General features: G+C 48.4%; 57 protein-coding genes (2 of these 57 only partly in view). All 57 read left to right on the top strand.

All coding sequences use genetic code 11. The annotated features are described in order from the left end of the window. A protein-coding gene (locus tag ACFORK_RS06110) for a MarR family winged helix-turn-helix transcriptional regulator (RefSeq protein ID WP_379196686.1) crosses the window boundary here: on the top strand, positions 1-361 show its 3' portion. The gene continues 107 nt to the left of window position 1, outside the view; only the last 361 of its 468 coding nucleotides appear in the window; its start codon lies off the left edge, out of view; its stop codon occupies positions 359-361. Positions 362-708: 347 nt separating this feature from the next. Continuing rightward, entirely contained in the window at positions 709-1,866 is a 1,158-nt protein-coding gene (gene sucC, locus ACFORK_RS06115) for an ADP-forming succinate--CoA ligase subunit beta (RefSeq protein ID WP_175371955.1), read from the top strand. A 70-nt stretch (positions 1,867-1,936) separates the two neighbouring features. Continuing rightward, entirely contained in the window at positions 1,937-2,866 is a 930-nt protein-coding gene (gene sucD / locus ACFORK_RS06120; RefSeq protein WP_379196688.1) for a succinate--CoA ligase subunit alpha, read from the top strand. 225 nt (positions 2,867-3,091) lie between these two features. Beyond that, complete coding sequence (dprA, locus tag ACFORK_RS06125; RefSeq protein WP_379196690.1) at positions 3,092-4,210, top strand: DNA-processing protein DprA; 1,119 nt, start codon at positions 3,092-3,094, stop codon at positions 4,208-4,210. 163 nt (positions 4,211-4,373) lie between these two features. Next, entirely contained in the window at positions 4,374-6,482 is a 2,109-nt protein-coding gene (gene topA, locus ACFORK_RS06130; protein WP_379196692.1) for a type I DNA topoisomerase, read from the top strand. A 15-nt stretch (positions 6,483-6,497) separates the two neighbouring features. Beyond that, entirely contained in the window at positions 6,498-7,877 is a 1,380-nt protein-coding gene (gene trmFO / locus ACFORK_RS06135) for an FADH(2)-oxidizing methylenetetrahydrofolate--tRNA-(uracil(54)-C(5))-methyltransferase TrmFO (RefSeq protein WP_379196694.1), read from the top strand. Positions 7,878-7,893: 16 nt separating this feature from the next. Beyond that, the gene (hslV, locus tag ACFORK_RS06140) at positions 7,894-8,436 is read left to right on the top strand and encodes an ATP-dependent protease subunit HslV (protein WP_379196696.1); all 543 of its coding nucleotides are present in this window, start codon (positions 7,894-7,896) and stop codon (positions 8,434-8,436) included. 35 nt (positions 8,437-8,471) lie between these two features. Next, entirely contained in the window at positions 8,472-9,872 is a 1,401-nt protein-coding gene (gene hslU / locus ACFORK_RS06145) for an ATP-dependent protease ATPase subunit HslU (RefSeq protein WP_379196698.1), read from the top strand. Positions 9,873-10,240: 368 nt separating this feature from the next. Continuing rightward, positions 10,241-10,648, top strand: coding sequence for a flagellar basal body rod protein FlgB (gene flgB / locus ACFORK_RS06150; protein WP_379196700.1), 408 nt, complete (start codon positions 10,241-10,243; stop codon positions 10,646-10,648). Between the two features lie 6 nt (positions 10,649-10,654). Then, complete coding sequence (flgC, locus tag ACFORK_RS06155) at positions 10,655-11,101, top strand: flagellar basal body rod protein FlgC (protein WP_379196702.1); 447 nt, start codon at positions 10,655-10,657, stop codon at positions 11,099-11,101. Positions 11,102-11,129: 28 nt separating this feature from the next. After that, positions 11,130-11,447 (top strand): flagellar hook-basal body complex protein FliE, encoded by a 318-nt coding sequence (gene fliE / locus ACFORK_RS06160; RefSeq protein WP_483874837.1) that lies wholly within the window; start codon positions 11,130-11,132, stop codon positions 11,445-11,447. A gap of 34 nt (positions 11,448-11,481) precedes the next feature. Continuing rightward, the gene (fliF, locus tag ACFORK_RS06165; RefSeq protein ID WP_379196704.1) at positions 11,482-13,080 is read left to right on the top strand and encodes a flagellar basal-body MS-ring/collar protein FliF; all 1,599 of its coding nucleotides are present in this window, start codon (positions 11,482-11,484) and stop codon (positions 13,078-13,080) included. Between the two features lie 8 nt (positions 13,081-13,088). Beyond that, positions 13,089-14,105: a flagellar motor switch protein FliG gene (gene fliG / locus ACFORK_RS06170; RefSeq protein ID WP_379196706.1), complete on the top strand. Its 1,017-nt coding sequence runs from the start codon at positions 13,089-13,091 to the stop codon at positions 14,103-14,105. Further along, the gene (locus ACFORK_RS06175) at positions 14,098-14,946 is read left to right on the top strand and encodes a FliH/SctL family protein (RefSeq protein WP_379196708.1); all 849 of its coding nucleotides are present in this window, start codon (positions 14,098-14,100) and stop codon (positions 14,944-14,946) included. The genes fliG and ACFORK_RS06175 overlap by 8 nt, the downstream gene beginning before the upstream one ends. After that, on the top strand, positions 14,939-16,252 hold the full coding sequence (gene fliI / locus ACFORK_RS06180) for a flagellar protein export ATPase FliI (RefSeq protein WP_379197144.1): 1,314 nt from the start codon (positions 14,939-14,941) through the stop codon (positions 16,250-16,252). Before ACFORK_RS06175 ends, fliI begins: the two co-directional genes overlap by 8 nt. 9 nt (positions 16,253-16,261) lie before the next feature. Continuing rightward, positions 16,262-16,705 carry a flagellar export protein FliJ gene (gene fliJ / locus ACFORK_RS06185; RefSeq protein ID WP_379196710.1) on the top strand — a complete coding sequence of 148 codons (444 nt, stop codon included), beginning with the start codon at positions 16,262-16,264 and terminating at the stop codon, positions 16,703-16,705. 18 nt (positions 16,706-16,723) lie between these two features. After that, positions 16,724-17,674 (top strand): MotE family protein, encoded by a 951-nt coding sequence (locus tag ACFORK_RS06190; protein WP_379196712.1) that lies wholly within the window; start codon positions 16,724-16,726, stop codon positions 17,672-17,674. A 25-nt stretch (positions 17,675-17,699) separates the two neighbouring features. Beyond that, positions 17,700-19,178 (top strand): flagellar hook-length control protein FliK, encoded by a 1,479-nt coding sequence (locus tag ACFORK_RS06195; RefSeq protein ID WP_379196714.1) that lies wholly within the window; start codon positions 17,700-17,702, stop codon positions 19,176-19,178. 25 nt (positions 19,179-19,203) lie between these two features. Further along, on the top strand, positions 19,204-19,755 hold the full coding sequence (locus ACFORK_RS06200; RefSeq protein WP_379196716.1) for a flagellar hook capping FlgD N-terminal domain-containing protein: 552 nt from the start codon (positions 19,204-19,206) through the stop codon (positions 19,753-19,755). Next, entirely contained in the window at positions 19,752-20,135 is a 384-nt protein-coding gene (locus ACFORK_RS06205) for a TIGR02530 family flagellar biosynthesis protein (RefSeq protein ID WP_379196718.1), read from the top strand. The genes ACFORK_RS06200 and ACFORK_RS06205 overlap by 4 nt, the downstream gene beginning before the upstream one ends. A 121-nt stretch (positions 20,136-20,256) precedes the next feature. Next, positions 20,257-21,075 carry a flagellar basal body rod protein FlgG gene (gene flgG, locus ACFORK_RS06210; protein WP_379196720.1) on the top strand — a complete coding sequence of 273 codons (819 nt, stop codon included), beginning with the start codon at positions 20,257-20,259 and terminating at the stop codon, positions 21,073-21,075. A gap of 236 nt (positions 21,076-21,311) precedes the next feature. Beyond that, a complete protein-coding gene (locus ACFORK_RS06215; RefSeq protein ID WP_379196722.1) occupies positions 21,312-21,536 on the top strand; it encodes a flagellar FlbD family protein in 225 nt (74 codons plus the stop codon). Further along, a complete protein-coding gene (locus ACFORK_RS06220; protein ID WP_379196724.1) occupies positions 21,533-22,000 on the top strand; it encodes a flagellar basal body-associated FliL family protein in 468 nt (155 codons plus the stop codon). Before ACFORK_RS06215 ends, ACFORK_RS06220 begins: the two co-directional genes overlap by 4 nt. A gap of 38 nt (positions 22,001-22,038) precedes the next feature. Next, on the top strand, positions 22,039-23,037 hold the full coding sequence (fliM, locus tag ACFORK_RS06225; RefSeq protein ID WP_379196727.1) for a flagellar motor switch protein FliM: 999 nt from the start codon (positions 22,039-22,041) through the stop codon (positions 23,035-23,037). Next, entirely contained in the window at positions 23,027-24,325 is a 1,299-nt protein-coding gene (gene fliY, locus ACFORK_RS06230; protein WP_379196729.1) for a flagellar motor switch phosphatase FliY, read from the top strand. Before fliM ends, fliY begins: the two co-directional genes overlap by 11 nt. A 25-nt stretch (positions 24,326-24,350) precedes the next feature. Further along, a complete protein-coding gene (locus ACFORK_RS06235; protein WP_066362129.1) occupies positions 24,351-24,716 on the top strand; it encodes a response regulator in 366 nt (121 codons plus the stop codon). Positions 24,717-24,725: 9 nt separating this feature from the next. Then, positions 24,726-25,253, top strand: coding sequence for a flagellar biosynthetic protein FliO (locus tag ACFORK_RS06240; protein ID WP_379196732.1), 528 nt, complete (start codon positions 24,726-24,728; stop codon positions 25,251-25,253). After that, on the top strand, positions 25,250-26,014 hold the full coding sequence (gene fliP, locus ACFORK_RS06245) for a flagellar type III secretion system pore protein FliP (RefSeq protein ID WP_379196734.1): 765 nt from the start codon (positions 25,250-25,252) through the stop codon (positions 26,012-26,014). The genes ACFORK_RS06240 and fliP overlap by 4 nt, the downstream gene beginning before the upstream one ends. A gap of 22 nt (positions 26,015-26,036) precedes the next feature. Then, positions 26,037-26,309 carry a flagellar biosynthesis protein FliQ gene (gene fliQ, locus ACFORK_RS06250; protein WP_379196736.1) on the top strand — a complete coding sequence of 91 codons (273 nt, stop codon included), beginning with the start codon at positions 26,037-26,039 and terminating at the stop codon, positions 26,307-26,309. A gap of 5 nt (positions 26,310-26,314) precedes the next feature. Continuing rightward, a complete protein-coding gene (gene fliR, locus ACFORK_RS06255; protein ID WP_379196738.1) occupies positions 26,315-27,100 on the top strand; it encodes a flagellar biosynthetic protein FliR in 786 nt (261 codons plus the stop codon). 22 nt (positions 27,101-27,122) lie between these two features. Beyond that, a complete protein-coding gene (gene flhB / locus ACFORK_RS06260) occupies positions 27,123-28,217 on the top strand; it encodes a flagellar biosynthesis protein FlhB (protein WP_379196740.1) in 1,095 nt (364 codons plus the stop codon). A gap of 20 nt (positions 28,218-28,237) precedes the next feature. After that, entirely contained in the window at positions 28,238-30,271 is a 2,034-nt protein-coding gene (flhA, locus tag ACFORK_RS06265; protein WP_379196742.1) for a flagellar biosynthesis protein FlhA, read from the top strand. Then, positions 30,268-31,659, top strand: coding sequence for a flagellar biosynthesis GTPase FlhF (gene flhF, locus ACFORK_RS06270; RefSeq protein WP_379196744.1), 1,392 nt, complete (start codon positions 30,268-30,270; stop codon positions 31,657-31,659). Before flhA ends, flhF begins: the two co-directional genes overlap by 4 nt. Then, positions 31,659-32,537: a MinD/ParA family protein gene (locus ACFORK_RS06275; protein WP_379196746.1), complete on the top strand. Its 879-nt coding sequence runs from the start codon at positions 31,659-31,661 to the stop codon at positions 32,535-32,537. The genes flhF and ACFORK_RS06275 overlap by 1 nt, the downstream gene beginning before the upstream one ends. A gap of 37 nt (positions 32,538-32,574) precedes the next feature. Beyond that, positions 32,575-33,975 (top strand): protein-glutamate methylesterase/protein-glutamine glutaminase, encoded by a 1,401-nt coding sequence (locus ACFORK_RS06280; protein ID WP_379196748.1) that lies wholly within the window; start codon positions 32,575-32,577, stop codon positions 33,973-33,975. A gap of 34 nt (positions 33,976-34,009) precedes the next feature. Beyond that, the gene (locus ACFORK_RS06285; protein ID WP_379196750.1) at positions 34,010-36,106 is read left to right on the top strand and encodes a chemotaxis protein CheW; all 2,097 of its coding nucleotides are present in this window, start codon (positions 34,010-34,012) and stop codon (positions 36,104-36,106) included. 27 nt (positions 36,107-36,133) lie between these two features. Then, the gene (locus tag ACFORK_RS06290) at positions 36,134-36,595 is read left to right on the top strand and encodes a chemotaxis protein CheW (RefSeq protein ID WP_379196752.1); all 462 of its coding nucleotides are present in this window, start codon (positions 36,134-36,136) and stop codon (positions 36,593-36,595) included. A gap of 36 nt (positions 36,596-36,631) precedes the next feature. Next, entirely contained in the window at positions 36,632-37,225 is a 594-nt protein-coding gene (locus ACFORK_RS06295; RefSeq protein ID WP_379197146.1) for a chemotaxis protein CheC, read from the top strand. Next, a complete protein-coding gene (locus tag ACFORK_RS06300; protein ID WP_379196754.1) occupies positions 37,218-37,712 on the top strand; it encodes a chemotaxis protein CheD in 495 nt (164 codons plus the stop codon). The genes ACFORK_RS06295 and ACFORK_RS06300 overlap by 8 nt, the downstream gene beginning before the upstream one ends. A gap of 2 nt (positions 37,713-37,714) precedes the next feature. Next, a complete protein-coding gene (locus tag ACFORK_RS06305) occupies positions 37,715-38,131 on the top strand; it encodes a hypothetical protein (RefSeq protein ID WP_379196756.1) in 417 nt (138 codons plus the stop codon). Positions 38,132-38,219: 88 nt separating this feature from the next. Further along, the gene (locus tag ACFORK_RS06310; RefSeq protein ID WP_379196758.1) at positions 38,220-39,008 is read left to right on the top strand and encodes a FliA/WhiG family RNA polymerase sigma factor; all 789 of its coding nucleotides are present in this window, start codon (positions 38,220-38,222) and stop codon (positions 39,006-39,008) included. 30 nt (positions 39,009-39,038) lie between these two features. Further along, complete coding sequence (locus tag ACFORK_RS06315) at positions 39,039-40,442, top strand: flagellar assembly protein A (protein WP_379196760.1); 1,404 nt, start codon at positions 39,039-39,041, stop codon at positions 40,440-40,442. A 64-nt stretch (positions 40,443-40,506) separates the two neighbouring features. Continuing rightward, entirely contained in the window at positions 40,507-40,818 is a 312-nt protein-coding gene (locus tag ACFORK_RS06320) for a hypothetical protein (RefSeq protein ID WP_379196762.1), read from the top strand. Positions 40,819-41,005: 187 nt separating this feature from the next. Beyond that, positions 41,006-41,581: a hypothetical protein gene (locus ACFORK_RS06325; protein WP_379196764.1), complete on the top strand. Its 576-nt coding sequence runs from the start codon at positions 41,006-41,008 to the stop codon at positions 41,579-41,581. Next, entirely contained in the window at positions 41,578-42,255 is a 678-nt protein-coding gene (locus ACFORK_RS06330; protein ID WP_379196766.1) for a hypothetical protein, read from the top strand. The genes ACFORK_RS06325 and ACFORK_RS06330 overlap by 4 nt, the downstream gene beginning before the upstream one ends. A gap of 286 nt (positions 42,256-42,541) precedes the next feature. Then, positions 42,542-43,243, top strand: a complete 702-nt coding sequence (gene rpsB / locus ACFORK_RS06335) for a 30S ribosomal protein S2 (protein ID WP_066362087.1) — start codon at positions 42,542-42,544, stop codon at positions 43,241-43,243. 123 nt (positions 43,244-43,366) lie between these two features. After that, positions 43,367-44,017, top strand: coding sequence for a translation elongation factor Ts (gene tsf, locus ACFORK_RS06340; protein ID WP_379196769.1), 651 nt, complete (start codon positions 43,367-43,369; stop codon positions 44,015-44,017). Between the two features lie 106 nt (positions 44,018-44,123). Beyond that, on the top strand, positions 44,124-44,852 hold the full coding sequence (pyrH, locus tag ACFORK_RS06345) for a UMP kinase (protein ID WP_379196771.1): 729 nt from the start codon (positions 44,124-44,126) through the stop codon (positions 44,850-44,852). Then, positions 44,852-45,406 carry a ribosome recycling factor gene (frr, locus tag ACFORK_RS06350; RefSeq protein ID WP_379196773.1) on the top strand — a complete coding sequence of 185 codons (555 nt, stop codon included), beginning with the start codon at positions 44,852-44,854 and terminating at the stop codon, positions 45,404-45,406. Before pyrH ends, frr begins: the two co-directional genes overlap by 1 nt. A gap of 77 nt (positions 45,407-45,483) precedes the next feature. After that, a complete protein-coding gene (locus tag ACFORK_RS06355; protein WP_379196775.1) occupies positions 45,484-46,251 on the top strand; it encodes an undecaprenyl pyrophosphate synthase in 768 nt (255 codons plus the stop codon). A gap of 21 nt (positions 46,252-46,272) precedes the next feature. Further along, a complete protein-coding gene (locus ACFORK_RS06360; protein WP_379196777.1) occupies positions 46,273-47,076 on the top strand; it encodes a phosphatidate cytidylyltransferase in 804 nt (267 codons plus the stop codon). A 21-nt stretch (positions 47,077-47,097) separates the two neighbouring features. Continuing rightward, entirely contained in the window at positions 47,098-48,237 is a 1,140-nt protein-coding gene (locus ACFORK_RS06365) for a 1-deoxy-D-xylulose-5-phosphate reductoisomerase (RefSeq protein WP_379196779.1), read from the top strand. 141 nt (positions 48,238-48,378) lie between these two features. Continuing rightward, on the top strand, positions 48,379-49,653 hold the full coding sequence (gene rseP, locus ACFORK_RS06370) for an RIP metalloprotease RseP (RefSeq protein WP_379196781.1): 1,275 nt from the start codon (positions 48,379-48,381) through the stop codon (positions 49,651-49,653). Between the two features lie 33 nt (positions 49,654-49,686). Continuing rightward, positions 49,687-51,135, top strand: coding sequence for a proline--tRNA ligase (gene proS, locus ACFORK_RS06375; protein ID WP_379196783.1), 1,449 nt, complete (start codon positions 49,687-49,689; stop codon positions 51,133-51,135). Between the two features lie 395 nt (positions 51,136-51,530). Next, on the top strand, positions 51,531-55,856 hold the full coding sequence (locus ACFORK_RS06380; RefSeq protein ID WP_379196785.1) for a PolC-type DNA polymerase III: 4,326 nt from the start codon (positions 51,531-51,533) through the stop codon (positions 55,854-55,856). A gap of 230 nt (positions 55,857-56,086) precedes the next feature. After that, on the top strand, positions 56,087-56,554 hold the full coding sequence (gene rimP / locus ACFORK_RS06385; protein ID WP_379196787.1) for a ribosome maturation factor RimP: 468 nt from the start codon (positions 56,087-56,089) through the stop codon (positions 56,552-56,554). A 26-nt stretch (positions 56,555-56,580) separates the two neighbouring features. Then, positions 56,581-57,671, top strand: the 5' portion of a protein-coding gene (gene nusA, locus ACFORK_RS06390) for a transcription termination factor NusA (RefSeq protein ID WP_379196789.1). 7 nt of this gene lie beyond the right edge of the window; the window shows 1,091 of its 1,098 coding nt (coding positions 1-1,091); it begins with the start codon at positions 56,581-56,583; its stop codon lies beyond the right edge, outside the window.

Genomic DNA, 57,671 nt, shown 5'->3' on the forward strand with positions numbered 1-57,671 from the left:
CAAAATAGGCGTGACGTATTCGCAATACCTCGTGATGATCGTGTTATGGGAACGCGAACAATGTACAGTGAAGGAACTGGGTGAAGCCCTGTTTCTGGACTCCGGTACATTGACGCCACTATTGAAGCGATTGCAGGCGGCAGGACTTATTTTGCGTGAACGTTCGCTTCAGGATGAGCGCAAAGTACTCATTTCCCTGACACCGCTCGGCTGGGATTTGCAGAAGGAAGCGGCTTGTATTCCAAGCAAGATGATGGAAGGTACGGACATGTCGGAGAAAGAACTGGGAGACCTTCTAGTTCAGTTCAAAGATCTGCTAGGGCGTGTTCATAGTGCGAATACGAGTGCATCCAAGAAATAACACCGGAATGTAGTCAAGATAATTGTTCGCATTCCGGCATGAAACCAAGCGAAAATGTGTGTATAAATTATGAATTATTTTAAGGAAAGCGTTTCAAATACGTGTTACAATATTCTGGGTTTCCTTTTTGGGCATATAGGTTATATGTAAGCTCTGTCTTAGATGAGACCTTATGTTTCCCGCAGAAACGCGAGCCGTCCATATGGGCGGTTGATCCGTTTCTACCTGCTCCGGGCAAGTGAACTGTTGTACCGGCCCGAACCCGGGCATCGCGGCAATCAAAACGGAAAGCGGAATGACTGCAGGCTGCCTGCTAGGTCACCGCAACACTTTAGGAGGCTTCCGGAATGAATATCCACGAGTATCAGGGAAAAGAAGTGCTTAAGAAGTACGGCGTAGCCGTACCGAACGGAAAAGTAGCTTATACGGTGGAAGAAGCGGTCGCAGCCGCAGAATCGCTGAGCACCCCGGTGGTAGTTGTGAAAGCTCAGATTCATGCAGGTGGACGCGGCAAAGCTGGTGGCGTGAAGGTGGCCAAGAATTTGGATGAGGTTCGCAGCTACGCTGCTGAGATTCTCGGCAAGACACTTGTCACTCATCAGACCGGCCCGGAAGGTAAAGTGGTGAAACGGCTTCTCATTGAAGAGGGCTGCCAAATTGTGAAGGAATATTATATCGGACTTGTTGTAGATCGCGGGACTGGCCGCGTCGTAATGATGGCTTCCGAGGAGGGCGGAACGGAGATTGAAGAAGTTGCCGCTACACATCCCGAGAAGATTTTCAAAGAAATTATTGATCCGGCAGTAGGGCTGCAGACCTTCCAAGCCCGCAAACTTGCATACAGCATTGCCATTCCGAGCGAATTGGTGAACAAAGCGGTTAAGTTCATGCAAGCGCTATATTTGGCTTTTGTGGATAAGGATTGCTCTATCGCAGAGATTAACCCGCTGGTCGTTACTGGTGACGGTAATGTGATGGCACTGGATGCCAAATTGAATTTTGATTCCAACGCTTTGTTCCGCCACAAGGACATTCTGGAGCTTCGCGATCTTGAGGAAGAAGATGAGAAAGAGATCGAAGCCTCCAAATACGACCTTAGCTACATTGCCTTGGATGGCAATATTGGCTGTATGGTTAATGGTGCGGGCTTGGCCATGGCTACTATGGATATTATTAAATATTATGGTGGAGAACCCGCTAACTTCCTCGATGTAGGGGGCGGTGCTACTACTGAGAAGGTTACTGAAGCGTTCAAGATTATTTTGTCCGATGCCAAGGTTAATGGAATATTCGTCAACATCTTCGGCGGCATCATGCGCTGTGATGTCATTGCCAACGGTGTGGTGGAAGCTGCCAAGCAGTTAGGGTTGACCAAACCGCTGGTGGTTCGTCTTGAAGGCACCAATGTGGCACTTGGTAAAGAAATTTTGGCCGGATCGGGACTGAATATCGTGCCTGCCGACTCGATGGCGGATGGGGCCCGTAAGATTGTTTCTCTCGTATAATAATAGCCCTGCGAAGTGGTTTCGCAGTGGTGGATCGTATTTGACAAAATGATTAGGGATGTGACGAAGAATGAGCATTCTTGTAGATAAAAATACGAAAGTGATCACGCAGGGAATTACGGGTTCAACCGGATTGTTTCATACTAAGGGCGCGCTGGACTACGGAACCCAGATGGTTGGCGGTGTAACGCCAGGTAAAGGCGGAACAACAGTCAACATCACGCTGGAAAATGGGGAAGAGGTCAGCCTGCCGGTATTTGACACTGTTGTGGCAGCCAAAGCGGCAACCGGTGCAACTGCCAGTGTAATTTATGTACCGCCAGCATTCGCTGCAGACTCTATCATGGAGGCCGTAGATGCGGAACTGGATCTCGTGATCTGTATTACAGAGGGTATTCCGGTGCTTGATATGGTAAAGGTATCACGTTATATGGAAGGCCGTTCCACTGTTCTGATCGGACCTAACTGTCCGGGCGTCATTACCCCGGGAGAATGCAAAATCGGTATTATGCCGGGTTATATCCACTTGCCGGGCTATGTCGGCGTAGTCTCACGTAGTGGAACATTGACCTATGAAGCGGTTCATCAGCTGACTACGCGGGGAATTGGACAATCCTCTGCCGTTGGTATCGGTGGTGATCCTGTTAAAGGCTCGGAGTTTATTGATATTTTGAAGCTCTTTAATGAAGATCCGGGTACTAAAGCGGTTATCATGATCGGTGAAATCGGCGGTACAGCGGAGGAAGAAGCGGCGGTTTGGATACGCGATAATATGACTAAGCCGGTGGTCGGCTTTATTGGCGGGGCTACTGCACCTCCAGGGAAGCGGATGGGTCATGCCGGTGCCATTATTTCAGGCGGAAAAGGGACTGCCAGTGAGAAGATCGCCGTTCTGGAGTCTTGTGGAATTAAAGTGGCTCCGACTCCGGCAGAGATGGGCTCTACTTTGGTAAGTGTGCTTGAAGAACGCGGTATTTTAAGTACATTCACCACTCACTAGCATTCATCTTATCGTTAATAATATCTACATGAAAGGCTCTGCGCTGCAGGGCTCTTTCGTGTATAATGTGATCAGAGGTAAGCAACCTTTTGTTCCTGCGGGAATGGAAGGTTGCTTTTTTGCGTATTTGCGCAAATTCGGGATTTCAGAGAGGACTTGCAATTATAAGCTGTGTGTCACAAAATAGGGAGGTCAGTCCTTCCATTAAAAGGGAGAGAGTGCAAAATGAAGGAACGTGATTTATTATTTGGTCTGAATGAGGTTCAGGGGATTGGCTGGAAAAGCATCGATAAGATTCGTGCTGCCGGGTTATTGACGGAAAAAGCATTTTCTTGTATTCCTGAGGATTGGGAGCGTATCGGATTAAACGGGAAAGTGGCGGCTACCCTTGCCTCTATCTACACACCCGAATGGATCGCCGAGAGACACTCTTTAATAGAAGAAAGAGGAATTGGTCTGCTCACTATTTTGGATGAAGACTACCCCGCAATGTTAAAAGAAACGGTAGAGCCCCCATGGGTACTGTACTACCGCGGACGACTGGAACTGTTGTCCTGCCCCGGAATTGCCATGGTGGGTACCCGTGTGCCTACTGCCTATGGTATCAAGGTTGGTGAAATGCTGGCAGGTGAATTAAGCCAATCCGGACTGACTGTCGTTAGTGGACTTGCCAGAGGGATTGACAGCGTCTGCCATAAAGCTGCCCTCAAGGGTCGCGGAAGTACGATTGCTGTGACCGCAACCGGCATGGACAAGGTTTACCCTCCCGAGAACCGGGAGCTACTGCGGGCTGTAGCCCAAGATGGGCTGGTGCTGACCGAGTACCCTTTGGGGACACCGAGTCACCCTGGTCTTTTCCCGCGGCGTAACCGGATTATTGCGGGACTGTCACTTGGAACCGTAGTTGTTGAGGCTGACAGCCGCAGCGGTTCGCTTATTACAGCTGATGCAGCTCTGGAGGCAGGTCGTGATGTGTTTGCCGTTCCAGGACCGCTGACATCTCCCAAAAGCAGAGGGGCGCTTGACCTAATTAAACAGGGCGCGAAGCTTGTCACCAGCAGTGCAGATATTGTTGAAGAATATCAGTTTTCTCTGCCTGAGCTTCCAGTAATGACAAGTGATAACGGGGATGTCGAACCGCTCGGCAAAGAGGGCTCTGGTGAAAAGAAATTGACAAGAGAGGAGTCCCAACTATACCATATACTGCATCAGGGGCCCTTTACCTTGGATGAGCTTCTAGTAAGAAGCCAGTGGGATTTTGGACATTTGCATTCAGTTCTGTTATCTTTAATCATAAAAAAAGCGGTAACACAATTACCGGGAGCCATTTATAAGATTATTTAAAAATATAAGCGGACATCACAATGGTGTATCCTCCTTGTATTTTCTAAGGAACTTATTAATTTTCGAAGGTCCCCGCCAATTTTTAAGAAGACCGCAGTATAAAGGTTAGGGCCCAGGGGCTATCTTGTATAGAAGGTTGTAGTGTCAATGAGGAGGACGTATTATGGCGGATACATTGGTCATTGTCGAGTCGCCCGCGAAGGCAAAGACGATCGGCAAATATTTGGGCAGTAAATATATTGTGAAAGCATCCATGGGGCATGTTCGTGACTTACCCAAAAGTCAGATCGGCGTAGAGGTTGAGAATGACTTCAACCCGAAGTACATTACCATTCGTGGTAAAGGCTCCGTGCTGAAGGAATTGAAGGATGCCCGTAAAAAAGTGAAAAAAGTATATCTGGCGGCTGACCCGGACCGCGAAGGAGAGGCCATTGCCTGGCATTTGGCTCATGCGCTGGATCTGGACAATACCGAAGAATGTCGGGTGGTTTTTAACGAAATCACTAAGCAGGCCGTCAAGGATGCCTTCAAGACCCCACGAAAAATCAACATGGATCTGGTGAATGCACAGCAGGCTCGCCGGATTCTGGATCGTCTTGTGGGCTACAAGATTAGTCCATTATTATGGAAGAAAGTTAAAAAAGGATTGTCTGCCGGACGAGTTCAATCGGTTGCTGTCAAAATTATTATGGACCGTGAGAACGAGATCGCCGAATTTGTCCCTACAGAATATTGGAGCATTACCGCGAGGCTCGGCATCCGCGATACAAACTTTGAGGCCAAGTTCTATAAGCTGAACGGTGAGAAGAAAGAACTGAACCAAGAGAGTGATGTTCAAGAGGTTCTTCAGGCGATCGAGGGAGCCGATTTTACGGTTAGCCAGGTAAAGGAAAAGGAACGGCAACGTCATCCATCGGCACCGTTTACCACCAGTTCATTGCAGCAGGAAGCGGCGCGTAAGCTCGGGTTCCGGGCAGCCAAAACGATGTCGGTAGCTCAGCAGCTGTATGAAGGTGTGGAATTGGGCAAAGAAGGCACGGTCGGTCTTATAACCTATATGCGTACCGACTCCACGCGGATTTCGGCGACGGCGCAGGAAGAGGCAAAAGAACTGATTCTCTCCAAGTACGGTGAGAAATTTGTCCCAGAATCCCCGCGTCAATATTCCAAAAAGGCTGCCGGAGCTCAGGATGCGCACGAAGCAATTCGTCCGACATCTGCTCTTCGCGAACCTGAAACGGTCAAAGAGTTCATGAGTCGAGATCAATTCCGTCTCTATAAACTCGTCTGGGAGCGGTTTGTTTCCAGCCAGATGTCTTCTGCCCTGCTGGATACGCTTTCGGTTGATATTGGCGCAGGACCGGCCATTTTCCGTGCTGTGGGCTCCAAAGTTTCTTTCCCAGGCTTCATGAAAGTGTATGTGGAGGGGAATGATGACGGCACGACGGATGAGGAGAAGTTCCTTCCGCCGCTACAGTCAGGCGATCACCTGAACACGCAAGAAGTTGATCCGAAGCAGCACTTTACACAGCCACCACCACGTTATACGGAGGCAAGGCTCGTTAAGACGCTGGAGGAACTAGGTATAGGGCGTCCAAGTACGTATGCCCCGACGCTGGAGACGATCCAGAAGCGAGGTTATGTGGCCATTGAAGAGAAGAAGTTCATGCCAACAGAGCTGGGTGAATTGGTCATCGAGCAAATGGAAGAATTCTTCCCGGAGATTCTGAACGTTGAATTCACAGCCAACATGGAAGGCGATCTTGACCATGTGGAGGAAGGATCAGAGGACTGGGTGAAGGTACTGGCTGAGTTCTATGAATCCTTCGAGAAGCGGTTGGAGTTCGCCGAAGAGGAAATGAAAGAGATTGAGATCGAAGATGAAGTCTCCGACGAGCTCTGTGAAAAATGTGGTAAGCCAATGGTGTATAAGCTTGGCCGCTTCGGGAAGTTTCTTGCTTGTTCGGGATTCCCAGATTGCCGAAACACAAAGCCAATCGTCAAAGATATCGGTGTTACCTGTCCGAAATGCCACGAGGGCAAAGTAGTAGAACGTCGTAGCAAGAAGGGGCGCGTCTTCTACGGCTGCGATCAGTACCCGGGTTGTGATTTTGTCTCCTGGGATCGTCCGTCTTTGAAGCCTTGTCCTGCTTGCGGCTCCTGGATGGTAGAGAAGCGCAATAAACAAGGGGTCAAGCTGCAATGCACCTCATGCGATCATACAGAAGCAGTTCTGGACAATGATAGCGACAACGAAGAATTAGCAGAATAATAGGTTCAGGAGGAAATGAAGTTGACAGATATTTCGAAAGTTACAGTAATTGGTGCCGGCTTGGCCGGTAGTGAAGCAGCCTGGCAAATTGCCTCGCAAGGGGTGCCGGTTAGGTTGTATGAGATGAGACCGGTTGTGAAGACTCCGGCCCATCATACAGACAAATTTGCTGAACTGGTGTGCAGTAACTCGCTGCGCGCCAATGGCCTAGGCAATGCAGTTGGCGTGTTGAAGGAAGAAATGCGCCGCTTGAATTCGCTTGTTCTGGGAGCGGCGGACCGGAATGCGGTCCCGGCTGGTGGTGCGCTTGCAGTGGATCGTGACGGCTTCTCCGGCGAGATTACATCCACCCTGCATAACCATCCTCTCATTGAGGTTATAAATGAAGAACTTACGCATATACCGGAGGAAGGGATTGTTGTTATTGCGACCGGTCCACTGACCTCCCCTGCGTTGTCCTCCGAGATCAAGGCCCTGCTGGGAGAAGAATATTTCTACTTCTACGATGCGGCTGCGCCAATCGTCGAGAAAGATTCTATCGACATGGATAAAGTCTATCTCGCTTCCCGCTATGACAAAGGCGAGGCGGCATATTTGAACTGCCCGATGACAGAAGAGGAATTTGATATCTTCTATGATGCGCTGATCACGGCAGAGACAGCAGCACTCAAAGAATTTGAGAAAGAGATTTATTTTGAAGGCTGCATGCCGATCGAGATTATGATGAAACGGGGCAAGCAGACCGCACTGTTCGGGCCGATGAAGCCAGTAGGCTTGGTCAACCCGCATACAGGCAAACTGCCTTATGCCGTTGTACAGCTGCGTCAGGATAATGCGGCTGGAACGCTGTATAACCTTGTAGGGTTCCAAACTCATCTCAAATGGGGCGAGCAAAAGCGCGTGTTCTCTCTGATTCCAGGACTTGAGAATGCGGAGTATGTTCGTTATGGTGTTATGCACCGCAACACTTTCATCAACTCGCCTAAGCTTTTGCACCCTACTTATCAGATGAAGGGGCATGAGCGTCTGTATTTTGCCGGTCAAATGACAGGTGTAGAAGGTTATGTAGAATCGGCAGCTTCCGGCCTAATCGCTGGTATTAACGCCGCCAGAGCCGCCAAGGGACAGGAAGGTCTTATTTTCCCTGGAGATAGCGTGCTTGGCAGTATGCCTGCTTATATTACTTCAGCCGATCCGAAGCACTTCCAGCCGATGAATGCTAACTTTGGATTGTTGCCGAAGCCTGAAAAGAAGATTCGCAACAAGAAGGAAAAGAATGAGCTGCTGGCCCACCGTGCGCTGGACAGTCTGGCTGAATACGCAATTCGTGAACAATTAAATTATATCGAACCTGAGATTAGCGAAGTCCAAGAAGAGGAAGAGAGCTTATCTTGATAAGGAGGCAGCAATCATGATTCCCAGCTTTCATGCAACTACAATTTGTGCAGTAAGACATAACGGTCAGGCGGCGATAGCCGGCGACGGGCAGGTTACATTCGGAGAAAGTGTCATCATGAAGACGACAGCCAGAAAAGTACGGCGCCTCTATCGTGGGCAAGTCATTGCTGGCTTCGCAGGTTCTGTCTCTGACGCTATTACGTTGTTCGAGAAGTTTGAGGGTAAGCTGGAGGAGCATCACGGCAACTTGCAGCGTGCAGCGGTAGAACTGGCCAAGGACTGGCGTCAGGACCGTGTCCTGCGCAAGCTGGAGGCACTGATGATTGTGATGAACAAGGACGGTATGCTGCTGATTTCCGGTAACGGAGAGATCATTGAGCCAGATGATGATGTACTGGCTATTGGTTCGGGCGGCAACTTTGCCCTGGCTTCCGGTCGTGCTCTTAAACGCCACGCGTCCAATCTGACTGCGGCAGAAATTGCGAAGGAAGCTTTGCAAATTGCATCCGAGATCTGTGTATATACGAATTCCAATATTATTGTTGAACAATTATAGGCATAACAGCCATAGAAGAGATGGAGGAAGTCACGATGGTTAATCAATCGCTAACCCCGCGCCAAATCGTAGCCGAATTGGATAAATATATCGTTGGTCAGAAGCAGGCCAAGAAATCCGTGGCCGTTGCACTCCGCAATCGGTATCGGCGCAGTTTGCTTGCCGAAGAACTGCGTGATGAGGTCGTTCCGAAGAATATTCTGATGATCGGACCTACCGGTGTAGGTAAAACCGAGATCGCCCGGCGTCTAGCCAAGCTGGTCAATGCGCCTTTCATCAAGGTCGAAGCTACGAAGTTCACTGAGGTCGGCTACGTCGGTCGCGATGTAGAATCCATGGTTCGGGATCTTGTGGAGACCGCCATCCGGATGGTGAAGCTGGAGCGGACCGAGAAGGTTCAGGATCGGGCAGAGGAACTGGCTAACGAGCGGATCGTTTCGATTCTGGTGCCCTCCGCCTCCAAGAATAAATCCCAGCGCAACCCCTTTGAGATGATCTTTGGGGGGAATGGGGGTCAGGATGATTCCAAGGAGGAGTCCGAGCAGGATAGCAGCCTCAGCGAACGCCGTAGAGGGGTCAGATTCAAGCTTCTGGCCGGACAACTGGAAGAGGACATCATCGAAGTGGATGTAGAGGACGCGTCCCCTAATATGCTGGATATGTTTGCCGGACAGGGCAATGAGCAGATGGGGATGAATATGCAAGAAATGTTCGGAAGCTTTCTGCCTAAACGCACCAAAAAGCGTAAGCTGCCGATTAAGGAAGCTCGCAAGGTGTTGATTCAGGACGAAGCTTCCAAGTTGATTGACATGGATGATGTGATTCAGGAATCTGTGGCGCGAGCTGAGCAGTCCGGCATTATTTTTATCGACGAGATCGATAAGGTAGCCAGCCAAGGCAAGGGCTCAGGTCCGGATGTCTCCCGTGAAGGCGTACAGCGTGATATTTTACCGATCGTCGAGGGCTCTACAGTGATGACCAAATACGGCCCTGTGAAGACGGATTACGTGCTCTTCATCGCCGCAGGCGCTTTTCACATTGCCAAGCCGTCGGATCTTATTCCTGAGCTTCAGGGACGTTTTCCAATTCGGGTCGAGCTCAACAGCCTGACACTGGAGGACTTTGTATCCATTTTGACAGAGCCGGAGAACGCATTGACCAAACAGTATGTTCACTTACTCCAGACAGAGAATCTCGAAGTTCAGTTCCAGAAGGAAGCCATTGAGGAAATCGCCAAGATTGCAGCGTCTGTTAATCAGAACATGGAGAATATCGGTGCCCGTCGTCTGCATACCATTTTGGAGAAGCTGCTGGAGGATCTTTCCTTTGAAGCGCCTGAGCTGACACTGGATACAATGGTCATCACACCGGAATATGTTCGTGAGAAATTATCGGGTATTGCCCAGGATCGTGATTTGAGCCAATACATTCTTTAAATTGACAGCATTCGAGATAGTTCGAATTTGGGTAGTTGGAATTAGAAATACATAATATCCCCTCGAAATGAAGGAATATTATGTAATAATATGCAAAATATTAGTTTTAATATAAGGAGTAATGTAATAAAATAGCATTATTGTGCTTTAAGCCCTCTCTTTTCTGAAAAGATAGGGCTTATTTCTTATTGTAATAATATACAAATTCTAAGAAAATCAAAGTATGTGAGATTGCTAGTGGAATAAACCACTGACAACATTCGACCTATATCTAGCTGTTCGGCACTATTTTTGTCGAATAAAGAAGGGATTCGCATAGTTGTTGTGGAATTCTTTTTATTACGAAAGCTTTTGGAAGGAGGATTTCCGTGGGATTGCTGAATAGTGTCAGTTTTCAACGATTACAGGGAGGCATTGAAGCTGCTAATCAACGACAATCTGTGCTGGCTAATAATGTGGCCAATGTCGATACGCCAAATTTCAAACGCTCCAATGTTTCATTCGAGAGTATTCTTAAGCAGCAAGAGCTTGGGCTTCATTCGGACTTGAACGCTAGAGTGACAGATCGCCGGCACATTCAATTCGGTTCGAACAAGACCGTACCGGCTGCCGCCTTTAGCACAGATCTAACCACCTCAATGAACAATAACAAGAATAACGTAGATATTGACAGAGAGATGGCTCTAAGCGCTGAAAATCAGCTCAGATACAGTTCATATGTCGGGCTGTTGAATAGCCAAATTACGATGATGCGCTCAGTTGTTGAAGGGAGATAATGCTCAATGAACTTTGGTAGCAGTTTTGGGATAAGCGCCTCTGCATTAACCGTTCAGCGGCTGCGGATGGACGTAATCAGTTCGAATATTGCCAACGCAGAAACGACAAGAGCTTCGGTAGTGGATGGCAAGGCTGTTCCTTATCGGCGCAAGATGGTCGTTCTGGAGACAGCAGAAGGCAACAAATTCTCGGACATCCTTCACAACAAGATGAATGGTGACGTCAAGGGTGTAACCGTCCAGGCCATTACGGAGGATTCTTCTCCGCTCAAGCCGGTATTCAATCCAAGTCATCCCGATGCGGATGAGAATGGATATGTGTATATGCCGAATGTGGACATCACCAAGGAAATGGTGGACATGCTGTCTGCATCCCGTTCCTACGAAGCGAATGTAACGATGTTGAATGCATCGAAGGCCATGGTAAGCAAGGCGCTCGAAATCGGACGCTAACCGTAAAATTGACCAAGGAGGAACATAGTTGATACCGAATAATCTCGCTATAGGCTCACAGGGAGTTCAGCAGCTTGCACTTAAACCGGCAGCATCGCAATCATCATTTGGTCCGGCAGTGAATAACACACAAAGCTTTGGCTCTTACCTGGAAAATGCATTGAATCAAGTGGCTGCCCAAGAGCAGCAAGCGAAAGTTATGAGTAACAAGTTTATTCTCGGAGAAGTGAACGTGGACGAAGCAATGATTTCTTCGCAACAAGCGTTGCTTAGTTTGCAGCTTACGACACAAGTCCGGAACAAGGTGATAGAGGCCTATCAGGAAATTATGAGAACTCAAATCTAAATAATCCTAGCTTAGTTTCGGATGGGGTGACACTGTGAATGAAAGATTTGCCCAGTACCGGGAAAAAGCAGCCCAGTATTGGAACAGATTCAGCAACCAACAGAAGATATTATTTTTTGCCACACTTGGCATTATTATTGTAATTATTGTGGTTCTTACGATGCAGTTGTCCAAGACGGAATATGAAGTCGCATTCAGGGATCTGGACAGTACGGATTCCGCGGCAGTCATGACCTATCTGGACTCCAAAGGAACACCTTACCGGTTGAGTCCTGACGGAAAGAGCATATCTGTACCGAGTACAGAAGCAGCACGGATCAAGGTGGACATCGGTTCGCAGGGAATCGTGCAAGGCGGCTCTATCGGGTACAAAATCTTTGACGAGAACTCGTCCATGATTGGTACAACAGATAATGAGTTTAATGTGAAATATAACAACGCTCTGAATGGTGAAGTGGAGCAGTTGATGAAACGGATGCAGGGCATTCAGGATGCCAAGGTATTGGTCAATCTGCCAAAAGAGACTGTATTTGCCTCTCAGGCTAACCAAGAGAAGGCTTCCGCTTCCGTTGTACTTACGTTTAAGCCTGGATTCAGACCAAGCCAGGATAATATTGACGGTTACTTCAATCTCGTGAAGACTGCTGTGCCAAATCTACCGGTTGAGAATATTACGATCGCCAACAATGAGGTTGAGCTGATACCAACGGCCAAAGGCGGCCAAGGTGGCGGAGTCTCCAATCAGGTGGAAGAGAATTTTGCGCTGCAGAAGAAATTCGAAGAAGATGTCAAAAAGGATGTTAAACAATTTCTTAGCAGACTGATGGGACCTGAAAAAGTTGATGTGCTCGTCATGTCTAAGCTGAACTTCGACAAGGAGAACCGTAAGGAAGATCTTGTCGCACCGGTTGATACAGAGAATATGAAGGGGATCGAGATCAGTTCCCAGATCATTAGTAACTCGTATTCCGGTCAAGATAATCCTAACAATGCTGGAGGTCTGGCTGGTACAGGTACCCAGGATGTTGCCGGATTCCCATCCGCAACGGGTTCGGGGCAGTCGACTTCGGATGAATCTTCGGAGACTAGAAACTATGAAGTGAATCGAATCACTAAAGATATCATTGCGAGTCCGTACTCTGTAAAAGATTTAACCATTAATGTGGCAGTTGAACCACCTGATGGACAAAATTCTTTGGATCAGCCAACAACAGCTGCTATCCAGAACATTTTGGTCAATATTGTAAGAGCATCGCTGGCTGGTTCTGATGTTACTTATACAGACGCAGAGTTGGCCAAAAAAGTTTCGGTATTTTCGCAACCATTTGGTTCCAGTACTACGGCGACCACTTCTACCGGACTTGCTAACTGGATGATTTGGGCCATTGGCGCAGCTGCACTACTAGTAGGTGCCGGGGTGGGATACTTCATCTATCGGAGACGTAATAGAGCCGAGGAAGAAGAAGAGGAAGAAGACATTCCTCTGCAAGTTCCGACTGAGTTTCCTTCCATTAATTTGGAGAGCGTGACGAATGAAAGCCAGGTTCGCAAGCAGCTTGAGAGTCTGGCGAAGAAGAAACCGGACGAATTCGTAAATCTGCTGCGTACATGGCTTGCAGACGAACAGAGGTGAACTGATTAATGGCTAAAGCTACACAGCAGAGTCTTAGCGGTCGTCAAAAGGCTGCAATTCTGCTAATCACACTTGGGCCGGAAGTGTCGGCGCAAATATTCAAACATCTAAGGGACGATGAAATCGAACAACTTACGTTGGAGATTGCCAATGTGCGTAAGGTTGATAGCGGTGAAAAAGAGTCGATTATGGCGGAGTTTCACCAGATTTGCCTCGCCCAGGAATATATTTCACAAGGCGGTATCAATTACGCGAAGGAAATTCTGGAGAAAGCACTGGGTTCGCAGAAAGCACTGGAGGTTATCAACCGCCTGACAGCTACGCTGCAGGTGCGGCCATTCGATTTTGCTCGAAAGGCAGATCCGAACCAGATCCTCAACTTTATTCAGAACGAGAATGTACAGACCATTGCACTTGTCTTGTCCTATCTGCAATTTGAACAAGCCGCAGCGATCCTGTCTTCACTGCCGCAGGAGAAGCAAGCGGAGGTTGCGCGGCGAATTGCCGTCATGGACAGCACTTCGCCAGAAGTTATTACCCAGATTGAACGGGTGCTCGAGCAAAAGCTGTCAGCGACGGTTACTCAGGATTACACCAACGCTGGCGGCATAGAGTCCATCGTTCAAATTCTGAATGGCGTAGACCGCGGTACAGAACGTACGATTCTGGATTCCTTGGAAATTCAAGATCCGGAGCTTGCTGAGGAAATCAAGAAGCGGATGTTCGTATTCGAGGACATTGTCAACGTGGACAACCGTTCGATTCAACGTATTATCCGCGATATCGAGAATGCGGATTTGCAGCTCGCTCTCAAAGTGGCCAGCGAGGAAGTTCGGGATGTTATTTTCCGCAACATGTCCAAGCGTATGGCAGAGACATTCCGCGAGGAAATGGAGTACATGGGTCCGGTGCGGCTGCGTGATGTGGAGGAAGCTCAGACGCGTATTGTCGGTACGATCCGCAGACTGGAAGAATCCGGTGAGATTATTATTGCCCGCGGTGGAGGAGATGACATAATTGTCTAAGCTGATCAAACACTCCCAATATGTTCCGGTAGATGTACTCAAGAGATTGGAGCAGGCCCGGCAATATGCCGGGCTCACCGAAGAACCCGATCCGGAGGAATCTACTGGAGAAATCCACCATCAAGATCCCGCGCAAGAAGAGGCGGAGCAGGCCCGCAAGCAAATGCTGAAGGATGCGAAGGAGTTTGCTGAAGGACAGGTGCGTGATGCCTCCCTTGAGGCTGAATCCATCGTGGAGGCGGCGCAGGCGGAAGCCGAAGAGTGGTGGCGGCAACGTCGGGAGCAGGATGAGCACCTTGTAGAGGCAGTTAAATCCGAGGCATTTCAGCAAGGGTATCAGGAAGGCGTCCAGCGGGCAGAGGAAGAGATGCAGCGGAAGCTAGCCGAGATGATGGAAGAAGCCAGGGCAGTATTACAAGAAGCCTATAAGGCGAGAGATGTTATTATTCAGGAGGCTGAGCCTTTCCTCGTAGAGCTGAGTTGTGACATCGCCGAGAAGATCGTGGACAAGCAGTTGACCTTGGAGCCACAGTTCGCGATGGAACTGATTCGCAAGAATCTGGCGCGCAAGCGCGAGCAAGGATTGATCTCGCTCTGTGTGTCACCTGCACAGTTCGCATTTGTGAATGCGGCCAGAGAGGAATTGGCGCTCGCGGTAGATTCGCAAGCAGAGCTGCAGATTTTGCCTGATTCAACGGTGAAAGATCAGGGCTGTGTGATCCGGTCTTCCTTTGGCAGCATAGACGCCCGTATTGATACTCAACTTTCGGAGATTAAGAAAGAGCTGGTACGAATCGCGCTGGATTCCGAGGAGCATGGAAGTGGTGAAGAGCATGCTTGACAGTAGACGCTACAAAGAGCAACTTCGTAATCTCGATCCAGTTAGAATCAACGGCAAGGTTACGCAAGTTATTGGTCTTATGGTGGAATCGGAAGGACCAGACGCAAGCATTGGAGATGTATGTTATATCTACCCGACTAAGGGTAGCAAGCCATTGCAGGCTGAGGTCGTCGGTTTCCGTGATAATAAAGTGCTGCTGATGCCTTTGGGCGAGCTTCAGGCCATCGGTCCAGGTTGTGACGTGGTCGGAACAGGAAAACCACTTAGTGTTCAAGTTGGTTCCGAACTGCTCGGCAAGGTGCTTGACGGTCTTGGTCAGCCACTTGACGGCTCGCTAATCCCAGCCCGCATGCCCCATAGCTCGACTTTTAATATTCCTTCCAATCCGCTGACCCGGCCACGTGTGCATGAACCGATCAGCATTGGAGTGCGCGCCATTGATGGGCTATTGACCATAGGTAAAGGACAGCGGGTTGGGATTTTTGCGGGTTCAGGCGTCGGTAAAAGTACACTGATGGGCATGATCGCCCGCAATACCTCGGCAGATGTGAATGTCATTGCGCTTATTGGAGAGCGGGGCAGGGAAGTGCTTGATTTTATTGAACGTGATCTAGGTCCGGAAGGATTGCAGCGTTCAGTAGTTATAGTAGCTACCTCAGATCAGCCGGCTCTGATCCGTATCAAGGGGGCATTGATCGCTACCACAATCGCCGAATATTTCCGCGATCGCGGACTGAATGTCATGCTGATGATGGATTCTGTTACCCGCTATGCGATGGCTCAGCGTGAGGTAGGACTTGCTGTTGGCGAGCCGCCAGCGATGAGAGGTTACACTCCTTCTGTGTTTGCCAGTCTGCCGAAGCTTCTGGAACGTGCAGGAACAGGTCCAACTGGATCAATAACAGCGTTCTACACGGTGCTGGTGGACGGGGATGACATGAATGAGCCGATCGCCGATGCGGTTCGGGGGATTCTGGATGGACATATCGTGCTTAACCGTAGCATCGCGAATAAAGGACATTTTCCAGCCATTGACGTGCTGGCCAGCATTAGCCGTGTTATGAAGGATATCGCTCCCGAAGATCAGATAGCGGCTGCTGAGAATGTGAAGCGACTCATGGCTGTGTACAAGGATTCAGAGGATTTGATCAATATCGGTGCCTATCAACGAGGCTCTAATGCCCAGATCGATGAGTCGATCCATTATATCGACAGCATTTGGGAGTTCACGAGACAGAAGGTTAATGAAAAAGTGACGCTTACTGAAGTTCAGGAATCTTTAATTTCCCAGTTCTCAAGGAGTTGATTCAGTATTATGAAATTTCATTATACGTTTCAAAAGGTCGTAGACTTGAAGGCTAACGAAAAGACACAGGCAGAGTGGATGCTCTCAAGCGCGCTCGGAGAACTGCAGGCACAGGAGAAGAGCCTCGAGGAATTGACTGCCCAGCGCAGTGATTTAATGATGGCTCTGCAAAACGCAGCGGAACACAGAACGCCGATGGCGAAGATACGGGAGATGCAGGATTACGTTGATTATCTGGACCAATGCATTATTCGCAAGCATGCGGATATTGGCCGTGCACATCAGGAAGTTCAGAGAAAGCAGGATCAGCTGAGCAATAAAATGTTGGATGAAAAAGTATGGCTGAAGGCAAAGGATAAAGCCCAGATGCTATTTCAGCAAAATATGATTTTACGGGAACAAAACGAACTGGATGAGATGGCTACCGTCCGCTTCGCGATGAAATCCCTCTAACCCGGGAGGTTTCCCCTAGTGGCAAATAATGATATTGAACTGGAAAACGAAGGGTCAGCAGGAAAGTTTGAGCGTTTCTTGTTCTTGATGATACCGATTATATTTACGCTCGTACTACTTGGCGTACTGTTGACACTTTTTAATATGGATATCCGCAATAATGTGTTTGCGATTGCGAATAAGATTCCTATTTTGGAAAAATGGGTTCCTGATCCGCCAGCGGATCCTTCCAAACCCGCAGATCCGAAGAAGCAGGCCCAGAAGCAAGCTGAAAGCTCAAATTCTACAATCAAAGAATTGAAGTCACAGCTTTCCAAGCAAGAGGAGAACTTGAAGAAGATAACTGAAGAGAAAACAGCTCAGGATAGCAAGGTGCAGGCGCTTGAGTCTCAGGTAAATACGATGACAGAAGAAGCAAAGGCTGCGGAAGAAGCCAAAGCGGCTACTACTGAAGATGATTATCTGAAGCAGGTCAAGGATTTGGCCAAACTCTACGCCGGAATGAAACCGTCCAAGGCAGCACCCATCATGGAGAATTTGACACAAGAAGAAATGGTGCAGATTTTCAGTGTGATGAATAATGCAAGCAAAACTGCAATCCTTGAGAAAATGGACCCGAAAAAAGCAGCAGATGTTTCTATCAAGCTGAAGGAAGAGACGACTTCCTCGGATCTCGCTATTGCTGCACTTCAGTCTCGACTGAAACAAGATTCGAACGCAGCAGCGACAACGCCTGCTAACGGAACTAAGAATCTGGACAAGGAAAAGCTGAACCAGACATTTTCCAGCATGACACCTGCAAACGCAGCTTCACTGCTTGGAGAAATGTACAAGATCAGTCCAGATAAAGTAATTACGATCATGAATACGGTCAGCGATTCCGTGAGATCGTCCATACTGGGCGAAATGACGAAGAATGACAGCGTTCAGGCTGCCAAAATTGTCAACCGGCTAATGGGAGGCAAGTAGACCTGAGAGGAGGTGAACAATAACAATGAGCTTGATTATTCAATCCCTTATGGGCAGCAATGCGCTGACAGGGAGTTCCCAGTCAGGGGCTTCAGCAGGTTCTACTACAACACAGCCGTTCGCCCAGACACTTGTTCAGACGATGGGTGCAAAAGATGCGTCAGCTACCCCACAGTCTTTGGGAAGCTTAACTTCTTTGCTAATGGGACTACTTGGTGCTACGCAGCAAACAGTAAGTGAATCTGGCGATCAACAAGGTCAACAGACGCCAGAAGATTTGTTAAATGCAGTGACAGAGGAATTGGAGAAGCAGGATGACAAGATTAGCAGTGATCCTGTGCTGCAAGCGGCATTGCAAGGATGGTTGATTTTGGTATCGGCGGCAGGAAACTCGTTCCAGGAGTTAACGGAGGATGGACATCTTAAAGGCGGAGGCCTTGAGGGAAGTTTACCGCCACTGGCTCAGCACTCAGCCACTTTGCGCTTCGCCCTTCAGGATGAGCTTCATAATCTGGTCAACGTGATTCAACAATCAGCGGATAAAGGCGACGAAGTTGCAGTAGCCAAAGGTGTTGAACTGGTAAAACAGCTGTCAGCAATGCTAGAACTAGTAGCGCCATCTGTTGATCAAACGAAAACTGCAAATGGTCCTCTCGTTGATACATCCACGGCAGCAGTTGAACAGCTCCTAGGTGTAGAAAGTAAGACTAAGTCTCAAGATAAAGCAGTGCCTGTGCTTCGTTATAGTCCAGTGGACGCGACGGCAGCTAAAGGTGCGACGTCATCTTCTCAAACTGCGATACAGCAGGGAACGACCGAAGAACAGCCTGACACCCCAACTGTTTCAGGAGCTAAAGCAGTAACAGCTGTTGCTGCTAAAGGTGTTGCTAAAGAAGAAGAGTCTGCACAAGTAAAACCAACAGAAGCTGGCGAGCATGAAATCGTTACGGCGGGTCAGTTGTCACTTCGCAATGGGATCACTGCTATGCATAAAGCGGAAGCTCCTTCACCACAGGTTCCTGTACATCAGTTTGCCGAGGAAATGACAGGCTTTATTACAGGAAAGCTGGAGATTGTGAGAAAGGGCAGTGCTGCTGAAGCTACGATTTCATTGTTTCCGGAACATCTTGGACAGGTTGATGTCAAAATTACAATGCAAAACGGTCACCTGGTCGCACAGTTCATGACTGAGCATGCTGCCACCAAAGATATGCTGGAGCAGCAAATGACTCAGCTACGTGCTGCGTTGCAGTCCCAGGGCCTACAGGTGGAGAAACTGGAAGTAACTCAGAACAATGCACCGCTGCATTCCCAATTCGGCCAGGAAGGCCGTCAGCCCGGTTCAGGTGGGCAACAGTCCGGCAACAACCGTTCGAAGCAGCGCAGTGAAGATACCGGAGATGCCGTTCTTGCAGCGGAGCTTACTGGTGATTGGAGAGACTGGGTAGCGGGCGAAGGAAGCGGAGAACGTAATCACGGAGGTTCCTTCTCAGCTAAAATCTAAACATGAGGAAGAGAGGTGAACGGCGATGACTACAACACCACCACCGGTATCGAACAGAGACCAGTGGAATTACAATCCTGAGAACAACAATAAGAAGACTACCGGTGATTCCAAGTTAGGAAAAGATCAGTTTCTGAAAATTCTGATTACCCAGTTGCAGAATCAAAATCCGCTGCAACCGATGGAGGATAAAGAATTTATTGCTCAGATGGCACAGTTTACCTCGGTTGAGCAGTTGACGAATATCTCGAAGCAGCTAACGGAAATGAACCAGTCACTTGGCTCTGTTTCTGGATTGATCGGCAAGGAAATAACTTGGATGGATAGTAAGAGCTTGGAGAAATCCGGCAAAGTGGATTCCATTCTGGTGAGTAACGGCCTTCAGTATGCGGTGGTCGGCAATGACAAAATTGCGTTGAGTGACATTACCAAAATTCAGAATGAAGTGCCAAAAGCTGAGGATACACCAGACAATGGAACTGGTGATAATGAAGCAACTCCAGTCGATACCAAGGCGAAAGCCAATGATGCTAATGACACCTCGGTCAATGACAAGGAGAGCGGGGCGGAGCAATGAGTGACCGGATGACCATAGGTCAGATGTATCCGGCAGCCGTCCATCCTTCAATCCTGCAGCGACCGTCTGTTGCCAAAGATGCAGCATCCCCGGAATCATCTTTTGAGAGCATGCTGCAGCGGAATATGCTGAAATTCAGCAACCATGCCGCTAAGAGATTGGAACAAAGAGGGATTGAACTTGGAAGTCGTCAGTTGGATGAAATTTCATCCGCAGTAGACAAAGCTGCTGCCAAGGGAAGCAAAGAGTCATTGATATTAATGAAGGATATGGCGCTGATCGTCAGCGTACCTAACCGCACAGTGGTTACAGCTATGGATGGCAACTCGATGAAAGACAACGTGTTTACGCAAATTGATAGTGCAGTGATTATATCTTAAACCGGCCGGTCCTAACGGAGAGCCGGAGTGACCGCCGACCGACTGAAGCGGTCCTAAGCTCTGATTAAGCTTTACATTCCACGGGTCGTATAGACTCTATAATCTGGGAGGACGACATTAAATGTTAAGATCAATGTATTCTGGGGTTTCAGGAATGCGCGGTTTCCAAACCAAGCTTGATGTCATCGGTAACAACATTGCAAATGTCAACACTGTAGGTTTCAAATCCGGTCGTGTGATGTTTAAGGATATCATGAGTCAAACGGTATCCGGTGTTACGGCTCCAACCGATGGCGGACAAGGCGGGGTGAATGCGAAGCAGGTAGGTCTTGGTGTAAGCATTGGTTCTATTGATACGATGCATCTTCAGGGCAGTGCGATGACCACGAACAATCCAACTGACCTGCGGATTGATGGGGATGGATTTTTCCTCGTAAAACTGTCAGGAGATCAGGAAACTCCTTTTCTGACCCGTGCAGGAGATTTTCGTCCAGATGCGGCCGGTAATCTCTTGACTGCTGACGGTCTGCATGTTGTGGATTCCAACGGAGACCCCATTCAGTTCGGTGACGACGTAACGGCATTTTCCATCTCCAGTGACGGCACAATTATCTTATCTAGAGCAGACGGCACAACCGAGCCAGGACCTCAACTCGGAATCGGTAAAGTTGCCAATCCGCAAGGTCTGGAGAAAATCGGGGGGAATCTGTACCGGATGACCCTGAATGCTAACCCGGATGGCGCACTTGAGCCTACCACTGCGAACAATGCTGAAGCCGGAACTGGCTCCATTGTTGCAGGTCAGCTGGAGATGTCCAATGTGGATCTCACTGGTGAGTTTACGGAAATGATCGTGACACAGCGCGGTTTCCAGGCCAACTCACGGATTATCACGACTTCTGACGAAATTCTGCAGGAAGTTGTGAATCTGAAGCGTTAATTTTAAATAACGTTATTAATGAATCAATTTCATAATGCGGATTTCAATCCGAATAGGTGCAATATCTAGTTATACCAAAACCATGTGCAACTAGATATCGATGATTAGACGCTCACTTATGGATTTATGAAAATGATTCAATAGCTTGCTATTATAAATTATAACGTTCGCCAATGGCGAGGATGCACAATCGGGGGAGAGGTTCTCCTCTCCCTATTTTTGTTAGGAGGCCTGTCATGATTTCCGTAACAAGATTAAATGGTACACCCATGTGGCTGAATGCCCTGCTGGTGGAGATGGTTGAGGAAGGCCCGGACACGTATGTTACGCTGGTAACGGGAAAGAGACTGATCGTGCTTGAAAAAGCCGATGAGGTTATTGCAAAAATCCGTGATTACAACAAGGACATCGGCACGAATGCTGCCACCATTAAATTCCAAAGTATGGAGGAGCTTTCATGAAAAAGATGCTGCCTTGGCTCATTACAATTCTACTCGCAATCACTTTGATCGTAGTGGCTGCGTTTCTGTTATGGGACAAGCTATTCCCAAGCAATCCCAATGATGTGAATCAAGCCGTGCAAAATGTGCAGACGAAGCATTTAAATGCGGATGAGATTGTCGCACTAACGGCTGAAATCAAGGACATCAAAACTAATTCAGCTGACCCCGATTATATCGTTTTAATAAATTTGGCTTTTCAACTGGATTCTGTGAAATCCAAAGAAGCTTTTGAGAAGATCCAAGAGATTAAGATCAAACCTATTATTATCAAGACACTTGCGGACTCAAAACCAGAAGAGTTGAATGGTGCAAGCGGGAAAGATCAGCTTGCCAGCAAGCTAGTCAATCTGATTAACAAAGCATTGACTGAAGGTAAGCTGACCCAGATTGAAGTTACCAATTTCGTACTTGCAAGACAGTAGTAACCGGGGGATAAATCCTTGATGGGGGGGTGATTGAATTGGTTGATGTACTTTCACAAAACGAAATTGATGCTCTGCTTGCTGCATTGTCATCCGGTGAAATGGATGCCGATGAGCTTAAGAAAGAAGAAACACAGAAAAAGATTCGCTCCTATGACTTCAAACGGGCCGTACGTTTTTCGAAAGATCATATCCGTAGCCTTACGCGGATTCATGAGAATTTTGCCCGCTATCTAACAACGTACTTTTCAGCCCAATTGCGCACGTTTGTGCAGATCAATGTCGTTCAGGTGGAGCAGCTCCCTTATGATGAGTTTATCCGCTCCATTCCAAAAATGACGATTTTGAATATTTTTGAAGCTGAGCCCCTGGAAGGGCGAATGGTTATGGAGGTACACCCGAATATCGCCTTTGCCATGCTTGACAGGCTTCTAGGTGGTTTCGGAACCGCGCCATCCAAAATCACTTCGTTAACCGAAATTGAAACAACGATTATGGAGCGTATTTTCAGCCGATGCTTTGAAAGTTTGCAGGAGGCCTGGAAGACGGTTCTGGATATTGAGCCGCGTATGGAAGCACTGGAGACCAATCCACAGTTTATGCAGATCGTGTCGCCTAATGAGACGATTGCTCTGATATCCTTAAGCACTAAAATCGGGGATACCACTGGGATGATCAACCTATGTATTCCTCACGTGGTGCTGGAGCCAATCATGTCCCGACTTTCGGTGCACCAATGGTTTGTTTCAGAGAAGAAGACGAGAGATCCAGAAGAAATTAATGCTATAAGAGAACGGGTGCACAAGGCGCAGCTGCCGATTGTGGCTGAGCTTGGTGAATCCAGGCTGTCCATAGCCGAGTTTCTCGGACTTAGTGTCGGTGATGTAATCTCGCTGAACAGAAATGTGGATTCTGGATTGTCGATTAAGGTAGGAAACAAGCTGAAATTCATTGGAAGCCCCGGCATGATTAAGGATCGGGTAGCGGTGCAAATAGACGAGATTGTCCATGAAGGAGTTGAGGAACTTGACGAGTAAAGACTACTTATCCCAGGAAGAAATCGACGCTCTTCTGCGACAATCTGCGGAGGGCACGATGCCTGCCGCGGTAAAGACGGTGGATGATTTTTTAACACCGTTTGAACAGGATGCCTTGGGTGAAATAGGGAATATAACGTTTGGTAGCGCGGCCACTGCATTGTCCACATTGCTGGGCAAGAAAGTTGATATTACAACACCTCAAGTATCAATTATTACACGGGGTGAGTTTGAAGAGACATTTCCTAAGCCGCATGTGGCTGTTCATGTACAATATGTCGACGGGTTCCAAGGAATTAATTCGCTTGTGATCAAGATCCGTGATGCACAGGTCATTGCTGATCTGATGCTTGGCGGAGAAGGTGAACCTAAGGAAGAAGAGCTGAATGAAATCCATATCAGTGCGGTTCAGGAAGCCATGAACCAGATGATGGGTTCTTCCGCAACGTCGATGTCGACCATTTTCAATCGGTTTGTTAATATCTCGCCACCGGGGATTGACATTCTTAACATGTCCAGCGGTGAAGGGGTAGGAAGTCTTCCTGATGAAGAGACACTGATTCGCATTGCTTTCCGGCTTAGAATCGGTGACTTGATCGATTCGACGATTATGCAGCTTCTGCCGGTGCGCTTTGCCAAAGATATGGTTACGATGCTGATTGGTGATGTAGCTCCTTCTGAGCAGGAGACAGCTGCTGCGGCCACGCTGCCCCCACCGGCTCCAGCTCAACAACCGGCTCCAGAAGCACCTCCGGTGCAGCAGGCGCCGCCACAGCAGCCTCAGGGCGCGGCTCAGCAGCCTTACCCGCAGCAGGGAGTGCCTCCGTATCCGGGAATGCCGGAAGGTGGCTACTATTATCCGCCGCAAGGAATGCCTGCTTATGGAATGCCGCCATACGGGGTGCCGCCGCAAGGAATGCCTTACGCGCAGACACCGCCGCCGGCTAGCCCGCCACAGAATCGCAATGTCAACGTTCAGCCGGTGCAATTCGCCAATCTTAGTGGGGGCGCCTTCGGCAACATTGACGAAAATAATTTAAATTTATTGATGGACATACCACTGAAAGTCACCGTAGAATTAGGAAGGACCCAGAAGCAGATTAAAGATATTTTGGAAATGTCGCAGGGTTCGATTATCGAGCTGGACAAGCTAGCCGGTGAGCCTGTGGACATCCTGGTTAACAACAAACTTATTGCCAAAGGGGAAGTCGTAGTTATCGACGAGAACTTCGGTGTTCGTGTTACGGATATCGTCAGCCAGTGGGACCGTATTCAAAAATTACAATAGCGTACTTAGGGAGGATTTAGTAAAAATGGCTAATCGAATTCTAATCGTGGACGATGCAGCATTTATGAGAATGATGATCCGGGACATTTTGACCAAAAACGGATTTGAAGTAGTGGGCGAAGCCCAGGACGGTTCTCAAGCCATCGAGAAATTTAAGGAACTTCGTCCAGATCTGATCACGATGGATATTACCATGCCTGAGATGGACGGAATCGCCGCCCTGAAAGAGATCAAAAAAGTGGATGCAAGCGCCAAGGTTATTATGTGTTCAGCCATGGGCCAGCAGGCTATGGTTATCGATGCAATTCAAGCGGGTGCCAAGGACTTTATCGTGAAGCCATTCCAGGCAGACCGTGTTATTGAAGCGATAAACAAAACGCTGGGCGTATAGGAAACAGTTATGCCGAGCAACACAGAACCGCTTGGAACGGGTAACAACCTGCTGAACTTGCTTAACGTTATTTTAGTGCTTGCGGTGATCATAGTTCTTATTGTGCTGCTGATCCGCTTTCTTGGCCGCCGCAATCAGACTTGGATGAGCGGACGCTCCATGCGCACACTTGGTGCGGTGGGGCTTGGTCCGGGCAAGTCGATGCAGGTCATTGAGGTTGGGAGCAGCCTGTACCTGATCGGAGTCGGAGAGGACGTATCCATATTGGATAAGGTGACCGACCCGGATGAGGTAGCGTTGATTATCTCGGCTTTCGAGGACCAGTCCTCAGGCCGTAACAACTTTCTCGTGCCGCTTATCTCCAAATTTAGAAATAGGCAGCGCGGGGAAGTTTCATCTCAGGAAATCGAACTTAGTGAAACATCGTCCTTTTATGAGACACTTCAATCCAAGCTTCGCTCTGCGCCTGAGCGCAAAGAGAAGATGGAGGAGCTGCTTCGGGAAGATGCCGCCAAGAATGAGTCGAGGGATTTATGAAAAAAAAGCTAATTCTCGCTTTTCTGCTGCTCAGTAGCCTTAGCATTCTTATGATTCATACGATGCACGCTGATCCTATCCCTAATATCAATGTTCAAATTGGGGGTAATAATAGTTCCAGCGGGGGAACCAGTTCCATATCCATATTGCTACTTATTACGGTTCTGAGTGTTGCCCCGGCATTTGTTATCCTGATGACCAGCTTTACCCGGATTGTCATTGTGCTGGGCTTTGTCAGAACCTCGCTCGGTACACAGCAGATGCCGCCCAACCAGGTACTTGTGGGGCTTGCTCTTTTCCTGACGCTTTTCGTGATGGCTCCGACATTTTCGACCATTAACGAGACGGCACTGCAGCCTTATATGAAAGGTACAATTACCCAGAGCGAGGCGCTGAACAAGGCAGCTGATCCAATGAAGGAATTCATGTTCAAGCAGACGAATTCCAAAGACCTGTTACTATTTATGAAATATACAGGGTATACGGGGACAGACAAGCCGGCTACATACAGCGACATCCCATTAACAGTCATTGTGCCTGCTTTTGCAATCGGTGAAATGAAAAAAGCATTTACTATGGGTTTTCTTATTTTCATACCATTCTTAATTATTGATATTGTGGTAGCCAGCACCCTGATGGCAATGGGGATGATGATGCTACCGCCCGTAATGATCTCATTACCTTTCAAAATTATGCTCTTTGTACTGGTAGACGGCTGGTACCTGGTCATAAAATCACTGCTATTGAGCTTTAACACCTGACGTTTATGAGGAGGCATAGGGGATGAATACGGAGTTTATTATCGGCCTAGCTGGCCAAGCCGTATATATCGTGCTGGAAGTCAGCGCGCCCATGCTGATTCTGGGTCTGACGGTTGGGCTAATTATCAGTATCTTTCAAGCTACGACACAGATTCAGGAGCAAACGCTAGCGTTTGTTCCCAAAATCGTCGCAGTATTGCTGGCCTTGCTGCTGTTCGGGCCTTGGATCATTACGAAATTGGTCGACTTTACAAGCCAGATTTTGGGCAATCTCCATATGTACATCGGTAAGTAACGGATATGGAGATCATGCTGCAAAGTTTTCCCGTCTTTCTGTTGTTTTTTTGTCGAATTTCAGCATTTTTTGTTGTCGTACCTGTGTTTTCATCTAATGGGGTGCCAATGACCTTCAAGATAGGCCTTTCCTTTTTTGTGTCACTGATAGTGTTTAGTGCAAGTGGAACTGGATTGGTTGTCCCGCAGGATCTTAGCTATATCCTATTGATTGCCAAAGAGATTTTAGTTGGACTCCTGCTAGGTTTTATAGGTTACCTCATCTTTATGGCGATACAAACGGCGGGCTCCTTTATTGATATCCAAATTGGCTTCGGGATTGCGAATGTCATTGATCCAATGACTGGCGCGTCCGCACCGATTTTCGGTAACTTCAAGTATATGATTGCGCTGCTAATGTTCCTGAGCATGAACGGACATCATTATCTGCTCGATGCAATTGTGTACAGCTATAATTGGGTTCCTATTAATAATGATCTATTCCTAAAAATGATAGACGGCAGCTTGTCGGAATTCCTTGTGCGTACATTTACTCAATCATTTATCCTTGCTTTTCAAATGTCTGCGCCCTTGGTGGCGGCATTGTTTCTGACAGATATAGGTCTTGCTTTTCTGGCGAGAACGGCTCCGCAATACAATGTATTTGTGATTGGGGTTCCGCTTAAAATCATTATTGGTCTGGCACTTTTGCTTGTGCTGATGCCAGGACTGGCAGTTCTTTTCAGAAGCATGTTCGATATTTTGTTTGAATCCATGCACAACTTGCTGAAGCTGATGGGGAGTAGTCCATAGGTGACCATAAGGAGAGATAGTTATGCCGCAGCCTAGGCGCTATAAACTGGATCTTCAGCATTTCGGGGGAGAAAAAACAGAAAAAGCCACCCCTAAGAAACGACAGGATGCGCGCAAAAAAGGCCAGGTGGCCAAAAGTGCGGAGCTGTCGGGTGCTGTTGTGCTGTTATCCGCAGTGCTAAGTTTATCCATGTTTGGCGGTTATATGAAGGAACGCTTCATGGACTTGTATATGGATGTTTTTCAAAACAGGATGCTACAGGAAATTTCATCTGAGAATGTGATGAAAATGTTCAGCGGGTACGGAGTACAGGTTCTATTACTGCTGGCTCCACTGCTCGGAATTACATTTATAATGGCATTAGTATCCAATATCATGCAGGTCGGGTTTATGGCCTCCGGACAAGGGTTAACCCCCAAGTTCAGTAAAATTAATCCGATCAAAGGGTTTAAAAATATTTTTTCCATGCGTTCGCTTGTGGAATTTCTGAAATCCATCCTCAAGCTGCTGCTGATCGCTTATCTGGTCTACAGTACGTTATGGGGACAAAAAAGAAGCATCATGTCACTGTCGCATATCGATACGGAAGGAATCTTCAAATTCGTAGCCAAACTAACGTTGACGCTCGGACTTAAGATAGGCGTGGTGCTGATGGTACTGGCTCTTCTCGATTATATGTATCAGAAATATGAGCATGAGAAGAGTCTCAAAATGTCCAAACAGGATATCAAGGATGAATATAAGAAAATGGAGGGTGACCCTCTAATTAAAGGCAAGATCAGGGAACGCCAACGCAGGATGGCTATGCAGCGGATGATGCAGGAAGTTCCTAAAGCGGATGTGATCATTACGAACCCGACGCACTTTGCAGTAGCGCTGAAATATGACGGCTCCATGATGGAGGCGCCACAGATTATTGCCAAGGGCCAGGACTACGTGGCACTCCGAATCCGGGAGCTGGCCAAGGAGCATGGCGTTGTGACTATGGAAAACAAGCCGCTTGCACGGGCGCTGTTCCAGAGGGCTGAAATCGGGGATACCGTCCCTGCAGATTTGTTCCAGGCAGTTGCCGAAGTACTGGCGTATGTATACAAGCTTAAAGGCAAGAAGAGATAAGACGGGGGAGGTTAAGGACATTGAAAGCTAGAGATCTATCTGTTTTAGTGGGCATCATCGGTATAGTGCTTATGATGATTCTGCCTATCCCGTCCTGGCTTCTGGACGTTTTACTAGTTATCAATATTTCAGTTGCGTTAACCATCATATTGGTGGCCATGAATACCAAGGAAGCCTTGCAGTTTTCAATCTTTCCAGCATTGCTTCTGATTACAACGCTTTTCCGTCTGGCATTGAACATTTCGACAACCAAGCTGATTCTTTCTAAAGGGGATGCAGGTGCCGTAGTTGCTACCTTTGGTAGCTGGATTGCCGGCGGACAGATTGCAGTCGGTTTTGTCGTGTTCCTGATTCTCGTAGTTGTTCAATTTATAGTTATTACCAAAGGTTCTGAGCGCGTAGCTGAGGTAGGCGCGAGATTCACACTCGATGCGATGCCCGGAAAGCAGATGAGTATAGATGCCGACCTCAATGCCGGCATGATTAATGAACAGCAGGCTCGTGAGCGTCGTCAAAAAGTAGAACGCGAGGCAGACTTCTACGGAGCGATGGACGGGGCCAGTAAGTTTGTTAAAGGAGATGCTATTGCCAGCATCATTATCCTCCTAATCAACTTGATAGGCGGATTTATCATCGGGATGGTTGTGCATGGAATGCCTTTTGGTGACGCACTGTCAACCTATTCCGTACTGACGATTGGTGACGGGTTGGTTAGCCAAATTCCTGCCTTGCTCATTTCGACGGCTGCCGGCTTGATTGTTACCCGTGCTTCTTCGGAAGGAAATTTGGCCGAGGATTTGACAGGACAATTATTGTCTTATCCGAAGCTGCTCTACATTGTAGCTGTAACGGTAGCCTTCCTAGGATTGTTTACTCCAATTCATCTCACTACAACGTTGCCGTTAGCTGGACTGATGGCCTTTGCGGCTTATCGGATGAGTCAGAATCTCAATCGGAAGCAGATTGCGGAAGAACAGCTTGTGGAAGAAAAGCAGATCGAAGAAGTGCGTAGTCCCGAAAGTGTTATTAACTTGCTTTCCGTCGATCCGATCGAGTTCGAATTTGGCTACGGCTTGATTCCTTTGGCAGATACAGGCCAGGGTGGCGACCTACTCGACAGAATTATCATGATTAGGCGGCAATGTGCACTAGAAATGGGACTTGTAGTGCCTGTTATTCGCATTCGCGACAATATTCAACTAAAACCGAACGAATACGTCATCAAAATTAAAGGAAATAACGTTGGCGGCGGTGAATTATTACTTAATCACTATCTTGCTATGAGCCCAGGATATGATGATGAGTCCATCAACGGAATTGAAACCGTGGAACCTTCTTTCGGACTGCCGGCTCTATGGATTGATGAATCAGTCAAAGAACGTGCCGAGTTGTCAGGATATACCGTGGTTGATCCTCCGTCTGTAGTGGCTACACATCTTACCGAACTGATTAAGCGTCATGGGCATGAACTGCTCGGACGTCAGGAAACCAAAATGCTGGTCGACAATTTACGGGAAAATTACCCTGTACTTGTGGATGAGCTCATTCCTTCAGTATTGGCCATTGGTGATGTACAGAAGGTGCTGGGGAAATTGCTTCGTGAGAAGATTTCCATTCGGGATCTCGTAACCATCTTCGAGACGCTCGCAGATTATGGAACCTACACCAAGGATCCTGACATTCTAACCGAGTATGTGCGTCAATCCTTGTCGAGACAAATCACTCAGCAGTTTTCCCAGATTGGGGAGACGCTGCGGGTAATTACCGTAGGGCCGACACTGGAAAAGAAAATCTCTGAAAGTGTGCAGCAATCGGAACAGGGCAGCTATCTCGCGCTGGATCCGGTGTCCACACAAACGGTCTATCAGCGACTGACCGAGCAGATCAATCGCCTGCTTCAGTCAGGACAGCAACCGATTGTGCTGACCTCACCGAATATTCGCATGTATTTGCGGCAGGTGATTGAACGCACGATGCAGGATATCCCAGTGCTCTCCTACAGCGAGCTGGAACCGAACATTGAAATTCAAAGCGTTGGAGTGGTGAATCTATGAGAGTGAAGCGTTATGTGGTGGATACAATGCCTGACGCCATGTTGTCCATCCGTAATGAGCTTGGCAGCGACGCCGTCATTCTTAGTACCAAAGAGATCAAAGTAGGCGGATTTATCGGACTCTTCCAAAAGAAAAAGATAGAAGTGGTTGCTGCCGTAGAGAAGGAGCAGAAGCCTGTTGTTCCGGCCAAGCCGCCAGCGCCTTCTCTGAGCATACCGCGCAATGCCGTTCCTCAGGCGTATAAAAAAGCTTCTGCGACGCCGCTTGCTGCTGAAGAGCAGAAAGCCCCTGAGGAGAACCGCACATTTGCCGAGATTGCCGCAGCACTGTCTGAGGCGATAGGCATTCAGGAGGCACCTGTTGTGCCAGCGCCTGCCTTGCGCCAAGAAACACCTTCGACTACGGGGGAGCTGAGGCAGACTTTGCTGAGCAAGGAGCCTGAGTCCCCGCTCCTAAATGTCGACTTCATGGAGGAAGCGAGAAGGCCTACCTTAAATGAAGCACCAGGTCCTGACCCTGAGGTGTTGCGTGAAATCCGCGAAATGAAGCAGTGGATGGAACGGATTGCAAGGCACTCCTCAGTATCGCGTGATTTGCCGGATCGTCTGGAGATCCTGCGGAGTCAACTGGTAGATCAGGAGTTGGATACGGTACTGGTGGAAGAATGGATTAGCACTATTTTTGACCGCTGGAATGAAGAAGGGCGAACCTGGAGGTCTGAACAGTTCGACGAAAGTCTGGCTGAACAGATCAGTAGCTTTCTCACTGGCCGTGTAGGTCAAGGGATACGCCCGAATACTCAGATCGTGTACATTGCCGGACCTACAGGCGTCGGTAAAACAACGACAATCGCGAAGCTGGCCGCAGAGCAGTTATTCAAGTATGGCCGCAAAGTGGGCTTGATCACTTCGGATACATACCGGATATCGGCTGTAGATCAGCTGCGAACCTATGCGTCTATTCTGAACATTCCACTGGAAGTAGTTCAATCGCCCGGTGATTTGCAGCGGGCGATGTTTCGACTCGAAAGCTGCGACCTCGTACTGATGGATACGGCAGGACGTAATTATCGCAATGAGCTGCTCGTTGCTGAATTGCAGAGTCTGTTGGCCAAGGAATTGAGGAGCGAGACCTACCTGGTTCTCAGCATGACCTCCAAGAGCCGGGATATGAAGAAGATTGCCGAGCATTTCGGCAGGTATCCGCTGGATAAAGTAATCTTTACGAAGCTGGATGAAACGGGAAGCTACGGCCCTCTTTTCAATGTGCTGAATGATTTTCCGTTGACCTTGTCCTACTTGACCAATGGGCAGAACGTTCCGGAGGATCTGTTGCTTGCCTCTGAAGAAGAACTGTCAGATATGCTGCTGGGAATAGGTGGACATTAATGGATCAAGCGCAAGCTTTAAGACATCTTGTGTCCAGGCAAGACCCCAAGCGTATGACCATGGAAGGATCAAGTGCTCGGATCATAACAGTCTGCAGTGGAAAAGGCGGCGTTGGCAAATCGAATTTTACGCTGAATTTTGCGTTAGCCCTGCAATCGCTGGGTAAGAAAGTACTTTTATTTGACGCTGACATCGGGATGGCGAACATAGATGTGTTGATGGGGGTATCACCCAAATATAACCTCTATCATTTGCTGACAAGAGAAGCCGATATTAGCCGGGTTGTTCAGCTCGGTCCGCAAGATCTTCCTTTTATCGCAGGCGGTTCCGGTATGGACGAGCTGTTCTCGCTCTCCGAGAACGATCTCAATTATTTTACTAACCAGATTGCCGAGATTGCTGACAGCATGGATTATATTTTGTTTGATACAGGTGCTGGTTTGTCCAAGGAAACAATGAAGTTCATTTCGACTGCCGATGACTGTCTGGTGGTCACCACCCCGGAGCCAACGGCAATAACCGACGCCTACGCATTAATGAAAGTAGTACATAACTCTCATCCCGATGTTTCCTTCAGACTTATTGTCAATCAGGCCGGGGACATACGGGAAGCTGCAGCAACTAGTGACAAAATTAGAATGGCGGCAAGCCGATTTTTACAGTTGAATCTTCCTTTCCTGGGTCATATCAGCAGTGATTCCCATGTGGTCCAGGCTGTGAAAAGACAAGTGCCGTTCATTCTGGCCTTTCCAAACTGCGCAGCATCCAAAGACGTTCATCTTCTAGCCGTTCGTTATTTGGCAAGCGATGCCGTCATAGAAACCAAAGTCCAGGGAATTAAGGGGTTTATTCGCAAGTGGTTAATACGAAACAAGTAGTACATGTTCTGAATTCAGGAACAGAGGTGGAAATGATATGAAGCCATATAAAGTTTTGGTTGTTGATGATTCTGCATTTATGCGCAAGATCATTTCCGATTTGATTGAAAACGATGCTGACTTTCAGGTAACGGCAACCGCAGCCAATGGCCGTGAGGCGATTGAAAAGGTAAACGAGCTATGCCCAGACCTTGTGACCATGGATGTGGAAATGCCGGAAATGAACGGCCTGGAAGCGCTGAAAATAATCATGGCCGAGCGTCCGCTTCCCGTAATTATGCTGTCAGGCATCAACGAGGAAGGCATGAAGGAGACCATTCTTGCTCTGGAGTGGGGCGCCTTCGACTTTATTCGCAAGCCATCGATTTCCAGTTCGCAGGATATCATCACTGTTGGGGAATCGCTGCGTGAGCAGATGAAGGAAGCGATGCTGGCCCGACATCAGAGACAAGTCAGAGAGACAGCTATTCAAGCCATCGAAGTTACACCTATTGAGCCTGTAGCGCCGCAGATCATTAAACCAAGCATACAGGATGTTAGAAAGAATCTGGAGCTTCATGTTCCAAAAACTGAGTTAACGACAAGTAAGCCTGCCGAAGCAGAGAGGCGGATTAAGCCTGCAGAGGTGCTGGGCACAGCCAAGCCTATACAGAAAAAGGTTGCGCCGGAGAACAAAGCTACAAAGAAGGCGGTTCTTCCGCCACCAGCTTCTCCCAAGCCTGCCTCCGAGAAGTTCAGGAATCGCCTCAAATTAGAGCGCGAGTCTATACATGCACTCCGTTCACAATCGGAAGCCATTGCAGAACCAGTAGCGGTGACTGGCGCCACGAGCACAGATCGGAGATCCACTTCTGCAAAAGGATTATGCAAAATCGTCGCTGTAGGTTGTTCAACAGGTGGGCCGCGAGCTTTGAAGGCACTGCTAGAGAACATTCCGGCCGATTTCCCGGCTCCGATCGTGATTGTGCAGCATATGCCGCCTAACTTCACGAAATCGCTGGCACAGCGGCTCAATACCTTCAGTCCGCTGGAAGTAGCGGAGGCGGAGCAGGGTATGATATTGCGGCAGGGGGCCGCGTATATCGCCCCGGGTGGCTATCACATGAAGGTTGTTCCAACTGCCAGCGGGCAATATACCCTTTCACTTACAAAGGAAGAGGCTCGCAATGGCCATCGGCCATCTGTAGATACATTATTTGAATCCTTGCTTCCGCTTACGTCGCTGGAACGTCATGCTGTACTCATGACAGGGATGGGAAGTGATGGAGCACGAATGATGAAGGCTCTCCATGACTCAGGCGTTTCTTCAACCTTTGCCGAGAGTGAAGAGACCTGCGTTGTATATGGAATGCCACGCTCTGCGGTTGAACTGCAGTGCGTTAGACATATCCTGCCTTTGCAGGAAATAGCTCCAAGACTGGTGCAAGCCGTTAATTAACGGAAAAGCGAACTCGAAGGGGAGGTACCCGCTTATGGACATGAATCAGTATTTATCCATGTTTATTGATGAGTCAAATGATCATCTGCAGTCATTGAACGAAAATATGATGGGGTTGGAAGCAAATCCTGAGGATCTGAGTATCGTACAGGTAATCTTCCGCTCTGCCCATACCTTAAAAGGTATGGCGGCAACTATGGGCTTTGAGGATTTGGCTTCACTTACTCACCAAATGGAGAACGTGCTTGATTTGGTGCGCAACAACAAGCTGAAGATGCAGGATTTCATTTTTGACACCTTGTTTAAAAGTCTAGATGCCTTAGAATCCATGGTTCAGGACATTACTGGGGGCGGAGAAGGTAGAGCTGATGTCTCTAGCATCGTAGCCGATCTTCAGGCCATAGTTCGCGGCGAAATTCCTACTGCGGGTGGGGCAGCGGCTGGAAATGCTCCGGCTGCTTCTAAGCAGGCTGAGACTCCGATACATCTGGATGAGTTCCAGTTCTCAGTCCTGGAGCAGTCTATTCAGGAAGGCCATAAGGTCATGTTCGTAGAGGTTACAATTCGTGAAGATTGTCAGCTTAAAGCGGTACGCTCTTACATGGTGTTTGATCTCTTGGAACGTTCCGGTGAAGTCGTTAAATCCTTCCCTTCCGTTCAAGATATTGAGCAGGAAAAATTTGATCACAGCTTTTCGCTTTATTACATAACCCAAAAGGATGCTAGTGAAATTCAGGCCATGATCCTGAACCTGTCGGAAATTGACAAGGTAACTGCTGTTGCGCTGGATCAAGAATCCTTGCATCAGCTTGGTCAGGATGTAGCCGCGGCCGCATCCGAAGTGGCTGCCGCTGCATCTGAGGTAGCAGTGGCTGTGGAAGCCCCTTCCCCGCCAACTGCTGCTTCCACTCCAGCACCAAAAGTGGCTGCTAAAGAGGAAGGAGCCAAGTCACCAGCCGCTGGTCGAACGGGAGGTACGCCGTCACGGACCATCCGCGTGGATATTGAACGTCTGGATGTCTTGATGAACCTGTTCAGTGAACTTCTTATTGACCGCGTCCGTTTGGAACAGTTGGCTTCGGAAATACAAAGCGGTGATCTTACTGAAACAGTAGAGCATATGAGCCGAGTTAGCGCCGATTTGCAAAATATTGTAATGAAGCTGCGCATGGTGCCGGTGGATACTGTATTCAACCGGTTCCCGCGGATGATTCGCGACCTTGCTAAATCATTGGACAAGAAAGTTGATCTTGTTATTACTGGTGCCGAGACCGAGATGGATAGAACCGTCATTGATGAAATCGGCGATCCGCTCGTGCATTTACTACGCAATGCCGTTGACCATGGGATCGAATCTGTTGCTGACCGGATTGCTGCTGGTAAGCCGGAGACTGGAACGGTTAACCTGCGTGCATTCCATAGCGGTAACCATGTATTTATTGAGATTGAAGAGGATGGAAGAGGGATTATCCCTGAGAACGTCCTTAAGTCTGCTGTTAAGAAAGGGATTCTTACCCAAGAGCAAGCGGCAAGCAAGACGGATGAAGAAGCTTATCAAATGTTGTTCGCCCCGGGCTTCAGTACGGCGGAAGTCATCTCCGACGTTTCCGGACGTGGCGTGGGACTAGACGTTGTTAAAGCCAAAATTACTGCGCTGGGCGGCAATGTTACCATTTACTCCACACCGGGTAAAGGAACTAACTTCTCGGTACAGCTTCCACTTACACTTTCGATCATTGCGGCAATGATGATTAAGCTCGGATCGGAGAAGTATGCGATTCCGTTGTCCTCGATTGTAGAGACGGGCATCATTAAGCAATCTCAAATTCGCACCATTCATGGTAACAAAATGCTGGAGTTCCGAGGCAGCCATATTCCGCTTGTTTCCTTGAGTCGTTTATTCTCCATACCTGATTATGATGAGAGTACCGAGGAAGAGACGGAGATCGTTGTAGTTCGTAAGGGAGAACGCCTCGTGGCTCTAGCGGTAGAAGACTTTATCGGGCAGAACGAGATTGTAATCAAGAATCTCGGCAAATATCTGCCAGAGATTCAAGGTATCTCCGGCGCTACGATTCTTGGTGACGGACAGGTTGCACTCATTATTGATCCGAACGCTTTTATTAAATAACTAGGATAGAACAGGGAGGTTCATTCCATGGCTGAAGATATTAAAGTGATAGTGTTCAAACTAGGTACCGAAGAATACGGCATTGAAGTGGATAAGGTACAGACTATCGAGCGTATGATGCCGATTACACGTGTGCCAAAGACGTATTCTTTTATCAAGGGAGTAATCAATTTGCGTGGGGTAGTTATCCCTGTTATTGATCTTCGCGGTCGCTTCGGCATTGCCGAGGCCGAGCATACGGACCAGACTAGAGTGATTATAGTAGCTGTGAACGAGATGGAAGTAGGCTTTATCGTAGATTCCGCCAATGATGTCATTGACCTTAACCGGGATTCCATTGATACACCTCCCGATGTTGTGGGTGGCATCAAAGCCAAGTACTTGGACGGGGTGGCCAAAATCGGGGAAGACCGTCTGCTGATCATGCTCAATTTGTCCGAGGTGCTCAACAAGAGCGAAATCGTACAATTGGAAGGCCTGGAGGGCTAACCAGTGGAGTTGTTCAAAAACTTCAAGGATTTCAAAATGGATGTGCTCAAGGAAGTCGGGAATATCGGAGCTGGGAACGCTGCCACCGCGTTATCCCAGCTGCTGGGTAAACCGATTGATATGGCCGTACCAAAGGTCCAACTGCTCAATTTTGAGGAAATTACTGAAAAAGTGGGCGGAGCCGAAGAATTGGTATATGCCGTATTCCTGCGGGTCGAAGGTGAAGCACCTGGCAATCTGTTCTTCATTCTTACACCGGAAGCCGCCGTCAATCTGCTCAGTCGTGTGGCAGGGATCGAGCTGTCTGGTGGGGAAGAATTGAGCGAGATGGAATTATCCGCATTGAACGAGATCGGTAACATTTTGGCAGGTTCCTATCTGTCCTCGCTAGCCGACTTCACTTCACTCACGATGTACCCGACGGTGCCGGCACTGGCCATGGATATGGCCGGTGCTATTCTGGGCTATGGGCTGCTACAGTTTGGACAAATGGGGGATGATGCTTTGCTGATAGATACGACGTTTCTAGAGGGGCAGGATGAGATCGAAGGGCAGTTCTTCCTCATCCCCGATCCGGAATCGTTCCCGAAAATCTTCAAATCTCTGGGAGTTCCTTTCGACAATGATTGATGTACAAACCATCATAAAGGTAGGCATGGCAGATCTTAATGTCGGGAATGAGGGTCTGATCCGTACAACTGGACTTGGCTCCTGTGTAGGATTGACCCTCTATGATCCAGGCAAAAAGATAGCGGGCATGGCACATGTAATGCTGCCCTCCTCGGAAATTGCCAGGGAGGGGCAGCTCAATATCGCCAAGTTCGCCGATACAGCTGTGCCAGAACTGCTGAATCGTCTGCTGTCGCTTGGGGCGGTTCGCAGCCGAATCGTCGCCAAGATGGCGGGGGGCTCGCAAATGTTTGCCTTTGCTGGAGGGAGTGACACCATGAGGATCGGGCCTCGTAATGTGGAATCCTGTAAGCATTCGCTTGAAGCTTTGAACATTCCGTTAATCGCTGAAGATACCGGCGGCAATTATGGCCGTACGATAGAGATCGCCTGCAGCACTGGAGTCTTGTATATCCGAAGTGTGCAAAAAGGCGCTAAGGAAATATAATCATGATTGGAAATATTTTGATAAATTTGCTGTCTGGCGTGGTAGGCTTTGTGCTTACCTTCCTTGTCACTTACGGGAATAATTTACTAATGACCAGCCTGATTCGAGGGTCATTTGGATTTATTACCTGGTTCTTGCTTGCATTTCTTCTTAGATGGGTATTGGGTATTATGATGAAACAGACGGAACCGGAAGAACTCACGGACCCTGCTGGCGGGGACGGCGAAGAAGCGCTGGGTGCCAGACTGAATATCAGCACTCCGGATGAGGATGAGGAATTGAAGAGTTTATTGATGCCAAAGCCGGCGGTAGGGGACGGGGATAACGGAGGATTTACTCCGCTAAAACCACCTAAGCTGGTCACCATGAAAGATCCTGAAGAATTGGCCAAGGCCGTTCGTCACCTGAAGGAAGAATAAGGTAGTGCTGCAGGAACCGGAATTCGGCCAAGCTGTACGGTTCCTCATTCAGGGCACACTGACTAAACTTTGGGAAGGGTGAAAGCTGTTGAACGAGCGTAAAGCTTCTCAGTCGGAGATAGACGGGCTATGGGCGCAGTGGAAAGAACAAGGCGATCCTGAAGCGAAGAAAAAGCTGATTGAGAGTTATCTCCATATTGTAGATTACGTATCCAGCCGTTTGGCTGTGGGGTTGCCCAAGAATGTCTCCAAGGATGACTTAGCGAGCAATGGTGTTATGGGGTTGATTGATGCCATTGAAAAATTCGATTATAAGCGCGGGCTCCAGTTCCAGACCTATGCCTCCTGGCGGGTGCGTGGGGCGATCCTTGATTCTTTACGCCAGAGTGACTGGGTTCCCCGGTCGGTGCGGGAAAAAGCGAAAAAAATCGAGGATGCTTATCAGCAGATGGAACAGAAATATTTACGATCTGTTACGGACGAAGAAATGAGTCAATACCTGAACATTAGCGAGCAAGAATTTCAAAATATGCTGCAGGATGTGGCCGTTATGTCACTCTGCTCACTGGAAGACCCTATTCGCGAAGAAGAATCGGAGACCCGAATGTCCATCCTGGTGGATGATAAGGCCAAGAACCCGGATCGCAAGGTAAACGAATTTTATTTGCGTGAGACCCTTACCAAAGGCATTGAGAAACTAACGGTGAAAGAACGGACCGTTGTGTCCCTTTTATATTATGAAGATTTGTCTTTAAGCGAAATTGCCGAGGTTATGTCATTATCCCCCTCGAGGATTTCGCAGCTCCATTCTAAAGCCATTTTGCGGCTGAGGGGTACGCTGGAGAAAAGCCGGGATCTTCTTATGCAAAACGATTAACCGTACTACGGTGACAAGGGGGAGTATAATTTGATCGGTCATTATGCTTTGAATCAGTACCTGAGCATTACTTTCTCGGATGACAAGGGCATTGCTTATCTCCAGTTTTCCAAAAAAGACGAGAATTTTTCCTGTTCGATCGAAGATCTGGAGGCCTTTCTGCACAGTCATAATATCAGATATGGTATTGAGCGGGATATTGTCCAGCGTATTAGTACTCATCCCGAGGAGTATTTCTTCAATAGAGTACCTATTGCGATTGGAGACTCCGCCGAGAATGGTACGGATGGACGAGTTGTTCTTACCATTGATATGGAGGAAGACCGTGGGCCTGCCGAGAAGGCTGACGGCAAGGTCGACTACAAAGATTTGGTCCGGCTGCAGAATGTCCGTAAAGGCCAACTGATCGCCAAGACCATTCCTCCATTAGCTGGCAAACCAGGCAAAATGGTGACGGGCGAAGAGCTACCGTTCAAAGCTGGGCGTGAGGCCCAGTTTAAAGTGGGTAAAAATGTCCTGGTCAGCAATGAAGAGACTTCTATGTATGCTGCAATTGATGGTCTTGTGACGATTACGGATAAAGGCAAAATCAATGTTTTTCCGGTGTATGAAGTCAACGGTGACGTAGATTACAGTACCGGAAATATTGATTTTGTGGGTACCGTTGTTATCCGCGGCAATGTCCTCACTGGGTTCTCTGTCAAATCGGACGGCGATATTCGGGTGGTCGGCGGAGTGGAAGGCGCGGAACTAATCGCCGGGGGCTCCATTGAGATTACGGGCGGTATTATCGGTTATCACAAGGGACATGTTAGCGCTGGTAAGAATGTGAAAGTGTCCTTTATCCAGGATGGTAATGTGACTGCAGGCGAAGACGTTATTGTCTCACAGAGCATTATGCATTCCGATATACGTGCAGGGCATGATGTGATTTGCAATGGCACGAAAGGTCTAATTGTCGGCGGAACCGTTCAAGCTGGTGAGCGGGTGGTTGCACGGACAATCGGTAACACGATGTCGACGGCAACAGCCATTGAAGTGGGCGTATTGCCAGAGCTGAGAAATGAGATCAATGATCTTCGTCAACAGTTACGCCAGCTGCTTGAGAATGACGATAAGACCTCCAAGGCGCTTTATTTGCTGAATCAATTGGCGAACAGCGGTCAGCTGTCTCCCGATAAAATAGCACTTCGTGTCAAGCTCAATGCCACCAAACAATCCCATCAGCGGGAAGAGGCAAGAATTAAGGGCCGGGTACTTGAGATTGAGAGAATGCTAGAAGATACGGGTAGAGCCAGAGTAGAGGCTGTAAAGACGATATACGGAGGCTGCAAAATCGTAATTGGCAGATACACCAGATTTGTAAAAGACCCTACAGAGCGGGTCGTTTTCGCATACAGCGAAGGGGATATCTCAATCACGCCGTATATCTAACTCAGGCGGGCAGCAGCAGCGGCCGGCCATTTACAAATTCTTATTTTGTGAAAAGAGGGTCGACATGAGTCTAAAACCGGTGGAGTTGCAAATTGCTGTGCCTCGGACAACAGAGGCGGGAAGAATTCAGAACGAGCTTCAGCATCGTCCTGCAGCAGACCAGCAGCAGCTAGCTGCACAGAATGTTAAGCAAAGCCAGGAAATGACTCAACGCACTGCGGAAGTCGATGATTCTTCAGAGACTGCCTTACGTGATGATGGTGGACGCGGCAACAACTCTGGTGGGCATTCCTCGCAGGAGAAAGGTCACAAATCAGATGGAAGCCGTGATGCCGAACATCCGTACAAAGGGCGTCGCATAGATTTGAGCCTATAATTATATAAGACGAACAACAGAAAATAACAAGAAGCGAGAAGGAACGAAGGGGGAAGTATGGAACTGTAGGAGCGACAGCGCCCGGAAGTCCAAACATTCCACCGTACTGACCAACGAGTCTTATGTTCGGATCTTAAATTTGTCTTATATAAACAACTATTATTTTAAGCAAAAGGGGATTTGGCACTTGCAACCATGGGGTTATATTGTGCTGGTGGGCGCTGTCACAATTGTGTACGCCCTGATTATGCCGGCGCGTGCCCGGGAGGGCAAGAAAACGAAGCAGCAAAGTCTTAAGGAGACTGAGGCAGCGCTAGAGCTCTACATGGCGGATATGGAGCGCGAGAATGAAGAGTTGGTTCAATTAGTGACCAGCATTAAGCAGCAGTCTCAGAACAATCAGGCGACCCTGACTGAGCAAATCAAGGATCTGCAAGGAGCTTTGAGTGAGCAGCAGGAGCATTCCAAGCAGCTCGAAGCCAGAATGAATGCAGAAGCAGAAACGGTACGTCAATTGGCTACTTCGATAGAAAATCAAGCGGTTATTCAAACTACTACTATTGCAAATAGCATAGAACATGTTGAGGCACCGCCTGAAGCGAAACCAAAGCCAGTGAGTTCCATTAAACTGCGTTATCCGCGTATATTTGAACTGCATGAGGAAGGCAAGTCCATTGATTCCATAGCCAAGACTGCAGGGCTTCAGCGGGGAGAGGTGCAGCTGATTCTCCAGCTTGCCAAACAGGAGGAATCGATAGGATGAAGAATCGTTCCTTTCTACTTGGACTTGGCTCTGGCCTAGTTGCCGGGGCGCTGCTGTTACAGGTTATGATCTCTGGCAACGCTGCGCCGCTCACGAAAGAGCAGGTGCTCAAGGGAGCGGCGCGGCTGAATTTGAAAGTGTCTGATGAAACAGGCAAGCTACTTACGCCAGTGGAGGCTGAACCGGAAGTTCAACCTGGCAGTACGGAAGGACAGCCGGCCGCTGAAGAGGGTAGCAGTGAACCGGTGAGTACGGGCATGCCAACCGCTCTGGAGCCTTCACCGTCGCCTTCGGCACCAGCTACAGCGGCCGTGCCGTCGCCTGTTGCTACGCCGGAAGCTGCCGAACCTTCTGCACCTGCAGTTCCTTCTCCGCCGGCAGAAAAGGTTGCTCAGCAGCCGAAGAATACCGGGGCTCCGGCCGTGCCGGAACAGCCTGAAGCGCCTAAGGCTCCCACACCAGAAGTGGTTACTGTGCGGATTCCAAGCGGGATCACCTTGACGAGAACAGCTGAATTGCTGGCCCAGTCGGGTGCGGTCAAAGATAAAGCGGCTTTTCTGAAATCAGCCAAGGAACGCAAGATCAACACAAAGATCCAGTATGGTACCTACAGCTTTGAAAAGGGTGAGAGTATCGACTCCATTATTGAAAAGCTGATTACGCTGAAGAAGTAGAGCTGGTAGAGTTATAAAGCAGCTATAGCATTATTTTGTAGAAAGATGGAGATCCTGTTCTGGCAGTCATCAAGCTGCCTGAAATGCGGGAGTATCCATCTTTCTTGCTAAAATTACAAATTGGGCGTTGCAACCAGTATTTAATTATGGTATATTAATTAACGGTGTTAAAACACACGCCGGTTGATTTCAGGCAAGCGGTGCTTTCTTTCGAAGAAAGTCTTGCCGAAAAATGACACATGGCGGAGGAGACACACAATAAACCAATATTAGGAGGTGTGTGAAGATGGCAGTAATCTCCATGAAGCAGCTTCTCGAAGCTGGGGTACACTTCGGTCACCAGACTCGTCGTTGGAACCCAAAAATGGATCGTTATATCTTCACTGAAAGAAACGGAATTTACATTATTGACCTGCAAAAAACGGTTAAAAAGGTAGAGGAAGCTTACAACTTTGTTAAGAGCGTCGCTGGCGACAACGGCACTATCCTTTTCGTAGGAACAAAGAAACAAGCTCAAGATTCCGTAAAAGAAGAAGCTGAGCGTTCCGGTATGTTCTACATCAACCAACGTTGGTTGGGTGGTACTCTGACTAACTTCCAAACTATTCAAAAGCGTGTTGATCGCCTGAAGAAATTGGAAGCTTGGGAAGAAGACGGTACGTTCGCAGTTCTGCCTAAGAAAGAAGTTATCCTTCTTCGCAAGGAGAAAGATCGTCTTGAGAAATTCCTGGGCGGAATCAAGAACATGAAAGGTCTGCCTAGCGCGTTGTTCATCATTGACCCGCGTAAAGAGCGTATCGCTGTTGCGGAAGCTCGCAAATTGGGTATTCCAATCGTTGCTATCGTTGATACCAACTGTGATCCGGACGAAATCGACTACGTAATTCCAGGTAACGACGACGCGATCCGCGCTGTTAAATTGTTGACTGGTAAAATGGCTGACGCTGTTGTGGAAGCTCACCAAGGCGAAGACACAACTACAGCTTAAGTAGTGGTTACAACATAAACAAGAACTTAAATGAAAAGGGTGGTTGGCAGGTGGATAACCTCTCACTGCCCTTTTTTTAGGATATTGGCAAGAAAACAACAACATATCTGGAGGGAATAATCAATGGCAGTAGATGCAAAGGCAGTAAAAGAGCTTCGTGAAAGAACAGGCGCAGGTATGTTGGACTGCAAAAAGGCGCTTGAAGAAGCAAACAACGACATCACCAAAGCCGCTGAATTGCTTCGTGAAAAAGGTCTGTCCGCAGCAGCTAGCAAAGCTGGACGTGTTGCAACTGAAGGCGTTGTAGAATCTTACATCCACGCTGGCGGCCGTATTGGCGTACTCGTAGAAATCAACTGTGAAACTGACTTCGTTGGTAAAACAGATTCCTTCAAAGAGTTCGCACGCGATATCGCTATGCAAATCGCAGCAGCTAACCCGCTTTATGTACGTCGCGAAGAAGTTCCACAAGCAGACGTTGAGAAAGAAAAAGAAATCTTGAAGGCTCAAGCTCTGAACGAAGGCAAGCCTGAGAAGATCGTTGAGAAAATGGTTGAAGGCCGCATCAGCAAGTTCTATGAAGAATACTGCTTGCTTGAGCAAACCTTCGTTAAAGACCCTGACAAAACTATTTCCCAATTGCTGAACGAAAAAGTTAGCACTATTGGTGAAAACATCTCCATCCGTCGCTTTGTACGTTATGAGCTGGGCGAAGGTTTGGAAAAGAAAGTTGATAACTTCGTTGAAGAAGTTATGGCTCAAGTTAAACAATAATCTAGTCCCCCGGGTAACCCGGGAGAATTGAATAAAGGCAAGCATCAAAAGAGCGGAACACGTACACTAAGTGTTCCGTCTTTTGTAAGAAAGTGAGGGTATACAATTGGAACAGCCGGTATTTAAGAGAGTAGTCCTTAAAGTTAGCGGTGAATCATTAGCGGGACAAAACGGATATGGTATTGATGCCGACACGATTAACTCCATCGCAGAACAGGTTAAAGAAGTTGTGGAGCTTGGAGTAGAGGTAGCCATCGTCTGCGGCGGAGGCAACATCTGGCGCGGAATCGCTGGCAGCGCAAGCGGTATTGATCGTGCAACTGCCGATTATATGGGCATGCTGGCTACATTGATGAATTCTCTTGCCTTGCAGGACGCACTTGAGCAAATCGATGTGCCTACACGTGTACAGACTTCGATTTCAATGCAGCAGATTGCTGAGCCGTACATTCGCCGTCGGGCGATCCGTCATTTGGAGAAGGGCCGCGTTGTGATTTTCGCAGCAGGTACAGGAAATCCGTTCTTCTCTACAGATACCACTGCAGCATTGCGGGCAGCCGAAATTGAAGCAGAGGTTATTCTGATGGCGAAGAACAAAGTGGATGGTGTATACTCTGCCGATCCTTTCAAAGACAGTACAGCTGAGAAGTATGAGCAGCTCACTTACATGGATGTACTGAATAAGAACCTTGGCGTGATGGATTCCACCGCTTCATCTCTCTGCATGGATAATAATATACCGCTCATCGTGTTTGCCATTACAGAACAAGGTAATATCAAACGAGTCGTTCTTGGTGAGAAGATCGGGACGATTGTGAAGGGGAGTGTAGATTAATGCCACAAACGATTAAGAAAAATGCCGAAGAGCGTATGGAAAAAGCGATTCTGGCGCTGAAGCGTGATTTGGCGACATTGCGTGCGGGCCGTGCTTCTACAGCGCTTTTGGACCGTATCCAGGTAGAATATTATGGTGCGCCTACACCGGTGAACCAGCTCGCGAATATCAGCACACCGGACTCCCGGACACTGTTGATTCAGCCTTGGGACAAATCTTCGTTGTCCGACATCGAGCGTGCGATCATGAAATCTGATCTAGGCTTGACGCCGGCTAATGACGGCACCATCATTCGTCTGTCCATCCCTCCACTAACTGAGGAGCGCCGTGCAGAACTGGTGAAGTTCACCAAGCGCTTCGGTGAAGATGCGAAAGTAGCGATCCGTAATATCCGCCGCGATGCTAACGATGATATCAAGAAGCTGGAGAAAAACGGAATTTCTGAAGACGAATCCCATGGGCATCAGGAAGATATCCAAAAGGCTACTGACAAGTTCATAGCCGAGGTTGATAAAGTGCTCTTGTCCAAGGAAAAAGAGATTATGGAAGTTTAAAGATAATCAAGAGATTAAGGCCCCTCCGTCATTGGTGGGGTTTGTCTCTTTCTGATAAGAGCTTGGAGGAAACGGAAATGATCAAACGGGTTCAAGCGTGGTTGGGCCGTAAAGACAGGCAGCAGCCAGTCGAGATTTCACCGGATAACATCCCCCTGCATGTAGCGATAATTATGGACGGTAATGGACGCTGGGCCAAACGGCGCGGCTTGCCGCGAATTGTCGGCCACCAGAATGGGATGAAAGCCGTCAAACGAGCAACCATTGCCGCAGATGAACTGGGTATTAAATATTTAACGATGTACGCATTTTCAACCGAAAACTGGAAACGTCCCAAGGATGAAGTTGAGTTCTTGATGCGACTGCCAGAAGAGTTTTTGGCGATTGAACTTGATGAATTGATCGAAAAAAACGTGCAGGTACGTGTCATGGGCGATGCCGATGCATTGCCTTCATATACTCGCAAAGCGATGGACGAAGCAGTTGCCAGAACCCAAAACAATACCGGACTTATTTTGAATTTTGCCCTGAATTATGGGGGGAGAAAAGAAATTACAGATTGTATGCGTAATTTGGGCAAGGATATAGAAGCAGGGGTGCTAAAACCGGAAGACATTACGTCTGAACTTATCGATAGCAGACTTTTATCTGGCGGATTGCCTGATCCTGATCTCCTGATCCGCACTAGTGGAGAAATGAGAATTAGTAATTTTATGTTGTGGCAGCTTGCCTACAGTGAACTGTGGTTTACGAATGCATACTGGCCTGAATTTAACAAAGAACATTTGCTGCAGGCCGTTGCCGAATATCAGCGGCGTACACGCCGCTACGGTGGACTGAAGTAGCCTGATTGGAGATGGAGACCTTTGAAGCAGCGCTTGATTACCGGTGTCGTTGCCGGAGCTATATTTTTGGGTTTATGCCTTTTGGGAGGCTGGTCGTACCAGCTATTGCTGGCCGGCATGGCTCTCATCGGCTACTATGAGTTCGTGAAGATGACCGGTTCGCCAGCATTTGGCGGTACGGCTCTGCTCGGTTATGGCGCGATTGCAGCTTTTATGATACCTTGGAATTTGCTTGGAGTGACCGCATTATTGTCCTGGGAACAAGGGATTTGGCTCTTGCTGCTCCTCTTTCTGTTGGTCACAGTTTTCACTAAAAATAAAATGGATATTCGGATCACAGCGCTGCTGTTTGCCGGTATCATCTATATAGGCATGGGATTCTCCTATATGGCTTTGGCCCGGTCTTCTAGTGACGGGTATGGCTTGCTCTGGACCTTCCTGCTGCTCTTCTGCATTTGGGGAAGTGATGCCGGAGCGTATTTTGTGGGCAAAAGCTTTGGCAAGAATAAGCTTTGGCCTGCAATCAGCCCTAACAAAACTGTGGAAGGTGCAGTGGGTGGCGTCTTGATCGCCATGCTGATTTCCATTGTTTTTGCGATTTTCGTTCCTGATCTGTTAACCCTCGGACGGGCTCTGCTCATTGGTCTTTCCTGCGCGGTGCTTGGTCAGCTCGGAGATCTTGTACAATCTGCCTATAAACGGGTGTACGGTATCAAAGATTCAGGATCGCTGCTTCCTGGTCATGGAGGCATTCTTGACCGCTGTGACAGCTGGATCATCGTCTTTCCGTTCGTACATATTGTAATGCTTATGCCTTACTATTAATGTCAGGGAGAAGGTACTGCTGTGAAGAAAATAAGTATTCTCGGTTCTACCGGTTCCATCGGCACTCAGACATTGGATGTCGTTGCGATGCACCCGGAGAAATTTGAAATTGATGGATTGGCGGCTGGAAGTAATACTGCGCTCTTGCTGGAGCAGGTTCGTCAATTCAAACCACGCAGGGTTTCTGTCGCCACCGAAGACCTTGCTAATGAGATTAGAGGAGTTCTGCCAGCAGGTACGGAGCTTTATAGCGGAAGCCAGGGCTTGGTGGAAATTGCGGCAGGAGGCGATGCCGAGATGGTCGTTACTGCGGTGGTGGGCAGTGTCGGGCTGCAGTCTACGTTAGCTGCGATTGAAGCGGGTAGAACGATTGGACTGGCCAACAAGGAGACACTTGTGACAGCAGGACATCTCGTGACAGAGTTGGCCGACAAGAAGGGTGTGCGTATACTTCCTGTGGACAGTGAGCATTCTGCGATTTTTCAATGCCTGAACGGGGAGAATCGGAGCGATGTCGAGAGCATCACTATAACAGCATCTGGTGGTTCTTTTCGAGATTACACCCGTGATCAGCTTGTAGGGGTTACGGTGGAAGAAGCGCTACGACATCCGAACTGGAGCATGGGCGCGAAGATTACGATTGACTCTGCGACCATGGTTAACAAAGGCTTAGAGGTCATAGAAGCTCATTGGCTGTTCAATCTTCCTTATGAGCAAATCCATGTGCTGCTGCATCCGGAGAGCATCATTCACTCTTATGTGGAATTCCGTGACAGCAGCATTATTGCCCAACTTGGTACCCCGGATATGCGTGTCCCGATCCAATACGCTTTGACCTATCCGGATCGCTGGCATTCCCCGGCAAAACGCCTCTCGCTGGCCGAAGCTGGCCGGCTCTCATTCCGAGAGATGGATTTTGAACGTTATCCGCTTCTTCGACTGGCTATTGAGTGTGGTAAAGCCGGTGGAACCGCAACAACGGCATTCAATGCGGCAAACGAGATTGCGGTGGATCGCTTCCTGCGCGGCGAAATTTCATTCCTGCGTATCGAAGAGATCATTGATGAGGTGCTACAGCGCCATAACAACGAAACTAATCCTGATCTGGAGCAAATCGGGCATTGTGACCGAGCAGTGAGGGAGCTGGCGGCACAGCTGTAAACATCCTGCTTTTTATAACTGCTAATCATTGCCTGGCCCTAAAAATAGGTTCGGACAGTTGATTCTCTTGTGCCTGATCGGAGAATAATGATAAATTAAGAGGACATACTTCGGTCTTACACCTAAAGGGGGATGTTACGCTTGGAAATGGTTCAAGTCGTTTTTTTAACGGTGCTGATGTTTTTTGTATTGGTGACCGTACATGAATGGGGACACTATTACTTTGCCAAACGTGCTGGCATACTTGTCAGAGAATTTGCTATCGGTTTTGGACCAAAACTGTTCTCCTATAAACGCAATGAGACCCAGTTCACGTTGCGTCTGCTGCCCTTTGGCGGATATGCGCGAATGGCCGGCGAAGATCCAGAGATTATTGAGATCGGTCCAGGCCAGACCATTGCTGTAAGACTGGGTCAGGACAACAAGATCAAGAATATCTACCTGGATGCTCTCGATACGCGCAAGAATGTGATTCGCGGCGAAGCACAGCATACCGATCTTGAGGTCGATCTGAAGATCTCTCTGGACGTAGATGGTGAAGTTACAACCTATGACGTTCACCCGCAGGCGATGATGGTCAGAGGCAGTCAACAGACGCAGATTGCGCCTAAGGATCGTCAATTTGGCAGCAAGACAGTGGGTCAACGTGCCTTGGCGATTGTTGCCGGCCCGGTAATGAACTTCCTGTTGGCCTTTGTTCTGTTCGCGATTCATCTACAGATGGTTGGCATTCCACTCGAGAATCCGACTTATGTAAAAATCGGTGATGTCAGCAAAGGTATGCCGGCTGAAGAAGCGGGTATCCAAAAAGGCGATATTATTGACTCCATCGATGGTCAGAAGATCGGTGCCGATTACAAGAAAATGATTGCCCTGACTGCCGCTTCCAAGGGCAAGGAAATGAAGTGGGTTATCCTTCGCGATGACAAGACGCTGAATTTCACGCTGATTCCTCGTACAATGGAGGGGGAAGAAGGCGGTAAAGTGGGAATCACACCGGAGCTTCCAAGCCGCAAGGCCAGTATAGGAGAGACCGTGTCGGGTGCGGGTACAGCGATGGTCAGCACTACGAAGATGATTTTTGTCGGCTTCAAACAGCTGATTAATAAATTCAATATGGATGATATCGGAGGACCTGTTCGGACCTTCCAGATGACAGGGCAGATTGCTGAACAAGGCATTCAGTATCTGACATATTGGGCCGCAATTCTCAGTCTGTATCTTGGCATTTTCAATTTGTTGCCGATTCCTGCACTTGATGGAAGCCGTCTGGCGTTCCTTGGAGTTGAGGCATTGCGTGGCAAGCCGGTTGATCCCGGCCGGGAAGGCATGGTCCACTTCGTTGGGTTTGCGTTGCTTTTCCTTCTTATGATTGCAGTAACTTATAATGATATATTGCGCTTGATTAGCGGATAATTTTGCTTTTATTTACGGGAGGAATTGCAGCACATGGCAAAAGATAAACAATTCGTAACGGAAATTACGCCGCAAGGCGAAGATTTTTCACGCTGGTATATTGATGTTATTAAAAAAGCGGACTTGATGGATTACTCCCCGGTGCGGGGCTGTATCGTATTCAAGCCGGACGGCTATGAAATTTGGGAGCACATCCAGGAGGAAATGAACCGTCGCTTCAAGGCAACGGGTCACCGGAACGCCTACTTCCCGATGTTCATTCCGGAGAGCTTTTTCCAAAAGGAAAAGGATCATATCGAAGGCTTCAATCCTGAGCTGCCATGGGTAACAGAAGCGGGTGGAGATCAGCTGGAAGAACGTCTGGCGATCCGTCCGACTTCGGAGACCATGATTGGACATATGTACTCCAAATGGATTCAATCCTACCGTGATCTTCCGGTGCTGATCAACCAATGGGCGAACGTTGTGCGTTGGGAGAAGCGTACACTGCCGTTCATCCGTACCAGCGAATTCCTCTGGCAAGAAGGTCATACTGCACACGAGAATGAGGAAGAAGCACGGGCAGAGACGATGCAAATGCTGGAGGTTTATCGTGATTTTCTAGAAGGCTATCTGGCTATTCCGGTGATCGCGGGTCAAAAAACGCCTTCCGAACGCTTCGCGGGTGCGGTGGATACGTTCTCCATTGAAGCTATGATGAAGGATGGAAAGGCCGTTCAAGCGGGTACTTCCCATTATATGGGCACCAAGTTTGCTGTAGCTTTTGATATTCAGTACCTTAGCCGTGACAACGTGCTTGAGTATGCACACACCACCTCCTGGGGGACAAGCACACGGATGATCGGTTCGATGATCATGGTGCATGGCGATGACCGTGGTCTGGCATTGCCGCCGAAGGTAGCTCCTACTCAGGTGATTATGATTCCGATCGGACCTCCGAAGACTCGTGAAGCTGTAATCGGACGGACCGATGAGTTGTTCAAAGAACTGAAAAGCGCTGGTATCCGTGTCCGCGTAGACGACCGGGCAGATGTAACACCAGGCTGGAAGTTCAACGAATATGAAATGCGCGGAGTACCGGTTCGTCTGGAGCTCGGTCCACGTGATATGGAGAACGGCGTCTGCGTTCTAGTATCACGGGTTACGGGTGAGAAGAAAGTCGTTCAGCAAGCGAACCTTGTAGAAGAGGTTCAGGCGATGCTGGATCAGGTACACAACGAAATGTTCGAACGGGCGCTCAAATTCCGTGAAGACCACTTCTACTCTGTTGATACCCTTGATGAGATGAAGGCTTCCATGGAAGAAAAACGCGGCTTTGCTCTGGCAGGCTGGTGCGGATCTGAAGAATGTGAGTCCAAGGTTAAGGAAGAGACCGGAGCAACCAGCCGGAATATTCCGTTCAATCCTGCAGAGCAGAAGGAAGTTTGCCTCTGCTGTGGAAAGCCTGCTGCACATACGGTTGTATTTGCTAAAGCGTATTAATCTATTTAAGACAAACAAAAGAAAATAACAAAAAGGCGAGAGGAACGAAGGGGGAAGTTTGGAACTGTAGGAGCGAAGCGTTCGCCTGAAAGCTTTCCTACGGAAAGCTCGCATCGGAAGCATGGGCTGTCGCCAGATTTCAACCGCTAGAAGCGGTTATAAAGAAGAAATCTGGCGACAACAGCGACCGGAAGTCCAAACATTCCACCGTAGTGACGATCGAGCCTTACGTTAGATCTTAAGTTTGTCTTATGATAGAGCGGCTTTACAAGATATAGATTTACTTCATGCAGCTTCTGGCGAAAGGAGTCGGCGGGCCGAAAGAACCCAATGCTTTTTGACCCGGAAGCTTTTTATCATTGGAAGTCAGGGCGATCATAAGGTGGAGGGAAGCCATGGAACAAAACGTGGAAAGAAGAAAAAGGTTCGAGCTTCTGATGAAGCAAGGCGAAATACCGCCTGGACTTATCGATCCTTATTTTCTGGATGGAAGTATTGAGCGTGTAGAGATTAGCCGTGGCAACCGGGATTGGCATATAGTCATTGCCAAAGAAACGTTGGTTCCTGCGCAGGCGTACCGTACCTTTTGTCTGAGAATGCGGGAAAAGCTGCAGCATATTGCGAAAGTGAGCTTTTTGTTCCAATATGCGGAGAACGTAAGCAGGGCGGATCTGGTGGCAGAGTATTGGGGGTTGTTCCTGGAATGGGTACAGCGTGAAATTCCGTCTGTAAACGGCTGGTTAACACGTTCTTCGCAGGAGCTTCAAGACGGTACACTGTTCCTGACGATGAGCGATACCATGTCTCAGGAACTCGCCCGTAAAAAAGGAATCGACGGAGCTATTATTAAATTTTACGCTAAATATTTTGCTCTTCCGCTCAAGGTTAAAATTCAGGTAGCGGAAAATCAGGATAATACCGTTGTCTTCGAAGAATTCCAGCAGAAGCTTCAGCAAGAGCAGCGTGTATTCATCGAGCAGATGATGACTGAGAGTGAGGCAGAAGTCGTTGTAGACGAAGGCGATCCTAATGAGGTTGTGAAGCTTCAGGTTGGCTATGATATCAAAGAACCGCCTGTGCCGCTTGTTGAGATTCAGGATGAAGAGAAGAAGATTACGATTCAAGGGACTATTTTTGGCCTGGAAAGCAAAGAACTGCGCAACGGCAGCACACTCTTTACTTTCTTTCTTACCGATTTTACCGATTCCCTGCAGATGAAGATGTTTGCCAAGAACAAGGAAGACCTCAAGATCATGAGCCAACTCGCCAACGGGAAATGGGTAAGAGCGCGTGGCCGAGTAGAGTACGACCGCTTCATGCAAATTCCAGAGCTGGTGATGATCCCATCTGACTTGTCCGAAGTTGCGGCGCCGCCAGCACGTAAGGATAATGCTCCAGTCAAAAGAGTAGAGTTCCATCTACACACGACAATGAGCACCATGGATGCTGTCACGCCAGTTGATACCTATATTAAAACAGCCGCCAAATGGGGCCACACGGCAATGGCCGTTACCGACCACGGCGGAGTTCAAAGCTTCCCGGAAGCGAACCATGCCGCCCATAAGAACAAGATTAAAATGCTATATGGCGTAGAAGCCAACGTCGTGAATGACGCGGTGAATATTGTTGAGAATCCGCAGCCGCTTGATTTGAAGACAGCTACTTATGTTGTTTTCGATATCGAGACCACGGGCTTGTCGATTACCCGCAACAACATTACAGAGCTTGCAGCGATCAAGATGTGCGAGGGTAAAGAGTTGGATCGATATACCACCTTTGTTAACCCGCACGAGAAGATTCCTTATCATATCCAGCAATTAACGAATATTACAGATGAAATGGTCAAGGATGCACCCGATCTGGAGCCTGTCCTGCACGATTTTGTGAAATTTGTGGGAGACAGTGTGCTTGTTGCCCATAACGCCAGATTCGATATGGGATTTATTCAGGCCTCTCTGGTCAAGCTGGGGCAACCTAAACTGACTAATCCATCACTCGACACTTTGGAGTTAGCAAGGCTGCTGCATCCTACAATGAAGAATCACCGTCTGAACACCTTGGCGGATAAATATAAAGTGCTACTGGAAAGCCATCACCGGGCGGTTGACGATACCATTGCCTTGGGTGGCATTCTGAACGGTCTGCTCGCCGATGCTGAGAAGCTGAAAGGGATGACAAAGCTGGATCGGCTCAATGATTATGTGGGAAATGATCTCTCCAACACACGGCCATTCCATTGTTGTATCTACGCGCTTAATGCAATCGGTAAGAAAAATCTCTACAAGCTGATTTCCTTATCGCATACAGAGTATTTCAAGCGGGTTCCTTGTATTCCAAAATCGAAGCTTGAAGAGTTACGGGACGGATTACTGGTCATCTCGGGCTGTGAACGGGGAGAATTCTTCGAATCTGTACTTAACAAAACGGTTGAGGAAGCGATCGAAGTTGCCCAATTCTACGACGTATTGGAGATCCAACCACTGACTATGTACATGCATCTGGTGGACAAAGGGTTTGTAGCCAGTCCTGAGGAACTGCGTGACGTGGTACGCAGAATTTGTGAGATTGGTGAGCAGCTCAGCAAGCCGGTAATTGCTACAGGAAATGTGCATTATCTCGAGCCGCGAGACAAGCTGTACCGCGATATTACGATAAACGGTATTACGGGCTTTAGCCCGCTGAAGGATATGCGTAAGCCGGATGCACACTTCCGCACGACGGATGAAATGCTGGCCGAGTTCGATTTCCTGGGTCCAGAGAAAGCGATGGAAGTCGTGGTGACGAACACGGTAGAACTGGCCGAGCGCTTTGAAGAGCTGGAGCTGTTCCCGGACAAGCTATTTACGCCGATTCTTGAGGGTGCAGACGAAGAAATTCGTGAGACCTGCTACAATACAGCCAAGTCGATTTATGGCGAGGAGCTGCCTGAGGTAGTAATTGCGCGTCTGGAAAAAGAATTGGAGCCGATTATCAAATACGGCTTCTCGGCCAACTATCTAATATCCGAACGTCTCGTTAAAAAATCGAACCGTGATGGTTATCTCGTAGGCTCGCGGGGATCGGTCGGTTCCTCGGTAGTTGCTACCTTCCTTGGTATTTCCGAGGTTAATCCGCTCCCGGCGCATTATGTCTGCCGCAATTCCGATTGTCGCCATAGCGAATGGTTCCTAGACGGTAGTATACCAAGTGGATTTGACCTGCCTGACAAATCCTGTCCAGACTGTGGCGGGAATCTGAAGGGCGAAGGACAGGATATTCCGTTTGAGACCTTCCTTGGCTTTAAAGGGGACAAAGTTCCCGATATCGACCTTAACTTCTCTGGTGAATATCAGCCACAAGCGCACAATTTCACTAAGACGATGTTCGGACCGGATAACGTATTCCGTGCGGGCACGATTGGTACGGTAGCGGAGAAAACTGCTTTTGGTTTTACCAAGAAATACGAGGAGCATCACCAGAAACGCTGGCGCGGTGCCGAAGTCAGCCGTCTGGCGGCAGGCTGTACAGGCGTCAAGCGGAACACCGGACAGCATCCCGGCGGGATCGTCGTTGTGCCAGACTATATAGATGTAGAGGATATTACTCCAGTGCAGTTTCCAGCGGATGATGTCAATGCGGAATGGAAGACTACGCATTTTGATTATCACGCCTTTGATGCGAACTTGCTTAAGCTCGATATTCTCGGTCACGATGATCCGACGATGATGCGGATGCTGCAGGATTTGACCGGAGTGGACCCTACGACAATTCCAATGAATGACCCTAAGGTAATGAGCATGTTCAACTCTACGGAAGCGCTAGGCGTTACGCCTGAGCAGATCCGCTCACCTGTAGCCACTTATGGGGTGCCCGAAATGGGAACCAAGTTCGTGCGGCAGATGTTGATCGAATCGAAACCGTCGAGTTTTGCCGACTTGCTGCAAATTTCGGGGTTGTCGCACGGAACAGGCGTATGGCTGGGAAATGCCCAGGAACTTATCAAGAACAATACATGTAACATCAAAACCGTAATTGGTTGCCGGGATGACATCATGCTTTTCCTCATTTATAAAGCGGGTATGGATGCCAGTCTGGCTTTTAAAATTACCGAGAGTGTACGGAAAGGTAAAGGTTTGCCGCCAGAATGGATCGAGGAAATGAAACGATGCAAGGTACCTCAGTGGTACATTGATTCCTGTCTGAAGATCCAGTACATGTTCCCGAAGGCGCACGCAGCAGCGTATGTTATCTCTGCAGTGCGTACCGCCTACTTTAAGCTCTATCATCCGATTGAGTATTATGCAACCTACTTCTCTGTACGGGCAGCGGATTTTGATATTGATTTGTGCTGTCAGGGTTATGAGGCGATCGGTCGTCAAATCGTGGAGATTGAGCAAAAAGGATTTCAGGCGCTGCCTAAGGAAAAGGCGATGCTGCCGATTCTGGAAATGGCGCTGGAAATGACTGCTCGCGGTCTTACATTCAAGAATATCGATTTGTATCGCTCTGACGCTACCCGCTTTACGGTGGATGGCGACAGTCTCATCCCGCCGTTCTCTGCTCTTTCGGGCATCGGGGAGAACGCCGCGATCAATATTGCTGCCGCCAAGGACGCCGGAGAGTTCCTGTCGATTGAGGATTTCCAGCAGAAATCCAAGGCAAGTAAGACGGTCATTGAGCTTCTTACCGGCATGGGCTGTTTCCGGGGATTACCGGAGAGCAACCAGCTTTCTCTTTTCTAACGAACTCATTCAGCGAAGCTTTGCTGCCGAATATAACAGGTTGATTGCGGTAAACCGCAATGGTCTTGATCCCAGATAAGGGGGAGTCAAGGGCTGGCACTTGTCAGTGCCCACGCACTATGTTATAATTTTCTTGGTAATAATGAGATAAGTCCGTTGTGTAAAGAGTGGGGAAACCCACTCTTTATCTTTGGTATATAGCAAAAGACAAGTTCGTGGAGGTTAACTTTTTGAGCACACCCAAATCTAAAATTAAACAAACGGTAGAGCAGATGCTCGGACCCTATCTGGACAACAATGGCTTTGAGCTAGTAGACGTAGAATACGTAAAGGAAGGTTCCAACTGGTTCCTGCGTGTATTCGTTGATAAGGAAGGCGGCATTGATATTGATGACTGCGGCTCCATTAGCGAATATTTCAGCCAGAAGCTGGATGAGAATGATCCTATTCCCGAGGCTTATTTCCTTGAAGTGTCCTCACCGGGAGCGGAACGTCCGCTCAAGAAAGCCGCAGATGTGGCCAAGGCGGTAGGAAAAGACGTATATGTGACGGTCTATGAGCCGATTCAAGGGCTTAAGGAATTCGAAGGTCGTTTGCTTTCGTTCGAGAACGAGGAATTGCTCATCTCCGCGGGTAAAAAAGAACATGTTGTGCCATATGCCAAAGTCGCCAGCGCGAGATTGGCCATTATTTTTTAACGTCTTGAAAGGGGGACCGGAATTTCATGAGTATGGATTTTATTGAAGCTATGAATGAACTGGAAAGGGAGAAGGGTATCAGCAAAGATGTGCTGTTCGAAGCCATTGAAGCTGCGCTGATCTCCAGCTATAAACGCAACTTCAACGCAGCACAGAACGTTCGTGTGGACATGAACCGCAATACTGGAGTCATCAAAGTGTTCGCACGCAAGCTGGTGGTCGAGGAGGTTCTGGATGCGCGGACCGAGATCTCGCTGCTTGCGGCTAGAGAGATCAATCCGCACTTCCAACTGGAAGATGTGGCTGAGCTTGAGGTCACTCCACGTGACTTCGGGCGCATTGCCGCTCAAACAGCCAAACAAGTAGTTACCCAACGCATTCGCGAAGCAGAGCGTGGACTCATCTATAACGCTTTTATCGACAAGGAAGAGGACATTGTTACCGGCCTTGTTCAGCGTCAGGATATGCGCAACATCTATGTGGACCTTGGAAAGATCGAAGCGGTTCTGCCGCTAAGCGAACTTATGCCTGGAGAGAAATTCAAGCAGAGCGAGCGCATCAAGGCTTATATCACCAAGGTTGAGAACACTACTAAAGGTCCACAAATTCTGCTGTCCCGTAGCCATCCGGGCCTCTTGAAGCGTCTGTTTGAGCTTGAAGTTCCCGAGATTTTTGACGGTGTGGTGGAGATTCGTTCCGTGGCCCGTGAAGCTGGCTTCCGTTCCAAGATTGCCGTATTCTCGCGCAACCCTGAAGTGGATCCAGTGGGTTCTTGCGTAGGCCCTAGAGGCATGCGTGTTCAGACGATCGTTACCGAACTGCGTGGCGAGAAGATTGATATCGTCCGTTATTCCGAGTCTGTGGAAGAATATGTGGCCAACGCGCTGAGTCCGTCCAAGGTACTTGAAGTTCAAGTGTTTGAGGCGGAGAAAATGGCGCGGGTGATCGTTCCTGACTATCAATTGTCCCTGGCTATCGGCATCAAGGGGCAGAACGCCCGTCTGGCTGCCAAGCTGACCGGCTGGAAGATCGATATCAAGAGCGAGACCCAGGCGGAACAGGAATACGGCAGACCTAAGTCTGCTAGTGATGAAATGCATCAGGATTCCGTCTCCAT

The sequence above is a fragment of the Paenibacillus sp. GCM10012306 genome (assembly GCF_042649265.1).
GTDB lineage: Bacteria > Bacillota > Bacilli > Paenibacillales > Paenibacillaceae > Paenibacillus_AQ.

Excerpts from the sequence above, each read along its gene's own strand:
- fliR (WP_379196738.1), top strand. The coding sequence starts at position 26,315 with ATGGAGATCATGCTGCAAAGTTTTCCCGTCTTTCTGTTGTTTTTTTGT.
- ACFORK_RS06195 (WP_379196714.1), top strand. The coding sequence starts at position 17,700 with ATGAGCTTGATTATTCAATCCCTTATGGGCAGCAATGCGCTGACAGGG.
- ACFORK_RS06295 (WP_379197146.1), top strand. The coding sequence starts at position 36,632 with ATGGATGTGCTCAAGGAAGTCGGGAATATCGGAGCTGGGAACGCTGCC.
- fliJ (WP_379196710.1), top strand. The coding sequence starts at position 16,262 with ATGAAATTTCATTATACGTTTCAAAAGGTCGTAGACTTGAAGGCTAAC.
- frr (WP_379196773.1), top strand. The coding sequence starts at position 44,852 with ATGCCACAAACGATTAAGAAAAATGCCGAAGAGCGTATGGAAAAAGCG.
- sucC (WP_175371955.1), top strand. The coding sequence starts at position 709 with ATGAATATCCACGAGTATCAGGGAAAAGAAGTGCTTAAGAAGTACGGC.
- ACFORK_RS06320 (WP_379196762.1), top strand. The coding sequence starts at position 40,507 with ATGAGTCTAAAACCGGTGGAGTTGCAAATTGCTGTGCCTCGGACAACA.
- ACFORK_RS06355 (WP_379196775.1), top strand. The coding sequence starts at position 45,484 with ATGATCAAACGGGTTCAAGCGTGGTTGGGCCGTAAAGACAGGCAGCAG.
- sucD (WP_379196688.1), top strand. The coding sequence starts at position 1,937 with ATGAGCATTCTTGTAGATAAAAATACGAAAGTGATCACGCAGGGAATT.
- ACFORK_RS06205 (WP_379196718.1), top strand. The coding sequence starts at position 19,752 with ATGAGTGACCGGATGACCATAGGTCAGATGTATCCGGCAGCCGTCCAT.
- fliG (WP_379196706.1), top strand. The coding sequence starts at position 13,089 with ATGGCTAAAGCTACACAGCAGAGTCTTAGCGGTCGTCAAAAGGCTGCA.
- topA (WP_379196692.1), top strand. The coding sequence starts at position 4,374 with ATGGCGGATACATTGGTCATTGTCGAGTCGCCCGCGAAGGCAAAGACG.
- flgG (WP_379196720.1), top strand. The coding sequence starts at position 20,257 with ATGTTAAGATCAATGTATTCTGGGGTTTCAGGAATGCGCGGTTTCCAA.
- ACFORK_RS06290 (WP_379196752.1), top strand. The coding sequence starts at position 36,134 with ATGGCTGAAGATATTAAAGTGATAGTGTTCAAACTAGGTACCGAAGAA.
- fliI (WP_379197144.1), top strand. The coding sequence starts at position 14,939 with ATGCTTGACAGTAGACGCTACAAAGAGCAACTTCGTAATCTCGATCCA.
- ACFORK_RS06280 (WP_379196748.1), top strand. The coding sequence starts at position 32,575 with ATGAAGCCATATAAAGTTTTGGTTGTTGATGATTCTGCATTTATGCGC.
- ACFORK_RS06380 (WP_379196785.1), top strand. The coding sequence starts at position 51,531 with ATGGAACAAAACGTGGAAAGAAGAAAAAGGTTCGAGCTTCTGATGAAG.
- rpsB (WP_066362087.1), top strand. The coding sequence starts at position 42,542 with ATGGCAGTAATCTCCATGAAGCAGCTTCTCGAAGCTGGGGTACACTTC.
- dprA (WP_379196690.1), top strand. The coding sequence starts at position 3,092 with ATGAAGGAACGTGATTTATTATTTGGTCTGAATGAGGTTCAGGGGATT.
- flhF (WP_379196744.1), top strand. The coding sequence starts at position 30,268 with ATGAGAGTGAAGCGTTATGTGGTGGATACAATGCCTGACGCCATGTTG.
- fliQ (WP_379196736.1), top strand. The coding sequence starts at position 26,037 with ATGAATACGGAGTTTATTATCGGCCTAGCTGGCCAAGCCGTATATATC.
- proS (WP_379196783.1), top strand. The coding sequence starts at position 49,687 with ATGGCAAAAGATAAACAATTCGTAACGGAAATTACGCCGCAAGGCGAA.
- ACFORK_RS06215 (WP_379196722.1), top strand. The coding sequence starts at position 21,312 with ATGATTTCCGTAACAAGATTAAATGGTACACCCATGTGGCTGAATGCC.
- hslU (WP_379196698.1), top strand. The coding sequence starts at position 8,472 with ATGGTTAATCAATCGCTAACCCCGCGCCAAATCGTAGCCGAATTGGAT.
- fliP (WP_379196734.1), top strand. The coding sequence starts at position 25,250 with ATGAAAAAAAAGCTAATTCTCGCTTTTCTGCTGCTCAGTAGCCTTAGC.
- flgC (WP_379196702.1), top strand. The coding sequence starts at position 10,655 with ATGAACTTTGGTAGCAGTTTTGGGATAAGCGCCTCTGCATTAACCGTT.
- flhB (WP_379196740.1), top strand. The coding sequence starts at position 27,123 with ATGCCGCAGCCTAGGCGCTATAAACTGGATCTTCAGCATTTCGGGGGA.
- ACFORK_RS06235 (WP_066362129.1), top strand. The coding sequence starts at position 24,351 with ATGGCTAATCGAATTCTAATCGTGGACGATGCAGCATTTATGAGAATG.
- ACFORK_RS06220 (WP_379196724.1), top strand. The coding sequence starts at position 21,533 with ATGAAAAAGATGCTGCCTTGGCTCATTACAATTCTACTCGCAATCACT.
- hslV (WP_379196696.1), top strand. The coding sequence starts at position 7,894 with ATGATTCCCAGCTTTCATGCAACTACAATTTGTGCAGTAAGACATAAC.
- ACFORK_RS06300 (WP_379196754.1), top strand. The coding sequence starts at position 37,218 with ATGATTGATGTACAAACCATCATAAAGGTAGGCATGGCAGATCTTAAT.
- trmFO (WP_379196694.1), top strand. The coding sequence starts at position 6,498 with ATGAAGTTGACAGATATTTCGAAAGTTACAGTAATTGGTGCCGGCTTG.
- ACFORK_RS06285 (WP_379196750.1), top strand. The coding sequence starts at position 34,010 with ATGGACATGAATCAGTATTTATCCATGTTTATTGATGAGTCAAATGAT.
- ACFORK_RS06275 (WP_379196746.1), top strand. The coding sequence starts at position 31,659 with ATGGATCAAGCGCAAGCTTTAAGACATCTTGTGTCCAGGCAAGACCCC.
- ACFORK_RS06330 (WP_379196766.1), top strand. The coding sequence starts at position 41,578 with ATGAAGAATCGTTCCTTTCTACTTGGACTTGGCTCTGGCCTAGTTGCC.
- ACFORK_RS06305 (WP_379196756.1), top strand. The coding sequence starts at position 37,715 with ATGATTGGAAATATTTTGATAAATTTGCTGTCTGGCGTGGTAGGCTTT.
- ACFORK_RS06200 (WP_379196716.1), top strand. The coding sequence starts at position 19,204 with ATGACTACAACACCACCACCGGTATCGAACAGAGACCAGTGGAATTAC.
- tsf (WP_379196769.1), top strand. The coding sequence starts at position 43,367 with ATGGCAGTAGATGCAAAGGCAGTAAAAGAGCTTCGTGAAAGAACAGGC.
- ACFORK_RS06240 (WP_379196732.1), top strand. The coding sequence starts at position 24,726 with ATGCCGAGCAACACAGAACCGCTTGGAACGGGTAACAACCTGCTGAAC.